Below are 50,366 nucleotides of genomic sequence, written 5' to 3'. Positions count from 1 at the left end.
CTTTTGATGCTTAAATGGAACGGTGAATTGGATACTATACTTAATTAACAATGCCCTAATTTGGTTGTGGGGTATGTGTGTTTCCTTTCTCATATATTAATCAAGAACGTCAGTGTTAAACGTTAAGGACGGGGTTACAAACCCCGTCCTGCGCAAAGGTTGCCCTGCCGTAAGACCTGAACAGCTGTTTTGGATAGCCAAATTCGCCAAATCGAGTGTTTCAACGTAGGCATCAATGGCACGCACTGGATTATTCTCGGACACATATTCATCAATACTGGATGGCCATAGTACAGTCTGGTATCGATTTTGCCCTATCTTATAGCGTCGATTAGTCATTCTTTTTTTAAATCAATAGGATAACTAACAATATTATACCAAATATGGCGACTGAATTCTTTCACAGTCTCGTCAGCGTAATGCGCTGGATGATCTTTAATACGTTACGGATTACACCTCATCGCATTAAAGATTGCGCCTTACCGAGTTCTTTTGAGGCAACATCCCGAATATAAACGCTACCGCCAGTAATAACCTCGTTCTTCTAAAATTGCATAATATTTGTCGATTATTTCCTGTATTTTTTCTTCTGGAACCAGATCATGACAAAAGAGAGTCATTGCTTTTTCAGTAAAAATTAAAGCTTGTGCGGACATCTCTGTTGATAGCACCAATCCGGAATAGATTCTCTGTCCCGAGGATTCAAAAATATCATTCAACCACAAATCAAAAGGCAAAAAACCATTATCTCCCACTACTGTAGCAGGAGCGGAATATAAAGGACTGTTGTCTTCATTTATGCGCAAATGAACACGTACCGCCCGATTAAGAGTATCATTAGCCATAATAAGAATTGGGGATGCATCACGCTCAGCAGGATAAAGGGGATGCCATTGATCTATCTGCTTTTGTTCGCTAAAGCAGGAACGAAACAATTCAATCCAAAACATCTCCAGCAACAGAAATTCCAGGTCATTTTTTTCAAAATTGACAAAAGGAAAAGCAGGATGATTACGTAATTGCTCAAGATTCATAATATTTCAATAGATAAAGTTGTTGGATGGACCATAGGAATCTATGTCGAAGCGAATACCTCCTGATACTTTATAATTTTCGAAGGATTTTTGGCCAAGAAAGCCACCATTAGCAGGGAGATTCGACAGCCATTTTAATGCCTTGGCGTAGGCTTCAGCCCTGTTCTTGGCTTGAATTTTCTTCAGCATGGCGTAAGTTGCATTGGCATTAGCTGTACCCATGGAAACAGGAATCGGATTACACGACACCACCGTAGGAGCCCCAATAGTTGATTTGGTAGTGCCACCTATATCGGTGCCTTGGGCATGACTATGAACCGACCAATCGCGATTACGGCAAGTTTGGGTATCTGATTTAGTACTCGTATCAGTTTTAGCTTCTTCATTGGTTGTTGATGAAGACATATAAATTACACCGCCAACAACTACCGTACCAGCAGCAAGAGCGGCATAGGCCGCCCAACCCGGCGGGCCGGCTGCCAACAAAGGCGCACCAGCTACTAGAGTCCCCATCCTATTGCCCTTTAACTAAGTTATTAATTTCAAAAAATGACATTATCAGATGCCTGGCTTTAGCATAAGGATGCATAAGATCATCGTTCAATAAATCAGAAAACGCATCCATTGAAAATACGTCCGCATTGGTAATAAATCGTATATAACACAGATTGAGAATCTGGTCTGCATGAACAATATCTCTACTGTGACATTGGTCAATGACTTCAAAAACAACTTGCTCTATTTTATCGGGATCATAATTTTTCATTGTTTCGTTAGCCTGTGACAGCAACTCATCGCAGATCATTTTAGCAAGCTCATTATTCCGCCTAGCTCTGAGGTCATTAAGCAATGCTAATCGTTGTTCAGGTCGTAAAATCAACATATTCTTCCTATCCTTAATAGATAATCAAGCGATTATCAACGTCCACTATTCGTGCTTGAAAAATTCAGCGATGCGCCATCGTTCCTAACTAATGATGACATACATCGAAATCGTCCTTCCTAACAACAACGCTTCACACCCCGCCACTTCTCATCCTGCCACTGCTTGAAAAACTCCTTTTTGCTCAGCGGCTGGCAATGAACATGATCTGAGTCGGCTTGATGATGCATGGCATGGTGTTTCAGGTAGCGCTCATAGGCGTCGTCGCCGGAGAGATGACGCACGATCTGCCAGAATGACTTGAGCCGACTGATCATCAATCTCGCGCCCATTCTTCCACCAGCCGGCTTGGGCTATGCGGCGCTTCGGTCAGCGGCCGCACCGGCTTGCCAGCCAGATGGAGAGCGCATACGCGCACCATGTCGAACACGATCGTCCACAGCAGTGCGACGAAAAACAGCGTCAGATAGGCGTCCAGGTGTAGGTTGAAGATCAGTTGCGGCGCGATGGCGGCTTTCTCGGGCGGCAGCGTGCCGGCGGCCAGCTTGTCGGACAGATCATTCGCGGCCGAAAAAAAGCCGATGCGAATGTCATCACTGGTGATCTTTTGCCACGAGGCGGTGCTGGTGATAATGATCAGCCACGACAGCGGCAGGCCGGTCACCCAGGCATAGTTGAATTTGCCGGATTTGATCAGGATGCCCGTCGCCACGCACAGGGCGATAGCCGCCAGCATCTGGTTGGCGATGCCGAACAGCGGCCACAGGATGTTGACGCCGCCGTTCGGGTCGATGACGCCGATATAGAGGAAATAGCCCCAGCCGCCCACGACCAGCGCGCTGGTCAGGATGACCGAAGGCGCCCACGAGGTCTCCGCCATTTTCGGCCAGATATTGCCGAGCATGTCCTGCAGCATGAACCGGCCCACGCGCGTGCCGGCATCCAGCGTGGTCAGGATGAAGATGGCCTCGAACATGATGGCGAAGTGATACCACAAGGCCAGCAGCCCGTCGCCGAACGCGCTGCCGAAAATGCTGGCCATGCCGACGGCCAGCGACGGCGCGCCGCCCGTGCGCGCGAACAGGCTGGCCTCGCCCATTTTACTGGCCAATGCCTGCATCTGCTCCACGGATACCGGAAAGCCCCATGAAGAAATTGTTGCAACGGCCGCGGCCGCTTCCTTGCCGATCACGCCGGCCGGGCTGTTGATGGCGAAATACACGCCCGGATCGAGTACCGTTGCCGCGATCATGGCCATGACCGCCACGAACGACTCCAGCACCATGCCGCCATAGCCGATCATGCGGATGTCGCGTTCATTGGTCAGCAGTTTCGGCGTTGTGCCGGAAGACACCAGGGCATGGAAACCCGAGATCGCGCCGCAGGCGATGGTGATGAACACGAACGGAAACAGCTTGCCGCCGAAGACCGGCCCCGTGCCGTCGATGAATTGCGTCACGGCCGGCATTTTCACGTCCGGCTGCAGCACGACGATCGCCACGGCCAGCAGCGTGATAGTGCCCAGTTTCATAAAGGTCGACAGATAATCGCGCGGCGCCAGCAGCAGCCAGACCGGCAGAATGGCTGCCGCGAAGCCGTACGCCATGACCCACCAGGCCAACATCAGTCCTTCATGATCGAACAAACCGCGCAATGTCTCATTGCCGTCGATCCAGCCGCCGCCCGCAACCGACAGCAGCAGCAGCGTCACGCCCAAGGCCGATGCTTCCAGCACCTGGCCGGGACGAAGATGGCGCATGTAAAGGCCGACGATCATTGCAATCGGGATCGTCGCCGCCACCGTGGAAGTCGCCCAGGGGCTGTGCTTCATGGCATTGACGACCACCAGCCCGAGCACGGCAATCAGGATGATCATGATGGAAAACGTACCGATCAAAGCAGCCGTGCCGCCCAGAGGCCCGAGCTCGTCGCGCGCCATCTGTCCCAGGCTTTTAGCATTGCGGCGCGTGGACAGAAACAGCGTCACCATATCCTGCACGCAGCCGCCCAGCACCGAGCCGAACAACAGCCACAGCGTGCCGGGCAGATAGCCGAACTGCGCGGCCAGCGTCGGCCCGACCAGCGGGCCTGGGCCTGCAATCGCCGCAAAATGATGACCGAAGACGATCCATTTGTTGGTCGGCACGAAATCGCGGCCATTGTCGAGGCGTTCGGCCGGCGTCGCGCGCGTCTGGTCGACGACCAGCACGGACGCGGCAACCCATGCCGCATAAAAGCGGTAGGCGATCGCATAGACGCACAGCGCCGCGGTAATGAACCATAGCGCGTTGATGCTCTCGCCGCGGTTCAGGGCGATGCCGCCGACCGCTGCCGCACCCAGGATAGCAATGAGTAGCCAGATGGAGTTTTTCAATAAGTTATTCATAGCTTTTTATCAGGTTATTGTCGTTTTATTCTTCTTGAGCACGGGCCGGAGCTGGCCGCTACTATAAATGCTGTCTGACTTCAGCAAGCACCTTCTCCAGCAAGTCCGGCTGCCCGGTCTCAAAATTGGCCGCGTCAATTTCCCTGCGCAGCCAGGTAAACTGGCGCTTGGCCAGCTGCCGCGTGGCGACGATGCCTTTCTCGACCATGGTGTCGTAATCGTATTCGCCCGACAGATAGGACCAGACCTGGCGATAGCCGACCGCCCGGATCGAGGGCATTTTTTCCATCAAATCGCCGCGCTTGAACAGCGCTTCCACTTCAGCAACCAAGCCCTGCTCCAACATTTTTCTGAAACGCTGGGCGATGATATCGTGCAGGATTTTTCTGTCCGGCGGAGCGATGATCAGCTTGATTTTTCGGTAGGGAATATCTTGCACCTGGCCTTCTTCGAAGAAAGAAGTCATCGGCCTGCCGCTGATCTCGTAGACTTCCAATGCGCGCTGTATGCGCTGAGGATCGTTGGGGTGAATTCGGGCCGCCGCTTCGGGGTCGACTTGGGCCAACCGCGCATGCAGGGCCTCTTTGCCGAACTGCTCCAGTTCCTGATCGAGCTTTGCCCTGACGGCTTCATCGGCCTCGGGCAGCACAGCCAGTCCGCTGTTCAGGGCGTTGAAATACAGCATGGTGCCGCCGACCAGTATCGGCAGCTTGCCGCGTTCAGTAATATCGGCCATCAAGGCCAGGGCCTTGTCTCTGAACTGGCCGGTCGAGAACGATTCCGCCGGGTCCAGAATGTCTATCAGGTAGTGAGGAATTCCGCCTCTTTCCGCGAGCGTGGGCTTGGCGGTGCCTATATCCATACCTTTATACACGAGCGCCGAATCAACGCTGATGATTTCGCCATTGAGCGTTTGAGCCAGCTGCACGGCCAGGGCGGTTTTCCCCGAGGCCGTGGGCCCCATCAGGAAAATAGCCGGGGGATGCGTGTTTTTTTGCATAGTACCTAAAATAAATTTTATTGCCCGCGCAGGAAGAATTTGTCGAGCTCATGGGTCGACAGCTCTATCCAGGTCGGCCGGCCGTGATTGCATTGGCCTATTCGCTCGGTCTGTTCCATCTCGCGCAGCAAGGCGTTCATTTCATCGACCGTCAGGCGGCGATGCGCGCGCACGGCGCCATGGCAGGCCATCGTAGCCAGCAGTTCGTTGATCTGTTCCTGCACCCGGGTGCTCACGCCGTGTTCGATGATGTCGGCCAGCACATCGCGTATCAATGTCTCCATATCGGCATTGTTCAGCAACGCCGGCGTCGAGCGCAGGATGACCGTTTCAGGGCCTGAACGGTTCAGATCGAAGCCCAGCGACATGAAGAACTCGTGTTCCTGCTCGGCCAGATCCGCTTCAGCCGGGCTGACTTTTATCTTGATAGGCAGCAGCAGCGGCTGGCTTGGCACATTGCCACTGTGATACTGCTTCTTCAGGCGTTCATAGGTCACACGCTCATGCGCTGCATGGGCATCGACCAAAATAATGCCGTTTGGCGTCTCGGACAGAATATAAATACTGTGCAGATGCGCAATGGCATAACCCAGCGGCGGCGTACCTTTTGTCTGTGCTGCCGGTTGCGTCTGCGCCGGTTTTTGCACGGGCTCGGGTTTTGAATACAGCGCGGCATACGCCTGTATCGTTTCCTCTACATTCAAAGGCAACGCCTCTTGCTGAGGCAGTCTGGGGCTATAGGCCGGTTTATGGCTTTCCGGTCTATAGCCTTCGACAGGTTTCGCCTGCGGCTGGGGTGCAAACTCCTGCACCAGCGTCGAAGTCTGCTCCTGATGCCCCGGCCTTAAATCAGCCAGCGAGCGATGCAGTGCCGAAAACAGGAAATCATGCACCAGCCGTCCTTCCCTGAATCTGACTTCCAGTTTTGCCGGATGCGCATTGACATCGACCAGCGCCGGGTCCAGTGTCAGGAACAGAACAAAGACCGGATGCCGCCCGTGGAACAGCACGTCCTGATAAGCCTGCTTCACGGCGTGGGCGACAAGCTTGTCCTTGATCAGGCGGCCGTTGACGTAGAAGAACTGCATGTCCTGCTGACTGCGTGAGAACGTCGGCAAGCCTACCCAGCCGGTTAAATGCAAGCCGGATGATTCGAAGTCGATTTTGACGGAATTCTCGATGAAAGCCGATCCGCAGATGCCGGCGATCCGGCGTTCCTGCTCGATTTCGGTGGATGCCGGTTTCAGGTTCAGGATTTCCCGCTGGTTGTGCGTGAGCTTGAAGCCGATATCAAAGCGGCTCAGCGCCATCCTTTGCACCAGGGTTTCAATATGCGCGAATTCAGTTTTTTCGGCTTTTAAAAATTTGCGCCGGGCCGGCGTGTTATAGAACAAGTCACGCACTTCGATCGTCGTGCCTTCAGGGTGCGGGTCAGGCTGCGGGTCAAAATTCCGCTCCGTGCCGTCGGCATCGACGCGCCAGGCGCAATCGGCGCCGGCCGTGCGTGAAATCAATGTCAATCTGGCCACGGAACTGATGCTGGGCAGCGCTTCGCCGCGAAACCCCATGCTGACGACATGTTCCAGGTCTTCTAGCGTGGCGATTTTGCTGGTCGCGTGCCGCGACAGCGCCAGCGGCAAGTCTTCTTTTACTATGCCGCAGCCGTCATCCCTGATTTTAATCAGGCGGGTACCGCCCTGCTCTATATCAATCGATATTTGCCGGGCGCCCGCATCAAAACAGTTTTCAACCAGTTCCTTGACAACAGACGAAGGCCTTTCAACGACTTCACCGGCGGCAATCTGGTTGACGAGTTGAGTGGGAAGAGAATGAATACGCATAGCCAACACAAAATAAAAGTCGTATTTTATATGACTTGAGCATTGGCTGGGGAAATTTCGACGGCTGAATTCACGCCATTGGAGAACTTGGGCGACTTCGTGGCCGCCCTTATGCCAGGCTCGTTACATGTTTAGCTCAGTATCGGCTTCAGCCATATGGGTATTGATCGGCGTATGCTGCTGGCTGAAATAGCTCACGATTCCTTTAAAGATAGCCATCGCCATCTTCGATTGATGCGCGCTGTTGCGTAATTTCTGTTCTTCCGACGGATTCGAGATATAGGCGGTTTCAACCAGAATGGACGGAATATCGGGCGATTTCAGCACCATGAATCCGGCCTTCTGCACCGCATCATGATGCAGTACGCCGATTTTTCCGAAATTCTCCAGTACGTTCGCCGCCAGGTCTACGCTAGCATCTTGTGTGGCGGTCTGAGACAAATCCAGCAATACCGATGCCAAAACATCGTCTTTGTCATGGAGCTTGACGCCGCCCACCAGATCGGAGGCATTCTCGCTGTTGGCCAGCCAGCGCGCGGCTTCGCTGGATGCGCCTTTTTGCGATAAGGTGAATACTGAAGCGCCTTTAACGTTGGGATCTTCAAAGGCATCGGCGTGTATGGAAATAAACAGGTCAGCTTTAGCCGCGCGGGCGATTTTCATTCTTTCGCGCAGATTGACGAAGTAGTCGCCATTGCGCACCATGACCGCATTCATGCCCGGCTGTCTGTCGATCAATGTTTTAAGGCGGCGGGCTATCGAAAATACCACGTCCTTCTCCTGGGTGCCGCTATATCCTTGGGCGCCAATGTCTTTGCCGCCATGTCCGGCGTCTATGGCAATGACAATGCCCTTACTTTTATGGGCAGCCATCTTTGTTTTGAGCGATCTGTTCGCGACTTTTATCAGCCCGGCCGACTTACCTTCAACGGCTTTCTTAATGGCCGGCTTCGGCTCAACCGGTTTAGCCATATCGGCTTTTCTGGCAACTGTTTTAGGTTCGGTGGTTTTACCGGCAAAAGATGGAGTTGCTCCTGGCTTGGCTGCATTGGCAAGCGGCCCTTTATCGGTCAGTTCCACAACCAGATGCGAACCGTCCTTGAAACTTTTGGGCTCGATCTGTTTTTTTAAATCAAAAACGACTCTTAGATCGGTATCGTTTCTGAGCGCCGTGCGTACCCGTTGAAACAACGGGTGCGATGCGGGAGGCTGGCTCAGTGCCTGACCTAAATGAACATCCAGGATATCAATCACTAACCGTGACGGGTTTTCGAGCTGAAAAATTCGGTATTTAGGGGCGGAGGTCAAATCAAACACCATGCGCGCCTGATCGGGACCGGAAATATAATTCAATGAATTGACGCTGATTTGCTGTGCATAGCCGGATACAGACAGGAGCTGTAACCCAGCGATAGATAAGACCTTCCAGTAATTTTTCATAGCTATGATCCCTAATGACAACAATCTTGTTTAAATTATATCAGTATGTCTTTGTTTTTCCACTCCCTATAGACTATTTTTCATCATTTTGAGTTCCAGCAACCGGCCGTTGTCTTCCGGAGTCAATGTGATGACCACATCCGGTTCCGGGAGGAAGCCCACGCCCATATCAGGCCATTCGATAAAACACACGGCGTTCTGATCGAAGTAATCCCTGATGCCTATCCATTCCAGCTCTTCGGGATCGGCCACCCGGTATAAATCGAAATGAAATACCTGACGGTCGGCCAGGGCATATTCTTCCACCAGCGTATAGGTAGGACTCTTGACCGCGCCGGAAAAACCCGCCGCGCGCAGGAAGCCCCTGACCAGGGTGGTCTTTCCCGCTCCTAAATCGCCGTGTAAAAAAACCAGGCATTTCGGCGGCAACAGTTGCCACAATTGCACGCCGAACTGTTCTGTCTCTTCAGTATTGCTTAAATGTTGTTTCATGAATTTACCAATTGCCTGAGAGGCTCCATCAGATCGCCGGCCAACAGGCCTCTTTCTCCGTCTTTTTCCACTGCCAGATCCGCCGCCAGACCATGTATATGAACACCCTGTTGAGCCGCGTCCTTCAACGCCAGCCTCTGAGCCAGCAATCCTGCAATCACGCCGGAGAGCACATCACCCATTCCGCCCGAAGCCATGCCCGGATTTCCCGAGGTCGAAACGGCCAATTCATGATCTGAAGCGACCAAAGTGCCGGAGCCTTTCAGAATGGCGACACCGCCGAATTTGGCTTGAAGTGCCGTGGCCGAGGCAAATCTGTCCTGTTGCACCTCGGTAGTGGAGCATTGCAATAAGCGCCCGGCTTCGCCGGGATGCGGCGTCAAAATCCAGTTGGGCTTTACAAAAGGCGCACGGGCCAGCAGATTCAGGCCATCGGCATCAATAACCAGCGGCTTTGGGGAATTCACGGCAGCGCTGAACAGATCGCTAGCCCACTCGCTTTGCCCCAGCCCCGGCCCTATAACGATGACATCGGCTTTTTCCAGTAATGCCTGCAGTTGCCCGGCATTTTCCACGCCATGACACATCAGCTCCGGCCTGTTCAAATTCATGAGTCCGGCATGCTCTGGCCGCGTTGCAATGCTGACCAGTCCCGAGCCGACGCGCAAGGCCGCCTCGCCGGCCATTCTGGCGGCTCCGGTATATCCCAGATCGCCGCCGATTATCAGCACATGTCCGTAATTGCCCTTGTGCGAATAGCTCTCGCGATTGGGAAGGCGTGTTTTAACGACTCGAACGGTCCTTGACGGCACCGCTTCAAACACATCGTCAGGCACCGCCAGAGATGCATAGAAAATCTCGCCGCAATAATCAGCCGCCTGCCCGGTAAACAAGCCCTGCTTCAAGCCGATAAAGGAAACCGTACAATCCGCCTTTACGGCGCAAGCCATTATATTGCCAGTGTCGGCATTCAGGCCCGAAGGGATATCGACGGCAATAACATGTTTTTGATTTTTATTGATGAATGCGATGGCTTCTGCATAAGCGCCTGTTACCGGTCTGTCCAGTCCGGTGCCCAAGAGTGCATCGACAGTTACATCGGTTTCGATGTCCAGATCGGACTGAAATGGAACCACCGTCCCCTTGGCTTCGGCAAACTTCCGGTAGGCCGTCAGAGCATCGCCTGTGAGCTTCTCAGGGTCCGACACAGAGTAAACGGTCACGCTGAGCCCGGCTTCCCGCGCCAGTCTGGCAATAATATAGCCATCGCCCGCGTTATTGCCGGAGCCGCAAAAAACCGCCGCAGAACGGGCATAAGGCCATTTGTTGCGAAGGCACTGAAATACGGCGTATCCGGCCCGACTCATCAATTCAAAGCCGGGAATGCCGCGTTCCTGAATGGCGATCCGGTCAAGTTCCCTGACTTGCGCAGCCCGATAGAGTTTTATTGGTAATTTATGCATGTCATCAAGCTCCAAAAAGCTTACCACTTGCATTTGAGTGCGCAATCATAAAGAATTTCCCATAACCGTATATTTTGTACCTCATCTATTATATTTCCTGTATTCGTCGATGGACACAACCAGCGCTGAAAAAATGGCTGCCCTCGCCAGGCAAATCAAACAATGGGGGCAGGAATTGGGCTTCCAGCAAGTGGGCATTACCGACACCGATCTAACGGATGCGGAAGCCCACCTGCAAAACTGGCTCGCCGATCACTTTCATGGCGGCATGGACTATATGCAGCGCCACGGCGATAAACGTAGCAGACCTGCTTTACTGCAGCCGGGAACCGTCAGCGTGATTTCGGTACGCATGGATTATCTGCCCGAACCGGCTGAAGCCCTGCATAAGACGCTTGAAGAGCCTTGTTCAGCCTACATTTCTCGCTATGCACTCGGCCGCGATTATCACAAAGTGTTGCGCAACCGCTTGCAGAAACTGGCCGATAAAATTCAACAGGAGTATGGCCCGTTCGGTTACCGGGCTTTTGTCGACAGCGCCCCGGTCCTGGAAAAAGCGCTGGCCGAAAAAGCGGGGCTGGGCTGGATAGGCAAGCATTCGAACCTGATTAACAGCAAAGCGGGGTCGTGGTTTTTCCTTGGCGAAATTTATACCGATCTGCCGCTGCCGGCCGACTCCAAGGCCGCATCGCATTGCGGCAGCTGCTCGGCCTGCATGGACGTCTGTCCGACGCAGGCGATTGTCTCGCCCTACCGGGTAGATGCCAGACGCTGCATATCCTATCTGACGATTGAACTGCACGGATCGATTCCCGAGCCGTTCAGGCCGCTGATCGGCAACCGAATCTACGGCTGCGACGATTGTCAGCTGATCTGTCCGTGGAACCGTTTTGCCAAACTAACCGGTGAAAAGGATTTTCATCCCCGACATCGGTTGAATACCCAGCAATTGCTCACTGTCTTCGCCTGGAACGAAGAGGAATTCCTGACCAAAACGGAAGGTTCGGCCATACGCCGGATCGGCCATGAGCGCTGGCTAAGAAACATTGCCGTTGCTCTGGGCAATGCGCCGGCCTCTCAGCCTGTCATTGACGCCTTAAAGGCCATGCTCTCTCATCCTTCGGAACTAGTAAGAGAACATGTCCGGTGGGCTTTGGACAGACAGATGGACCGGTTATCGACCGATTAATGTTTGCCAAGCCGCTGTTCGGTTTCCAGCACCAGTTGCGTGGTTTTGAGAACGGTATCGGGATTCAGGCTCATCGAATCGATCCCGATTTCCACCAGAAACTCGGCCATTTCTGGATAATCCGACGGCGCCTGGCCGCAAAGACCGGAGTGGCTTCCGGTTCGCCGCGCACCTTCAACAGCCAGACGTATCATTTCTTTTACGCCGGGATCGCGCTCGTCAAAATCTTCTGCGACAATTTCCGAATCGCGGTCCACGCCCAGAGTAAGCTGGGTCAGATCGTTCGATCCTATCGAAAAACCGTCAAAGTGTTCGGCAAAGGCATCAAGCTGGATGACGTTATTGGGGATCTCGCACATCACGTAGATTTTGAGACCGTTCTCGCCGCGCTTCAAGCCGAGCTGCGCCATATACTCGAGTACGCGCCGAGCTTCCTGCACGCGCCGGCAGAATGGAATCATCAGGATGACGTTGGTCAGCCCCATCTCGTCGCGCACGCGCTTCATGGCCGCGCATTCCAGCGCAAAGCCTTCGGCATAGGCCGGATGCGTATAACGCGAAGCGCCCCGGAAACCGATCATCGGATTGGCCTCATCGAATTCAAACCGGCGCCCGCCCAGTAAGGTAGCGTATTCGTTGGTTTTGAAATCCGACATGCGCACGACGACAGGCTTTGGATAGAACGCTGCTGCAATCGTGCCCACGCCCTCCGACAGTTGCCGGATAAAAAACTCTTCGCCTGTATCATAAGGCCCAATTAACTGCTTGAGCTGCTCGCGCTCGCCCGAATCCTGAACTTTGTCGGGATGCAACAGCGCCATCGGATGCGCTTTGATATATTCGGTAATGATGAATTCCATGCGCGCCAGGCCGACGCCGTCGTTAGGCAAAAAACTGGTCTTGAAGGCCAGCTCGGGATTGCCGATATTCAGCATGATTTTGGTTTGCGGCCGCTGCAAACCGGATAGGTCCGTGCTGGTTATCTCGAAATCAAGCCGACCTTCATAAATCTTGCCAGTGTCGCCCTCGGCACAGGATACGGTCACCAGCATATTGTTTTTGATGGCAGTCGTGGCATTATCGCAACCGATCACAGCCGGCACGCCCAATTCCCGCGCAATAATCGCCGCATGGCATGTGCGTCCGCCGCGGTTGGTGACTATCGCCGAGGCGATTTTCATGACAGGCTCCCAATCGGGCGTGGTAGTGTCTGACACCAGCACATCACCGGGCTTAAACTCGGACAACTGCTCGAGTTTCTCGATAACGCGGGCATTGCCAACGGCAATCTTGGCCCCCACCGAACGTCCCGTAACGATCGGATCGGCTTTTTGTTTAAGCGTATATTGTTCCAGCACCATGCCGCGCTTTTGTGATTCCACAGTCTCAGGCCGGGCCTGAACAATATACAGCTGGCCGTCGATACCGTCCTTGGCCCACTCCATATCCATGGGCCGCGTCTGCCCGACCTTGGCGCTGTAGTGTTTTTCGATTTTGATGGCGTAATCGGCCAGCGTCAGGACATCCTGATCGTTAATGCAAAAATGCCCGCGCTCCAGGGCCGATGTGACGATGTTGCGTATCGGTTCGCGCGTCCGCCCCTCGCTGTAAACCATTTTGATTTTTTTCGCCCCGAGCGTGCGCCTTAGCACCGCCCGATGGCCCTGCTCAAAAGTCGGTTTATGTACATAAAATTCGTCCGGATCCACGGCACCCTGCACGACATTTTCGCCTAGACCATAAGCGGCGGTAATGAAAACCACATCGCTGAAACCGGATTCGGTATCCAACGAAAACATAACGCCACTGGCATCCAGGTCGGATCGCACCATTTTCATGACGCCTATCGACAGCGCCAGTTTGAAATGATCGAAGCCTTGGTCTATCCGATAATGAATGGCCCGATCGGTAAACAAGCTGGCAAAACAGCGTTTGCAGGCATCCAATAAAGCCTGATCTCCACGTATATTCAGATAAGTATCCTGCTGTCCGGCGAAACTGGCAGTCGGCAAATCCTCGGCCGTCGCCGAACTGCGTACCGCAACGCTCAAATCCTCGCCATATTCCTGCTGCAACTGTGCGAATGCATTCAGAATCTGACTTTCAAGATCCTCCGGCAGAGGCGCGCCATAAATGATATCGCGCGCCTTGCGCGCCCGTTTGGCAAGATCGGCGACATTGTCCGGATCAAGATCATCCAATGCTTCATGGAGAGGCCGCCAGGCATTGGCCTGATCCAGCACATAACGATAAGCTTCCGCCGTAATGGCAAAACCGTTGGGAATCTTAATGCCTTGCGGCGTCAATTCGCGATACATCTCGCCCAGCGATGCGTTTTTGCCGCCAACCAGAGGTACATCATCGATAGTTAATTCATTAAACCAGCGGATGTAGTTTGTTTGTTCAGTCATTATGTTTATTCTCCTTTAGCATATTCCCCTGCTGCCTTGTGACGTGGGTTGTAAAGAAGGTACAGCATTTACCGGCTTCAGCCAATAATTTTGTCTGCAAAGAAAAACCTTAAAAAAATTGTGTGACAATTTGCCACATTATCATTCCCTCAAGGCGTTGCTAGCATATTAGTATGCGCTCTTACTTGCCTTCGGCTTTGAGCAGGGAGCTTAATCATCTATATTTAAGCTCCCTTTTTTTGATTTTCCGCTTGACTTCCAGTTCAAATTTAACAATCAAGCACATACAGTTTTATCCACAAATCCTGTGGATAACCCTGTGCATAACAACTAAATAACTGCTTTCAGGCCCTGCCCTGCCTATGCTTTTATTAGATTGTAGCGTTTTTATACAAAAATAATTATATTTACTTATCAATAGCTTATAAAAAACAATCTTGATAAATAATGTCTATTTTTGGAATCGACTGCCATATCGACACTATAAAATTATCTGTGCATAAATAGATCATGTTAAGCTTATGAAAACACTTCATGTCAAGCATTTTTAGCGTTACTTCAGACCATGCCATTGTTTATTTCGTTAAGCCTCGCCTTCAGTTTTATAGTGCAAAGCGCCAGCCCACTACAAAGCCTGCTGGAATCTACGACATTCAATTACACTGGCATAACATTAGCTGTCTGCAGTATTGCAGGGATTGTTTTGAAAAAATTGCCGCCGAAAATCTGCTATGACGTATTTGCCAGCGGCGCATTATTGGCTTGGTTTAGCTATTGGAAACCTTTGTTTAATGATGATTCGCCGATATTTTTCTTCTATCCGCTTTATTTCGCCTTTATGATGGCCTTTGTATCGTTGTTTTTTATCCAGAGGCCCCAAGTCATCGACTATGACACTTTTCGCTATATAAAATATGTTTCCCGCAAGTACAAACTGCCGCCTTGGCTTGTGATGGCGGGCGTTTTGGTGAGCCTTGCATTGCATCAGCATTTCCTGTTGTTTCCGATCATGATGACCCTCCTGATCATACGCTTTGCTTTAACAAGTTATCTCGAACAACACCTGACAAATCGATTGTGATGGTAAAAGCCCGCCTTGATATGAGATATCCGCCAACCAATGAATTTTTGATGAATAAAAGGCGATACCTGCCTGTAATGCTTCAACCAACTCAGAAACCATTTGTGGCGTCAGCCTTTAAAACTTGATCATGCAGAAGACGTCTACTTTAGTGACGACGATATTCTCCGTCATTATCCGGGTAATACACATCCAAAGGCCGGTCGAAGGTGTATTTGGCTGGCTTCATGATTAACAGATCAGCCGTTTTTTCAAATGCATCGTGCGGTGGAGAAATCGCCGCGAAGGCCGTAAGCGGGCTAATAGCCACAAAAGTAGCTGAACCAACCACAGTCGCGACAAGACCTAATGGCCTGTATAAAATAACATCGATCAGAGCGACTACTGGAGGCTGCTCATTTTGAGCATGCGCTATGTTCGTCATCTCTAGCATCACAATAGCGAGAACCAGAATTTTTATTTTCATATGAGTGTTACCTTAGCCTCTGTTCAGGATAAGGAAAGCAGGCAGATTTTTTTGTAAAAGCAGAAAAAGCATGGATTTCCACCGTGTCATTTCCTCAAAAAACCCGCTAACCATGAAATTAATACGTATCTCTGCAATATAGATGATTTTTGCTAGACATTTATCCGGCATTACACAAAAAATAATTGATAAATGGTGAAATCTATACATTGCATGAATTATGGGCGCAATGCTCAGTTGTTGCATTGTAATCTATCAGCCTGCGGTATCTTTGAGTCGCTTTATCAAAAACATATTCGGAAATATTCGCTATTAAAATTTCTGCTCTACTGAATCGTGCTTTTCCTAAAGTTCGCGTAGGACCGTAGGATCTCTTGAGACAATTGATTCCTCTCCCTTACAGGTCTGCAAAAATATTGCTCCGGCCCTTTGAAGTTTGAATATTTTTTCTGCAGTCTTGGCCGGAGACCAATAAATACGCCGGCTATGGGCATTAGTAGCCTGAAAAAAGTTAAAATTTCATGTTGCCGGATCTATAACTGCATTTTAGCGGCACAAAACTTTTTATCAGTGAAACTGGACAAGGTAGTCCCTTGGCGATAAACAGATTTCAATTTTAAATGACGCTTCATTACTAATGATTAAGGCCAAAGCAAAGAAATCCGGCGACTCAATAATTAAAACCATTAACCGCAGGCTATTACAAGACTGGAACTGTATTTCAAAAAATTACCCGGCTACTTACCGGCTAACGTGATTAAATAAACTGAACTACCACTTTGGTTTGTATCTGTGATGCAGTAATTTTTTTATTACTTCTTGAGTAACTGTAAAAAATTACAATAAAAAACATTGGGGCTTACCGAGCCAGCCTATTTTGCTGGACAATAAAAAACCCGCTAAGCCAGATAACTTGCGGGTTTTTGAACTTTGGTGGGTCTCGTTGAACCCATGATTGGTGCCGATGGTCGGATTTGAACCGACACGACTTGCGTCACCACCCCCTCAAGATGGCGTGTCTACCAATTTCACCACATCGGCTAAGAAATCATCAGAATGCCATATTAAACACTGTTTTGAATTATTTTTCCACTTTATCTTTAGTTTGATCAACTGGCTTTTCAGCAGGCGTTGCCGCTGGCGCTGGTGCCACTGGCGCTTTTTCTGATCCGGCCTCAGGTATAACGGGAACACTCTTCATATCTGTGGCTCCATCCACTTTAGGAATACCGGAAGTATCCTCTACTTCAGGAGTACTCATCAGATCAGTAGTTTTGCCCTGTTGACCACTTAATACAGCGAGCCCTAAGCTGGTCGTAAAAAACAAAGTTGCCAAAATTGCTGTTGCCCGAGACAAGAATGAAGCAGCGCCCTGAGCACCAAAAACGGAACCTGAAGAGCCGGAACCAAAAGCCGCGCCCGCATCTGCGCCTTTTCCTTGCTGCATTAGAACTAATCCAACAACGCCTATACCCAACAACACATGAACAACAATGATTACCTGATACATAAAAAGTCTAAACTACTCTAAGTCGAATGATAAATCTGTAAAAGGACCCGCATCCTGCGAAGCCTCACCTATTAAGCTGCTATCAATATTCTCATGACAAGCAAGTCTTTTCCCTATCCGGCTTAACACTACCTCAACATACTTATAATTGCATTTCGCATCGGTAATGTCCTTATCTTTCCAGTTATAACTGTTGATCTTAGGGATTGAGTCCGCTCATCCGTTGCTGTTTCTTAAAATTCTCACAACCAGAGACTGGAGCATTTCTACGCTCAAGCAGGAAATAAACGACGTATAATATATGCTAATTACTTATAGTTCAAGCTCCTATTGCCTTCTTGACATCACCGGCCAAGTAATTTGCATACTCTTTTACCAAGCCTTCGCTTTGTCCTTCTACCATTACACGAATCAGGGGTTCTGTCCCTGAAGCTCTTAACAACACTCGACCGGTATCGCCCAGTTTCTTCTCAATGGACTTCACTGCTTTTTGTATGGACTCATCCTTATCCGGATCTACTTTTTTGCTTGTTTTGACATTCACTAGAACTTGGGGATATTTTTGCATTCCGGATTTCAATTCGTACAAATTTTTCCCGCTGCTTTGCATCTCCGCCATAACTTGTAGCGCCGCAATGATACCATCCCCTGTTGTCGTTCTATCCAGGCAAATAATATGACCAGAATTTTCCCCGCCTAATATGCCATTATTGATTGTCAACATTTCCATGACGTACCGGTCGCCTACTTTCGCCCTCATCAGATCTATGCCCAGTTTTTTCAAACCGTGCTCCATGCCCAGATTTGTCATTAATGTACCGACTACAGGACCGGACAATTGGCCTGACTTCAGTCTTGATTTAGCGATAATATAAATGAGTTCATCACCGTCAACGATTTCACCTTTATGATCCACCATTATTACACGGTCACCATCGCCATCAAATGCGATGCCTAAATCTGCTCTGTACTCCAGAACAGTCTCAGCTAACTTCTCCGGCCTGGTCGATCCGCATTCATCATTAATATTAAGCCCATCCGGCTCTGCGCCAATCGTGACAACTTCTGCGCCTACCTCGCTAAACACATGAGGCGCTATATGATAAGTTGCCCCATGAGCGCAGTCGATTACAATCCGCAATCCTTTAAAATCAAGCCCAGAAGGAACACTTGCCTTGCAAAACTCAATATAACGGCCGGCCGCATCGACCAATCGTTTTGCTTTGCCTAATTTTGAGGACTCTACCGTAGTCATCGACGAGTCAATGTAATGTTCTATTTTTTTCTCTATTTCATCAGGCAATTTTGTGCCTTGCACCGAGAAAAACTTTACGCCATTATCGTAATAGGGATTGTGAGAAGCACTAATAACAATGCCTGCACTCGCTCTCAATGTACGAGTTAAGTAGGCTATACCCGGCGTAGGCATAGGGCCCAATAGCCGAGTATCGACACCTGCCGCAGTCAAGCCCGCTTCCAACGCGGATTCAAACATGTAGCCTGAAATACGAGTATCCTTTCCAACCAAAACAAAGCCGTGCCCTTCCTCTGCAAAAACACGTCCGGTAGCCCAACCCAGCTTCAGCAAAAAATCTGCCGTGATGGGGGCATCCCCTACTCTGCCTCTGATACCATCAGTCCCAAAATATTTTTTTGTCATAATCCTACAAACCTCTACCTGAAAAATATGGAAGCATTAATGCTTTCATAGATTATTATGCGATAAAAACATGCATTATTCTCGAATTCAGTTCACTTTATCGCATTCCTTGCCAAAAATTACGCATAAAAAAAGGAGAGATATCAATCTCTCCTTTTTTTCAAGCTAGAGAATTGCTAGATCTGCTCGGCTGTGCCGCCAATCGGCTTCTCCGTCGCTCCTTTGGAATCATCTGCCTTAACATCAGCATGAGGAGGCGTGTCATCCCAACCTTGAGGCTCTCTGACCGGTTTACGGGCCATCAAATCGTCAATCTGATATTTATCGATAGTCTCATACTTCATTAACGCTTCCGCCATGGCATGCAGAATGTCAATATTTTCCTTAAGAATTTTCTCCGCACGCTCATAGTTCCGATCAATGAAAGAACGAATCTCTTCATCAATCGTATGAGAAGTTTCTTCCGCAACTGTCTTATGCTGCGTTACCGAGCGTCCCAGAAAAACTTCACCTTCCTCTTCACTGTATGCCAACGGCCCTAAACGTTGAGATAATCCCCATTTAGTCACCATGTTTCTGGCTAACTCAGTGGCTCTCTCGATATCATTGGAGGCACCGGTGCTAACCTGCTCCCAACCAAAGATCATTTCTTCGGCAATACGACCGCCATATAAACTGGAGATCATGCTATCCAATTTTTGTTTGCTGGCGCTGTATTGATCCCTTTCCGGCAAGAACATGGTAACACCCAACGCACGTCCCCGCGGCATGATACTGACTTTGTAAACAGGGTCATGCTCAGGAACAAGCCTTCCGACGATAGCATGGCCAGCCTCGTGATAGGCCGTCATCTTTTTTTCCTTCTCGCCCATAACCATGGAGCGTCTTTCAGCACCCATGATCAACTTATCCTTGGCTTTTTCCAGATCCGCCATATTCACCAGGCGTTTATTCGATCTGGCTGCAAACAAAGCCGCCTCATTAACCAGGTTGGCCAAATCGGCGCCTGAAAAACCTGGCGTACCCTGGGCTATATATTTAACTTCAACATCATCAGCCGTAGGCACTTTCTTTAGATGTACATTAAGAATCTGTTCACGGCCTCTTACATCAGGCAGACCCACCGTTATTTGACGATCAAACCTGCCCGGACGCAACAAAGCCTGATCCAATACGTCGGGACGGTTTGTTGCTGCAATTACGATAATGCCTTCATTACCCTCAAAACCATCCATTTCCACGAGCAATTGGTTCAATGTTTGCTCGCGCTCATCATTTCCGCCGCCCAGGCCGGCGCCCCGTTGACGACCAACCGCATCGATCTCATCAATGAAGATAATGCAAGGTGCGTGCTTTTTAGCTTGATCAAACATATCGCGTACGCGCGATGCACCTACACCCACGAACATTTCCACAAAGTCCGAGCCGGAAATAGTGAAAAACGGAACTTTAGCTTCGCCGGCAATGGCTCTGGCAAGTAATGTTTTACCTGTACCGGGAGGACCAATCATCAGTGCGCCGCGAGGAATTTTGCCGCCTAATTTCTGATATTTGGCAGGATCTCTCAGGAAGTCGACCATCTCGACAACCTCTTCCTTGGCTTCATCGCAGCCGGCCACATCGGCAAAGGTCACTTTAATCTGATCTTCTTCAAGCATGCGGGCTTTGCTCTTTCCAAAAGTCATTGCACCGCGGCCACCGCCAGCGCCGCCCTGCATTTGCCGCATGAAAAATACCCAAACAGCAATAAGCAACAGCATCGGCCCAAAGGACACCAGCAACTGCATGAGCATTGAAGGCTGTTCGGGTGGTATAGCTTTGATTTCGACGCCGTTTGCCAACAAGTCATCAACTAAATGCGGGTCTTCCGGTGCATAGGTTTTAAACCTCTCACCTCCCTGCATTTTGCCTTTGATAACGTTATCGTCAATCATAACTTGCTGAACCTGGCCCGATTTTACCGACTCAATGAACTGCGAATATGATAGCGATGAATCGCCCCGGTCGCTCTGCGGACCAAAATTATTAAAGATGGACATCAATACAACAATAATGACGCCCCACAGGATTATATTTTTAATCATATCGTTCAATTTGCACACCCTAGGGCCGAACGGCTCACGGTTTAAAAAACTGACTAATTATATCAGGAATAATCTTTTTGACAGTGCCTATTTATCTGGAATTCACCAGCTATGAAAATAAAATTTCCACCACACCTAGTAATCTCCTTATTATCTAAATACTAAGGGCTATAAATGATTATTTAAACCCTTTGGCCAAAATATATACTTCATTACTTCTTGGTCTTGAAGCTTTTGGTTTTCTAATGACTACCCTTGAAAAAGATTTCTGCACTTCTTGATAAAACTGCTCAAAGCCTTCGCCATGGAACAGCTTAACCAGAAAAGTACCGCCTTTTGCCAGCACCGCCTTGGCCGTTTCCAAAGCCAGTTCTCCCAAGTAAATGGAGCGCGGCTGGTCTACAGCTTTGTTGCCGCTCATATTCGGCGCCATATCCGACATCACCAAATTAACCTCTGCTCCATCGAGAACGGCATATAACTCATCCAGAACAGCTTGTTCGCGGAAATCTCCCTGTATAAAGTCAACACCTTCAATCGGCTCCATCGGCAAAATATCCAATGCAATAATCTTATTCTTTTTACCGATGATCTCTCGTGCAAACTGCGACCATCCGCCCGGGGCCGCGCCTAAATCGATAATATTCATCCCTGGCTTAATAATTTGATCCTTATCCTGAATCTCATTCAGTTTAAAAACCGCGCGCGATCTATAGCCCTTCACTTGAGCCATTTTGACATATTCGTCACTGAAATGTTCCTGCATCCAGCGGTTGCTACTTTTACTTCGTCCCATTGCCAATTTTTAGTGTAAAATTAAGTTTTTGATTTAGGAATAAAGAGTGAATTCTGCAGATAAGAAAAAACTCCGAGCGCAGGCTCATAGCTTAAAACCCGTAATCATGATCGGCCAATCCGGGCTGACGGCAGCAGTGATGGCAGAAATAGAGCTAGCGCTCGACAGCCACGAGCTTATAAAGGTAAGAATACGTGCCGAACGGGAAGATCGCAAGCAAATTAGCGATAAAATCTGCATGGATACAGGAGCGGCGCTCATTCAAACTATTGGCCAGATTGCTGTCATTTACAGAGTAAACCCCGACAAATAACTCAAACCAAGGCTAAAAATAGGAAGCGCCATGGCTTATATTTTTAGCCTTGAGGCTCAATTAAATATACTTGACCGAAAGGATTTCGTATTCGACATTGCCGCCCGGCGCCTTAACCGTAACAATATCTCCAGCTTCTTTACCAATTAGCGCCCGCGCGATAGGCGATCCGATTGAGATGCGACCATCCTTAATGTTGGCTTCATCTTCACCGACAATTTGATACGTCACTTTCTTTTCCGATTCTATATCTTCTATTTCAACTGTCGCACCGAAAACCACCTTTCCATTCGCATCCAGTTTAGTGACATCAATAATTTGGGCATTGGATAATTTAGCCTCAATTTCGGCAATACGTCCTTCTGCGAAACTTTGTTGCTCACGCGCAGCATGATATTCCGCATTTTCCTTTAAATCGCCGTGCTCACGCGCAGAGGCTATAGACGCAATAATGCGCGGACGAACTACTGATTTCAATTCGTCCAATTCCTCACGCAATTTTTCTGCACCCTTCACGGTAAGCGGTACTTTATTCATTCTGTTACAACTCCAAAAATATTATTCATCCATCCCTTAACCTGGGAATTCAAAACCTGCCTAAGGCAGATCGATCATTAATTAAGTCAGGCTTTTATGCAGATCCTGAAGACTATTCACATTACCGGCATCCAGTTCGCCAAGCGCGTAACAGGCTGCTCTAGCGCCAGCCATAGTCGTGTAATAGGTTACGCGATGCTGCAATGCTTCTCTGCGCATGGTAAATGAATCGGAAATAGCCTTTTTACCTTCCGTTGTATTAATAATCAACTGAACCTGATCATTTTTTATCATATCGACTGTATTAGGTCGACCTTCATTGACCTTAAATACAACTTCACAAGGAATGCCAGCTTCCTTAAGAAACTTAGCCGTGCCGCCGGTTGCGACAATCTCATATTTTTTCTCCACCAGCATTCTTGCAATATCAGGCAGTTTAGGTTTATCAGCATCGCGAATACTGATCAGCACCTTGCCGCTATGATTCAAGTTAACGCCAGCCGCTCGTTGAGATTTGGCGAACGCTTCACCGAACGTCTTTCCAACTCCCATCACCTCACCTGTTGACTTCATTTCAGGTCCCAATAAAGGGTCTACACCTGGGAACTTAACGAACGGGAACACAGCTTCCTTGACCGAATAATAGGAAGGAATACGCTCTTCAGTAATGCCTTGTTGCGCCAACGATTGCCCTACCATGCAGCGCGCCGCAATTTTGGCCAGCGGATAACCTGTGGCTTTGGATACAAACGGCGCCGTACGCGATGCCCTTGGATTCACTTCCAGCACATAGATATCCTCGCCCTGAATCGCAAACTGCGTGTTCATCAAGCCTCTTACTCCCAGAGCCTCTGCCATTTTGGCGACCTGTTCGCGCAATTTGTCCTGAATCTCGGGAGCCAGGTCGTATGGCGGCAATGAACATGCTGAATCGCCTGAATGGATACCGGCCTGTTCGATATGTTCCATCAAACCGCCGATCAATACGCGCTCGCCGTCATAGATGGCATCGACATCCATTTCGACCGCATCATCAAGGAATCGGTCGAGCAAAACCGGCGAGTCATTAGACACTGTAACCGCTTCCTTCATATAGCGCTGCAGGCCTTCTTCATTGAAAACGATTTCCATGGCGCGCCCGCCCAATACATAGGAAGGCCTCACAACCAAAGGATAGCCCAGCTCTTTTGCCGCATTAAGCGCTTGCTCGACAGAACGCGCTGTGGCATTGGGCGGCTGTCTCAAGTCCAATCTTTCCAACAACTTCTGAAACCGCTCACGGTCTTCGGCCAAATCAATTGAATCAGGCGATGTGCCAATAATCGGTACGCCCGCCGCTTCCAGCGCGCGCGCCAGCTTCAGAGGCGTCTGTCCGCCGTATTGAACAATTACACCCTTGGGTTTTTCAATATTGACGATTTCAAGCACGTCTTCCAGGGTTAACGATTCAAAATACAACCGGTCGGACGTATCAAAATCGGTAGAAACCGTCTCAGGGTTGCAGTTGACCATGATCGTTTCATAACCGTCTTCACGCAGCGCCAATGCCGCATGCACGCAGCAATAGTCGAACTCGATGCCTTGTCCGATACGGTTAGGCCCGCCGCCAAGAATAATGATTTTTTCCTTGTCGGAAACGCGTGCTTCGCATTCTTCTTCATAAGTCGAATACAAATAAGCCGTATCCGAGGAGAATTCAGCCGCGCAGGAATCGATGCGTTTGTAGACCGGGCGGATATTCTGTTTATGCCTGACGTTGCGTACTTCCGATTCGGTCGTATCAAGCAGCTTGGCCAATCTTTGATCAGAGAAGCCTTTACGCTTTAACCTGTAAAGCTCACCCTCTTTCAACGTCGACAAGGTTTTGGTCGACAATGATTTTTCGGTCTGCACCAGATCTTCAATTTGCGCCAAAAACCATGGATCGATTTTGGATGCCTCATGCACTTCATCCAGAGTCATGCCGCTACGGAAGGCATCAGCGACATAAAGCAAACGATCTGGCCCTGGATGGCGCATTTCACGCTGCATTTTTTCGCGTGCATCTTCGGCGCTCAAGTCGACAACTTCATCGAGGCCACAGATGCCGATTTCCAAACCGCGCAAGGCTTTTTGCAGCGACTCCTGAAAAGTCCGGCCTATCGCCATGACCTCGCCTACCGACTTCATCTGCGTAGTCAGGCGATCGTCGGCTTGCGGAAATTTCTCGAAAGTGAAGCGCGGCACTTTGGTGACGACATAATCGATCGTCGGTTCAAACGAGGCCGGAGTTGCACCCCCTGTAATCTCATTCTGCAACTCATCCAATGTATAGCCAATCGCCAGTTTGGCCGCGACTTTGGCAATTGGAAAACCAGTAGCTTTCGAAGCCAATGCAGACGAACGAGAAACACGTGGATTCATTTCGATCACGACCATGCGCCCGTCTTCAGGATTGATCGCCACCTGTACGTTTGAGCCGCCGGTATCGACGCCGATTTCGCGCAATACTGATACCGCGACATTGCGTAAAATCTGATATTCCTTATCAGTCAAGGTCTGCGCCGGCGCTACAGTGATTGAATCGCCAGTGTGCACGCCCATCGGGTCGAAGTTTTCGATTGAGCAGACGATGATGCAGTTGTCTTTCGAATCGCGCACAACTTCCATTTCATACTCTTTCCAGCCCAGTACCGACTCTTCAATCAGCAACTCATTGGTCGGAGACAAATCCAGGCCGCGTTCACAAATTTCAATAAACTCTTCCTTGTTATAGGCAATGCCGCCGCCGCTGCCGCCCATGGTAAAAGACGGACGGATAATGGTGGGATAACCGACTTCCTGCTGAGCCGCCAGCGCCTCCTCCATTGAATGCGCAGTCTTTGAGCGCGCCACTTCGAAGCCGATTTTTCGCATGGCCTGATTGAACAGTTCACGGTCTTCGGCTTTGTTGATCGCTTCTTTGGTAGCACCAATCATCTCGACGCCGTATTTTTCCAGCACGCCATGCGCATCCAGCGCCAGCGCGCAGTTCAATGCCGTCTGGCCGCCCATGGTCGGCAGGATGGCATCGGGACGTTCTTTTTCAATAATTTTTTCTACGGTTTGCCAATCGATAGGCTCGATGTAGATGGCATCGGCCATATCCGGATCAGTCATGATGGTAGCCGGGTTCGAGTTGACAAGAATGACGCGATAGCCTTCTTCCCGCAACGCTTTACAAGCTTGCGTACCCGAATAATCAAACTCACAGGCTTGACCAATAACAATCGGGCCTGCGCCCAGTAATAAAATCGATTTTATGTCGGTTCTTTTTGGCATTTCGTTGTTTTGCTTTGCTGATTATTGACTGGCTTGTTACTTGCTGACCTGATCCATCATCTTGATGAAATCATCAAACAATGATTGCACATCATGAGGACCTGGACTTGCTTCAGGATGTCCCTGAAAGCTCATGGCGGGGCAATCGGTCCGCTTGATGCCCTGCAAACTGCCGTCAAATAAAGAATGATAGGTTGCGATCAAGTTAGCGGGAAGCGATGCTTCATTAACCGCGAAGCCATGATTCTGGCTGCTGATCATCACGCGGCCTGTAGATTTTTCCTGTACAGGGTGGTTGCCGCCGTGATGGCCGAATTTCATTTTTTCGGTTTTAGCCCCGCTGGCTAAAGCCAATAACTGATGCCCGAGGCAAATGCCGAATACCGGGATTTTCCTGGCTAAAAATACTTTGATCGCTTCTATGGCGTAAGTGCATGGCTCCGGATCGCCAGGGCCGTTGGATAAAAATACGCCATCGGGATTCATCGCCAGCACGGTTTCCGCGGGCGTGGTTGCAGACACGACTGTAATGCGGCAGCCCCGATTTGCCAATAATCTCAGGATATTGCGCTTAACACCGAAGTCATAAGCGACAACATGCCGGGTCAGGTTTTCAGCTTTAGTGTGGCCGTCTCGCAGATGCCAGACATTTTCAATCCACTCATAAGGCTCGGCGACGGTAACGTCTTTCGCCAAGTCCATGCCTTGCAGTCCCGGGAAAGTATCGATTGCCGCTCTAGCTTCCTCTACATCCACTGATTCCCCGGCCATAATGCAGCCGCGTTGCGCGCCTTTATCACGCAACAGGCGCGTTAATTTGCGCGTATCGACATCGGCGATAGCGACGACGTTATTGTCGATCAGATATTGCTGCAGAGTTTTTTCACAGCGCCAGTTACTGGCCAGCAATGGCAGATCTCTGATGACTAACCCGCTGGCAAAAACGCCGGTAGCCTCGTCATCTTCGTCCGTTGTGCCGACATTACCGACATGCGGGTATGTTAATGTAACAATTTGCCGGGCATAAGACGGATCACTGAGGATTTCCTGATATCCGGTCATAGAGGTATTAAATACGACTTCTCCCACGGAACAACCATCGGCGCCTATGGATACGCCATTGAATACTGTTCCGTCTTCCAACACTAACAACGCAGGCTTACTCAAACACGTCACCTCAAATGTGCAAAACGGGATGAACCCGTAAGGACTCACCCCGTTATAAAAAACAAAATTCTGCTTATTTTACGAGATTATAGCGTTTTGGTCATTAACAATTTTTCAGACCTAAGACATCCTGCATGTCATAAAGACCGGTTTGTTTATCTTTCAACCAAACTGCCGCCCTGACTGCACCATTGGCAAAAGTCATGCGGCTTGTGGCTTTGTGCGTGATTTCCACGCGTTCGCCTTCGTCGGCAAACATAACCGTATGCTCTCCAACGATATCGCCGGCACGGATAGTCGAAAAGCCGATGGTTTTTCGGTCCCGCTCGCCGGTATTGCCTTCACGGCCATAAATCGCACAGTCTTTCAAATCCCGGCCTAGCGCAGCCGCAACTACCTCGCCCATGCGCAAGGCAGTGCCTGACGGCGCATCGATCTTATGCCGATGATGGGCCTCAATGACTTCAATATCGGTATAATCACCCATGACCTTGGCGGCCATCTCCAACAATTTGAGCGACAGATTGACACCGACGCTCATATTGGGCGCCAGCACTATCGCCACTTCTTTGGCAGCCTCTGCAATCCGGACTTTTTGCACATCACTGTACCCGGTCGTTCCGATTACGATTTTTTTGCCGGCCTGGCGGCAAATATCGATATATTCCATGGAAGCATCTGGACGAGTAAAATCGATCAGCACGTCAAACTGGTCAACAACAGACGCCAGATTATCGACGACTTTAACGCCGACAGCGCTAATACCCGCCAATTCGCCGGCATCCTTTCCCACTGCAAGACTCTCAGGCCGAGAGACTGCCGCAGAAAGTTCAGCCTTGTCGGCCAATGCCGCCGCCTTGATCAGACAAAGCCCCATCCGTCCTGTTGCGCCTACTATAGCAATACGAATCATGGTGCTTATCCTGTCAATTTATCAAAAAAGCTTTTTACACCGTCGGTCCATGAGTGTTCCTGAGGACTATGATGCTTGCCACCACCTGACAGGGAATCACCCAACTGTTGAATCAGCTCTTTCTGCTCTTTGGTCAGATGAACCGGGGTTTCAATCTGCACCCGGCACAATAAATCGCCGATAGCGCCGCCGCGTACCGGCTTGACGCCTTTGCCACGCAATCTGAATAATTTTCCGGTTTGCGTTTCGGCAGGAATTTTGAGCATCACTTTGCCATCGAGCGTCGGCACCTCTATCTCGCCCCCCAGACAGGCCGTAGGAAAGCTGATCGGCACTTCGCAGTAAAGATTGGCGCCATCCCGTGTGAAAATCTCATGTTCTTTCACCTGAACCTGCACATACAGATCACCGGCCGGCCCGCCGCGCTCTCCGGCCTCGCCTTCTCCAGCCAAACGAATACGATCGCCGGTATCGACCCCAGCAGGCACCTTGACGGACAAGGTTTTGGTTTCCTGAACCCGCCCCTGGCCATAACATTTGCCGCAAGGATCCTTAATTTGCTTGCCTGTACCGCGGCAAGTCGGACAGGTCTGTTGAACGGAGAAGAAGCCCTGCTGCATTCTGACCTGCCCATGACCATGACAGGTCGAGCAGATAACCGGACTGGAACCCTTCTTGGCGCCCGAACCGCTACATTCACTGCAAACCACCAGTACCGGCACCCGAATTTTAGCTTCGGTTCCGGCGACAGCTTCTTCCAGCGTCAATTCGAGGTTATAACGCAGGTCCGCACCGCGCTGCACAGAACTGCGCGCCCTTCCACCACCGCCAAAAATATCGCCAAACACATCACCGAAAATATCGCTGAAGCTTTCGGCGCCAAAACCACCGCGCCCACCGCCCATGGATGGATCAACGCCGGCATGACCGAATTGATCATAAGCGGAGCGTTTTTTAGGATCCGATAAAACTTCGTAAGCTTCCTTAATCTGCTTGAATTTCGCTTCAGCCTCAGCCTGATTGTCTTTGTTTCTATCAGGATGATACTTCATCGCCAAGCGGCGATAGCTTTTCTTAATCTCTGCATCACTGGCGTTTCTTTCTACACCGAGAAGCTTATAAAAGTCTTCTTTTGCCATGTTCCAATCGTTAGTTTCGTCTTGCTTCGCTTAAATCCATTCCCGAGGACTTACTCAGGAGTGCAAGCATTGCCATAAAGTTATCAGGAACCGCGCCGTTAAAGGCGCGGCATGAACTATGTTTTAATTACTTTTTGTCGTCCTTGACTTCTTCAAACTCGGCATCAACAACGCCTTCATCAGCGGCATGCTCAGAAGCGCCCGCGCCAGCAGACTCGCCGCCTGCAGCGCCGGCTTTCTGAGCATAAACGCGCTCAGCCAGTTTGCCAGACAATTCTGTCAAGGCATTGGTTTTCGCTTCGATCTCAGCTTTGTCATCGCCTTTAACGGCGTCTTTCAGCGCATTGACCGCATTCTCGATCGCGCTTCTTTCATCGGCACCGACCTGATCACCCAGCTCTTTCAGCGACTTCTCCGTAGCATGGATCATACCATCGGCATGATTGCGCGCCGCCACCAGTTCCGCCAGTTTGCGGTCTTCATCAGCATGAGCCTCAGCATCTTTGATCATGCGTTGAACTTCTTCATCTGATAAACCGCTGGACGCTTTAATGACAATAGATTGTTTTTTACCGGTTGCCTTATCTTTGGCCGATACATTCAGAATGCCGTTGGCATCGATATCGAATGCCACCTCGATCTGCGGAATGCCGCGTGGAGCAGGCGGAATGTCAGACAGATCAAAACGTCCCAATGATTTATTGGCAGATGCCATCTCACGCTCACCCTGCAACACATGAACCGTTACCGCAGTCTGGTTGTCATCGGCCGTAGAAAAAACCTGTGAAGCATTGGTTGGAATCGTGGTGTTTTTCTCGATCAGCTTGGTCATGACGCCGCCCATGGTTTCGATACCCAAAGACAACGGAATAACGTCCAGCAACAGCACGTCTTTGACTTCGCCCCCCAGAACACCGGCCTGAATCGCCGCCCCCAAGGCCACCGCTTCATCCGGGTTAACGTCTTTGCGCGGCTCTTTACCGAAAATGTTTTTTACCATTTCCTGTACTTTCGGCATACGGGTTTGACCGCCCACTAGGATCACGTCATCAATTTCAGATGCAGACAAGCCGGCGTCTTTAAGCGCTATTTCGCAAGGACCTTTCGTGCGATTGATCAACTCTTCAACCAGCGATTCCAGTTTTGCGCGGGTCAGTTTAACGTTTAAATGTTTAGGACCTGTTGCATCAGCAGTGATGTAAGGCAGGTTAACATCGGTTTGCTGGGCTGAAGACAGCTCGATCTTGGCTTTTTCCGCCGCTTCTTTCAAACGTTGTAGCGCCAAAGGATCATTATGCAGGTCAACGCCGCTTTCTTTCTTGAATTCTGACGCCAGATATTCAATGACTCTCAAGTCGAAATCTTCGCCGCCGAGGAAAGTGTCACCGTTAGTCGACAATACCTCAAACTGATGCTCGCCTTCTATCTCGGCAATTTCGATGATGGAAATATCGAATGTACCGCCACCGAGGTCATATACGGCAATTTTGGTATCGCCTTTAGGCTTGTCCATACCGAAAGCCAGTGCCGAGGCAGTCGGCTCGTTGATGATACGCTTTACATCCAGCCCGGCAATACGGCCGGCATCTTTAGTCGCCTGACGTTGTGAATCGTTAAAGTAAGCAGGCACCGTGATAACGGCTTCGGTGACTTCTTCGCCCAGATAAGCCTCGGCGTCTTTTTTCAGTTTCATCAAAACACGTGCTGAAACTTCAGGCGCCGCCATTTTCTTGCCGTGCACCTCAACCCAGGCATCGCCGTTTTCAGCTTCGACAATTTTATAAGGCACCATTTTGATGTCTTTTTGCACGACATCATCTTTGAAACGGCGACCGATCAGACGCTTGATGGCAAACAGCGTATTTTTAGGATTGGTTACGGCCTGACGTTTAGCCGATTGACCTACCAATACTTCGTCATCACTGGTAAAAGCGATGATTGACGGTGTCGTGCGAGCGCCTTCGCTGTTCTCGATCACTCTCGCTACGCCGTTTTCTAAAACCGCAACGCAAGAGTTTGTAGTTCCTAAGTCAATTCCAATTATTTTAGCCATTGAAGTCTCCAGACTTGAATATGTAAATGTTAAAAGTTGTTCTTAATATGGGGATTGTTTTATCTTCTTCAAGCCTGTTTATTATTGCTTGGTGTATCTTCTGCCGGTTTTTCGGAGGCTTTGGCAACCACGACCATGGCAGGGCGCAACAAACGTCCGTTCAGTAAATAGCCTTTTTGAAAAACATTGACCACGGTATTAGGCTCGACGCCCTCTACGACCTGCATGGCCATAGCTTGATGGTGCTCGGGATTAAAAGGCTGGCCGACCGGATCAATCGTTTCAATGTTAAATTTGGCGAACACCGATTCGAATTGTTTGATCGTCAATTCGCTGCCAACGCGAAACTTCTCCACTTCAGGGCTATCGCCAGTCGCTGCCTGTAATCCTAATGTCAGACTGTCCAATACCGGCAGCAACTCTTTGGCAAACCCTTCCAACGCAAATTTATGCGCGCTCTCCAGATCTTTCTGCGTCCTTCTCTTCAGGTTTTCCATCTCCGCTTGGGCACGAACTGCCTTATCCCAGTTTTCCTGGGCTTTCTGCTCGGCCTGCGCCAATTGCTGATTCAGTTCTTCAAGAGTTGGCTCTTGCAACAACTGCTCTTCGCTGACAACTTCACCAACTGGCTCTTCATTTTTAGCCTCGGTTTCAACCTGAGATTCAGGCACTTCCTGATCATTACTCATTCGCTATAGCTCCTCAAAATATAAAAATGGGTTATCGCGCCTAATCGCACGAAAGAAAAACAGATGCCAGTTATGATGGGGACGATGATTTTGGATTCAAGGCGGCGCCTAATAATTTTGCCGTAATATCGACATAGGGGATAACTTTCTCATAAGCCATGCGTGTCGGCCCGATGACGCCCAGCACACCCACCACCTCATCACTAATCGAATAAGATGATGTAACCAGGCTGCAGTGATCGAATGCCTGATAGCCGGATTCTTCGCCGATAAAAATCTGCACGCCTTCTGCATTCATACATTGATCCAGCAAATGAATCACATCCTGTTTTTGACTGAATGCTTCAAATAATTTTTTCAGCCGGTCCATATCCGCCAACTCTGAGAAACCCATTAAATTGGTTTCGCCGGTTAGCACGTAATCTTCTTTTTCACTGTCCTGTTCGAAAGTCAGCTGCGCCATTTTGATCGCATCAAGCATGCCCTGATTCATGCGCGCCTGATCTTCCTTCAACTCTTCAAAAACCGCTTGCCGCACTGAAACCAGACTGCGGCCGCAATAAATTGAATTCAAATAATTGGCCGCCTGCTGCAATTCAGCAGCGCTAAACGCCTTCGCAGTATGAATGATTTTGTTATGGACTTCCTGCTCATTGGTAACAAAAATCACCAATACACGCGTATTGGATAAAGGCAAAAATTCAATATGCCTAAGGCAGAGCATTTCCCGCCTAGGCAAAGTCACGACCCCGGCCATACGGGTCAATTCCGACAGCAGACGAGAGGCGACGCCGATAACATCACCATTATTATCAGTGACTGATAAACCCTGCTGCAATCGAGCCAATTCTTCCGATTTCAAGGGCTTGACTGTCAACAGGCTGTCTACGAACAAGCGATAACCGCTGACTGTGGGCACGCGTCCAGCCGAGGTATGCGGCGAATGCACCAGCCCCAACTCTTCAAGATCGGCCATAACGTTGCGGATGGTTGCCGGACTCAAGTTTAAGCCCGAGTCTTTTGATAAAACCCTTGAGCCCACCGGCTGACCGTCACTGATATAACGCTCAACCAGCGTTTTCAGCAATTGCAGCGACCTTTCGTTTAAAACTTGACCAGTACTCACATCAACCTCTAAAAGATCATAATTAGCACTCCACCCAAGCGAGTGCCAGCGCCGCAAAATATCAGCTCAACGGTTTGTTGTCAATAAAACCCTTTTTCTTAAAACTGTCTATTAAAAGAAGGTCTTTCGCCATCCCTCATGAGAACCCCAAACATCTTCTGCCAGTAAAACTGGTTGGTTTACTGAGGTTTTTGTATAATCCAATTCATTTTGACTTGTATCCGGCAATGCAGAGCCCTTTCAAAACCATTGGCCTCATAGGCAAACCCAGTGACCCCAGCATTGCTGAGCCCCTGTCAATTCTTTATGATTTTTTAAAAAGCCGGCAATTCACTGTCCTGGTTGCCAAGGACAGCGCCCGGTTTATTCATAACCAGCCCGAATCCCGCCCTATGGACAAACTAGGCCAATATTGCGATCTGGTTATCGCGGTTGGCGGCGATGGTACTTTTTTGACCGCCGCACGGGCCATTGCCGAATATGATATTCCTTTGATTGGCATCAATCTGGGGCGTCTCGGTTTTCTGGTCGACATATCGCCCAACGAACTGCCGGACAGATTACACCGCATGCTCCAGGGCCACTATATTGAAGAAAAACGCTGCTTATTGCGGACCAAAATCGTCCGTGACGAACAAGTCATTCACGAAGAAACAGCCGTCAATGAAGTGGTGATTCATCGCTGGGTGACGCCCAGCATGATTGAAATCGTTACCAAGATTGACGGCGTCTTTCTCAATTCTCAACGCTCCGACGGCTTGATTGTTTCCACGCCCACCGGTTCGACCGCCTACTCCCTGTCCGCAGGGGGCCCGATTCTGCATCCGTCGTTAAATGCGCTGGTATTGGTGCCGCTCAACCCCCATACCCTGACCAATCGCCCGATCGTCATCGATGATTCCGCTGAAATCGAAATCAGCTTCTGCCAGACCAAGCAAATCAACGCACTGGTTACCTGCGATCAAATTGAAATTCCGGCCGTGCTGATCAGCGATAAAATTTTGATCAAAAAAGATCCGAAACCGATTAGAATTCTGCACCCCGAAGACCATGACTTCTTTCAGATACTGCGGGGCAAATTAAACTGGAGCAGTGGTTATCATACTTAATCCTTATGCTATTGAACCTTAATATCATCGACCTTGCGGTTGTCAAATCGCTGGACCTGGACCTTGAAAAAGGTATGTCCGTGCTTACCGGCGAGACAGGAGCCGGCAAATCCATTTTATTGACCGCATTAGGGCTTGCCCTGGGCGACCGGGCCGACTCAGGCTATGTGCGCCCCGAAGCCAAACGCGCCGAAATCAACCTGGAGTTTGATCTGGCCGATGCGCCGGAGGCCCAGCGCTGGCTGAAAGAAAACGATCTCGATGACGACCATCACTGCCTGATTCGGCGCATAGTCAATCAGGACGGGCGCTCCAAAGCCTATATTAATAACCGGCCGATCACACTACAGACGTTACAGACGCTCAGCGAGAAACTGGTAGAAATTCACGGCCAGCATGCGCATTTAACCCTGCTCAACAGCGACGAACAACGCCGCCTGTTGGATGCCTACGCAAAAGACCAACCGCTTCTGGATCAAGTCAACGCCTGTTACCGGCAATGGCAGCAAGCCAACAAGGAACTGGAAACACTGATCAAAGCCGGCAAGGACAAAACCGAACGCGAAGAATTATTGCGCTACCAGATTGAAGAACTGCAACAACTTGATCTGCAAAACTTCAATTACGCGGCCTTGTCGGAAGAACACAGCAAACTGGCCAATCTGGGCCAGATTTTAGCGGTGGGCCAAAGCCAGGTTGATATTCTCTATGAAAACGACGAGCAATCAGTCAGCCAGATGCTGGGCCATAGCCTGAATGAAATCACGCATATCGCCCGCTTTGCACCGGAATTAAACGAAATCTGTTCGCTGTTGTCGGAAGCGCAGATTCAGGCCGAAGAAGCGGCACAGCAATTACGCCGTTTCCTTGAATCCCAGGAAGCCGATCCGCAGCGCATGGACATACTGGAAAACCAGATCGCTGTCATTCAGAACCTGAGCCGCAAGCATCATGTCAAGCCGGACGAACTGCCGGAACTGGCAGAAAACCTCGAGCAGGAACTGGACGGACTGACTCATAGCAGCGAGCGAATCGAAGCATTAAAGATCAGCACGGCAAAATTGCTCGAGCAATACGATCAACTAGCAGCGCAATTGTCGCAGCAGCGCAAACAGGCCAGCAAAAATCTGGCGCGACAGATTTCAGCCATGATAAAGGAACTGGGCATGCCGCAAGGTGAGTTTCTGGTCAATGTCACAGCGCTGGACCTGGAGGCGCCCAAGCTGAACGGCCGGGACAAGATCGAATTCCTGGTCAGCGCCAACCCGGGCCTGCCGGCCAAGCCACTAGCCAAAGTCGCCTCGGGCGGCGAATTATCGCGCATCAGTCTGGCTATCCAGGTCACGACCAGCAGCGATAAAACCACGCCGACCATGATTTTCGACGAAGTCGATACCGGCATCGGCGGCGGCATCGCAGAGATTGTCGGGCAAAAACTGCGCAGCCTGAGCCAGAACCGCCAGGTCATGTGCGTGACGCATTTGCCGCAGGTCGCATCGCAAGCGCACACGCATCTCTATGTTGAGAAAAACAACAAGGCCGATATCACATCGTCCAATGTCAGAGTACTGAATGACGAGGAACGCGTTCAGGAAATCGCCAGAATGCTGGGCGGCGTCAACATCACCGCCAACACGCTGGCCCACGCCAAAGAAATGTTATTTCAATCCGCTGCCAGCCATTAATCGGCCGGCGCACACAACCACAAGGTACCAAAATCAATGATCCGCTTTCCAGCCGAATGGGAAAAACAGTCCGCCGTATTAATCGCCTGGCCGCATGCAACCGGCGACTTCAGCAATCGTCTCGATGCTGTCGAACAAAGCTACGGTTTTATTGCCGAAACGATCAGCCAGTATCAGCGCTTATTTATCGTCTGCAAGGATGACGCCCATCAGCAGCATATTCAGTCTTTAATCAAAAACAACGGCAATATCATCTTCCTTCACGCCGAGGTAAATGACATCTGGGTCAGGGATACCGTTTTTCTGACCGTAGAAGAAAACAACCACCCGAAATTGCTCAACTTCAGATTCAACGGCTGGGGCGGCAAATACCCGCACCAGCGCGATAACGCGCTGAACCATGCCTTATTAAACTACAGTCCGTTCAAGAATGCGGATTATGCCGACATAGACTTCATCCTCGAAGGCGGCAGCGTTGAAAGCGATGGCATTGACACGATCATGACCACGCGCCAATGCCTGTTGAACCCGAACAGAAACAAAGAACTGTCGCAACAGGACATTGAACAGCGACTGTTACAGTACTTCGGCGCCGAAAGAATATTATGGGTGGACCAGGAAAATCTGTCCGGCGACGATACTGACGCCCATATTGATACACTGGCTCGTTTCTGCTCAGCCACGACTATCGCCTATACCAGCAGCAATGATCCTGAAGACAAGCATTACGCAAGTTTGAAAAACATGGAATCTCAGCTGCAGGCTTTCCGCACGCAAGCAAATGAAGCCTATAATCTGGTGCCGCTACCGATGCCTAAACCGATCTTTGACGAAGAAGGCCAGCGCCTGCCGGCCAATTACGCCAATTTCCTGATTATCAATCATGCCCTCATGGCGCCTGTCTATGACGACCCGATGGATGCCGTTGCCCTGGAACGGCTGGCCGGCTGTTTTCCGCATCACAAGATTATCGCCACGCCATGCCGGCCGCTGGTGCATCAATACGGCAGCTTGCATTGCATGACCATGCAGTTTCCTGAAAAAGCGTTTGCTGTTATCGGCTAATGCTCAAACCGTAATTCTCAGCGGTAATTAAGTATAAGCGTCCGATATATATTCGGATGCTTATATTATTGATGAAGCCCGTTACATAATAAAACGATTTAAATGAACTTGAAGTACAAGAGCTCATTCAAAGCCATAAATACTTTATATGAGCGAGTTTATTTAAGGCACAATCATAAAACATGAAGTACGGTCTCAAAAAACAAACCATAGCACAGATAAATGCCGTTTTTGCCGGCCATCCTGAAATAGAACAGGTCATACTCTACGGCTCTCGGGCGAAAGGCAATTATAAAGACAGCTCGGATATCGATCTTGCGTTAAAAGGGCATAAATTAAATTCAAGCGTTATTGACAGGGTAAATTTTGAGCTCGAAGACCTGTTTTTACCTTATTGTTTTGATATTTCACTCTTCAGTCGAATAAATAATGCCCATCTTATTGATCATATTAATCATATAGGCGTCATTTTTTATGAATCTGCAAATGTACCGCATTTAGATAGACAAAACTCCAGCCATGACTAAAACCTGGATGGCAATATTCTTTTCGGTACTGATCTGGTCGGCTATCAATCCCAAAGATTATTTTACCTGGCTACTTGAAACCGCACCCGCTCTGATCGCCTTGATCATTCTTATCGCGACACGCCGGCGTTTCCCTTTGACTCGCCTCACCTACAACCTGATTTTGATCCACAGCATTATCCTGATGATAGGCGCCCATTATACTTATGCCGAAGTTCCGCTATTTAATTGGCTAAAAGTGACCTTCGAATTGGAACGCAATAATTACGATAAACTCGGCCATCTGGCCCAAGGTTTTATCCCGGCCATTGTAGCCCGCGAGATATTAATCAGGAATCAAGTCGTGGCAGGTCGTAAATGGCTAAACTTCCTCATTATCTGTATCTGTTTAGCCATATCGGCATTTTACGAACTTATTGAATGGTTCGTTGCCTTAGTCAGCAAAGAAGCTGCCGAATCATTTTTAGGCACACAAGGTTATATGTGGGATACGCAGTCCGACATGGCTTTCGCGTTGGCCGGCGCAGTTTCGGCAATCGTAACGTTAAGCCGTCTTCATGACCGTCAAATAAGCAAAATTGCCGCAGGACAACCTTTGCCTTAGTGACCTTTCGGCTTTCACTGAGCCCGAATAGCGCTACTGCCTATTTTTAAATCGTTGTAAAATAATACTATTGTCAAAACCCATTCAAATTTATTCATCATGAAATCAAAATTAATCGTCAGCGCTGTTCAACAGCCCTGCAATGAAGACAGACAGACTAACCTTGAATTTTCCATTGAGAAAATCCATGAGGCGGCCGCTGCAGGCGCAGACCTGGCCGTACTGCCGGAACTGCATCTGGGGCCTTATTTCTGCCAGAACGAAGATCATAATACCTTCGCTCTTGCCCAGCCTATTCCCGGCCCCACAACCGAAGTCCTATCGGCAGTGGCTAAAAAGCTGGAGATCGTTATCGTTTCAACCATCTTTGAAGAAAGAGCGCCGGGACTTTATCACAACACCGCTGTTGTTTTTGATAAGGACGGCAGTATCGCCGGTAAATACCGGAAAATGCATATTCCCGACGATCCTGGCTTCTATGAGAAATATTATTTCACGCCAGGCGATATTGGTTTCAAACCGATCCAGACTTCAATCGGCAAACTAGGCGTATTGATCTGCTGGGATCAATGGTTTCCCGAAGCGGCAAGACTGATGGCTCTGGCTGGCGCAGAACTATTGATCTATCCTACCGCAATAGGCTGGGACCCTCTGGATACGCCTGAAGAACACAAGCGCCAACTGGATGCCTGGGTCACCGTTCAACGCGCGCACGCTGTAGCCAATGGCATTCCGGTCATATCCTGCAATCGCATCGGCTTTGAGAAAGCGCCTGATTCGGATAAAGGCATAAATTTCTGGGGCAATAGCTTTATCGCAGGCCCCCAAGGGGAAATAATCACTCATGCCAACGAATCGGAGATAAAGCTGCTGACCGCCGATCTTGACAGCTCAAGAGTTGAGCGCGTCAGACGAATATGGCCTTATTTGCGCGACCGAAGAATTGATGATTATGGGGATTTAACAAAACGTTTTATTGATTAAAACCACTGGCACAAGGCAAAAACCGCGCTATTTTGCCTTGTGCCCCGGACCGGAAAATATCTGCCTGAACTTGGATAATCAAACTTCAAATTCAGAACGATCATGGCCGGCATCGATCAAAGTCTGCATCCATTTTGGCGTCACTCCACGGCCAGTCCATGTTTTTTCAGGATCTTGGGGATGACGGTATTTAACAGGCACCTTAACGCCTTTGCGAGCAGACCTTTTATCACCTTCATAAATTTCAACGGCAACATCAATTGATGCCGCCAGTTCTTTTATCTGAGCGATAACTTCCTTACGTTTATTTGCCTGCTTAGTCTTTAATGCTTTTTCGGCTTTTTCAATAAGAGTCTGCAATTCATTTTCAGTGAGATTTTGATACTCTGTCGTTTTAAGATTCTGATACTGGGATTGGGTCATTTTAGCTCCTAATAATAAAAATATATTGCAATCATATCATGATTACCTAATACTATAAATAGTAAGAATTACTTAGATTAATCTTAAATAATCATTTATAACCCTATAATTTTTTAATTCTTAGCCTGCAACACTAAGTTAATAATAATCTTAAAGCTTTTTTAATTTAATATATGCCCTAGCTCATCAATTAAGTCTAACGCCTCAATTACCTGCATTTTTATCAGTAAATAACTTGCTGCTGGTTGCCCTCCATCTATTACCTAAGATATTTATCCGTTATTAAAGCAGTCTTTCTATTATCTAGCCATTCATGACAGAGCGTCCGACCTTTTAATTCGTTTAATTCAGTAAAATAATAAATGCCTACTGCTTTTGTTTTATTGACACTAACCAGTAGATTTAGTTCTCCGACAGACTTATTATTAACCCCATGAGTCGATAAAGCACGGGAAACATTTTTATTAACAATTGGGACATGCTGTTTTTTGTTGCGCTTTTTGTTTAACTATTATTGGTTGCCTTTTTACTTTCCCCTTAACTTTAATACTAGCCGGTTGGTTTTAGCTTCTGGCCCGATCGTATTATTAACAACTTTGGACAAGTCCACAGGCTCAATTATTACTGGCTGCTCTTTGTGTATATTCATCTATTATTTCCGCTTTAGCTGAAGCATTAACGTTTGCATCAGACAGTGGCGCATCCGTCTTTTTGACATCCGGCTTTATGAAAAGTACAGCCCACTTGAAAGCAGGACGATTACAATGCTGACAATTAATAATATTCGCTTGGCATGCCGCACTGTTATCATCTCAGGCACAGAGACATGCTTTCCGATTTTGAATAATGAACTCTAATTACCATATTTTCTGTCTCTCATATTTTTATCTCAACAACAAGCAGATGAAACTTTATGATTGCCTTTGCCACTAATAAAATGAACCATACTTTGGCTAGACAATATCTAACCAAGTACTATACCACTGCGGATAGGGTGGAAATTTAAAAACCCGTTTTGAATAAATTGGATAATACTAATGAGTAAGCTGCTAAAACTTTTTCAAGATTCTTCCGGCCTCTATGGCAGCAATGCCAGTTTCATTGAAAGTCTGTATGAAAAGTTTCTGGAAGACCCTGAGTCGGTCGACCCCAGCTGGCAGAAAGAATTCAGCGCCATTCACGACGGTGTCGAATATGAAGCGGCCCACAGTCCCATCGTAAAACGCTTTGCACAGCTCGCGATTAAATCTCAAGGCAGGCTGGCCGAATTGCAAGGGTTCACGGAAGAAAGCGTCAAAAAGCAATCAGCCGCTGCCCGGCTCATCAACCATTACCGCGTCCGCGGGCATCAAATCGCTCAAAACAATCCGCTGGGAAAAACAACGCCCCCGCCTCCCGATTTTGATCCAGCTTATTACGGACTGTCCGCGCCCGACATGGATACTCTGTTCGATGCCGACATGCTGCGGGGCATTGACCGGTTACCGCTGCGCGACATCATAACCAGCCTGAAAGAGATTTACTGCGGCAGCATTGGCACCGAATACATGCATATTGTCGATACGACAATCAAACGCTGGATAAGAAATCATCTGGAAAGCCCGAAATCGACTTTAGCGATAGAACCCGAAAAAAAGCGCTGGCTGTTGAAGCTGCTGACTGCAGCTGAAGGCATAGAAAACTATCTGCATACACGATTTGTCGGCCAAAAGCGCTTCTCACTGGAAGGCGGCGAATCGCTGATTACGGTTCTCGACGAACTCGTCCAGAGAGCCGGGGAAAAAGGCGTTAAAGAAGTCGTGATCGGCATGGCGCATAGAGGCCGGCTGAATGTGCTGATCAATGTCCTCGGCAAAAGTCCCGCCATTTTATTCGACGAATTCGCCGGCCTGCCCAAGCTATCGCCCGGTGTCATTTCCGGCGACGTCAAATATCACATGGGGTTTTCATCCAACATTGCCACGCCTGGCGGACCGCTGCATTTGACGCTGGCTTTCAACCCGTCGCACCTTGAGATCATCGATCCGGTCGTGGAAGGCTCGGTAAAAGCACGTCAGGACAGGGCCGGCGCGGACGGCGAAAAAGCGGTCATCCCAGTGCTGATCCACGGCGATGCCGCGTTTTCGGGACAAGGCATCATCATGGAAACGCTGAACATGTCGCAAACCCGGGCCTTTTCTACCGGCGGCACGATTCATATCGTCATCAACAACCAGATCGGCTTTACCACCAGCAATCCGCAGGACGCGCGTTCCACCCTCTATTGCACCGATGTGGCCAGCATGATTCAGGCGCCGGTTTTCCACGTCAATGGAGACGACCCCGAAGCCGTCATTTTTGTCACTAAAATGGCGCTTGATTTCAGAATGACTTTCAACAGAGATGTCGTCATCGACCTGATTTGCTACCGTCGCCTCGGCCACAACGAAGCCGATGAGCCCTCGGCCACTCAGCCGCGCATGTACAAGAAAATCCGCAAACTCAAAACCACGCGGCGGCTTTATGCGGACCGCCTGATCAGTGAAGGCGTCATTACGGAGGAACAGGCTGCCGAAATGGAAGAGCAGTATCAGAAGCAGCTTGATGCCGGCCAGGTTGTTTCCCGGCCTGTGCTGGACCACAACCATTACTCATATACCACGCAATGGAATCAGTTCCTGCACGGAAAATGGGACACCCCCTGCGACACTTCCGTTTCGATAGACCACATTCGCTTCTGCAACGATCGCATGCAGCGGCTGCCGGCCGGCTTTGAACTACATCCGCGCGTCGCTAAAATTATGGATAACCGCCGTAAAATGGCTGCCGGCGCCATGCCTCTGGACTGGGGATTTGCCGAGAACATGGCTTATGCGACCTTGCTGATGGAAAAATATAATGTCCGCCTGACCGGCCAGGATGTCGGCCGGGGCACATTCTTCCATCGCCATGCCGTCTTGCATAATCAGCTCAACGGCAAAACCCACACGCCGCTGAAACATCTGGACAAGGATCAGGGCCAGACGCAGATTTTCGATTCATTGCTGTCCGAAGCGGCCGTATTGGGATTCGAATACGGCTACAGTTCCACCGTACCGAATACACTGGTCATCTGGGAAGCGCAGTTCGGCGATTTTGCCAATGGCGCGCAAGTCGTCATCGATCAGTTCATCAGTTCCGGAGAAACCAAATGGGGCCGGCTGAGCGGTCTGGTCATGTTTCTGCCGCACGGTTTCGAAGGCCAGGGACCTGAACACTCATCCGCCCGACTTGAACGCTATCTGCAGCTGTGTGCCGAACACAACATTCAGGTCTGCAATCCGACCACGCCGGCACAGATATTTCATTTGCTGCGCCGGCAATTGATCAGGCCTTACAGAAAGCCGCTGATTGTCATGACGCCCAAAAGCCTGCTCAGGCATAAATTCGCCGTTTCCACGCTGGAAGACCTGACCGATGGGCAATTTCAGACTATCATCGGCGAACAGGACCCGATCAATCCGAAAAAAGTTACGCGCTTTATCTTATGCTCCGGCAAGGTTTACTATGATCTGCTCGAAGCGCGCCGCAAGGACAAAGACAATCTGAAACATGTAGCCATCACGCGCATAGAACAATTGTATCCTTTCCCCATCGAAGCCTTCAGAGCGGAACTGACGAAGTATCCGGCCATGAAAGAATTCGTCTGGTGTCAGGAGGAGCCTCAGAATCAAGGCGTCTGGTATCAATCCAAACATCATTTCGCAGATAGTCTGCCTGCGCATGTCACTATGAGTTACAGTGGCAGAGAGGCGTCTGCAGCCCCTGCGGTGGGGAATTTCCGCGTCCACATAGAACAACAAAAAGCCGTCGTAGAATCGGCCTTATACAGTAAGTCATCAGGAAAATAACATGAGCATTGAAGTCCTAGTCCCCAACCTGCCCGAATCGGTTTCAGACGCCACACTGGCTACCTGGCACAAGCGCCCCGGCGATTTGGTCGATAAAAACGAAAACCTGGTCGATCTGGAAACGGATAAAGTGGTTCTTGAGGTACCCGCGCCGGACTCAGGCATTCTGCGTGAAATACGCAAGAAAGACGGCTCGATAGTCGTTGCCGGCGAAGTACTGGCCGTGCTCGAGCCTCAAGCCGCTCAAGCACAGACAGCCGGCAAAATACAGGCCGTTGAGGATATTGAAATGGCCGAACCTGAAACACGCGCACCTGGCAGTGAAGCGCATCCTGCGCTCAGCCCTTCGGTACGTCGACTGATTCTGGAAAATAATATCGATCCCGTTGGCATAAAAGGCACGGGCAAAAATGGCCGCATCACTAAAACCGACGTGCTAGATTATCTGGAAAGCCACAAACCGCCTGCAGCTGAAATCGAACCGTCAAAACCGGAAACCGCGCCCGTAGAGCCCATCAGGCAGGAAACAACGGCTAAACCAGAGATAGTCAAGCCAGCCGAGCCGGCAATGCCTGCTATGAATCTACGTCCGGAACAACGAGTTCCAATGACGCGTTTGAGAGCGAGGATTGCCGAGCGCCTGCTGCAGGCCCAGCAAAATGCAGCCATGCTGACGACCTTCAATGAAGTCAATATGCAAAACGTTATTGATCTTCGCAATCAGTACAAAGCCCGTTTCGAAGAAAAGCACCATATCAAGCTGGGCTTCATGTCATTTTTCGTCAAGGCTTCCATCGAAGCCTTGAAGCGTTTTCCGGCTGTGAACGCTTCCATTGACGATAACGATATTATATATCACGGCTACTATGACATTGGCATCGCTGTTACGACAGAGCGCGGCCTGATCGTACCGGTTCTGCGCGATGCCGATCAGCTCGATTTCGCCGGCATTGAGAGAAGCATCGCCGATTACGGAGAAAAAGCGCGTAACGGCACACTGGGCTACGAGGACCTGAAAGGCGGCACATTCACCATTACCAATGGCGGTATTTTCGGTTCCATGCTGTCAACGCCGATATTGAATCCGCCGCAGTGCGCCATATTGGGCATGCATGCCATCAAGGAGCGCCCGATTGTCGAAAACGGCCAGATTGTCATCCGGCCAATCATGTATCTGGCTTTGTCCTACGATCACCGCCTGGTCGACGGACGCGATGCCGTGCAGTTTTTAGTGACGATTAAAGAATGCCTGGAAGCTCCCGCCCATCTGCTTCTTAATATCTGATGTTATGTCGGACGATTTTATCCCGTTTGCCGCGCCGAGCACCGCAGCTTTCGGCGAGAACACCCAGCATTCGACGCCGCCAACGCTGGGTCCCTGGTTCCCATGGTCCTCCGTAGGAACCGATACCGAGCTTTGAGAGCGGCACGTCGTATCCAAGCCCGGTATACGTTCCCACGCAGGAGCGTGGGAGCGAGGAAATGCAGGAGCAATTGCCGAGGCGACGCAAAAGAAAGGCACTCGCCCTCGGGTGCGATAAACCCGATTAAACCAAACCTTCGCGCTAGCGATACTTTAGCCAAACCGATCTGTATTCAACTTACTGCGTAACATCAGTTAATATTTAAGAAGGCTTTATTATGTCAAAGCTACAATCTCATTACGATGTCGTCGTCATTGGCGCAGGGCCGGCTGGTTATGTCAGCGCCATCCGATGCGCGCAGCTCGGCTTGAAAACGGCCTGCGTCGATAACTGGAGCAATAACAAACGCCAGAGCAGCCTGGGCGGCACTTATCTTAATGCCGGCTGTGTCCCCGCTATAGCCCTTCTCGAGTCGGCAAAAATTTATCATCTGCTGAACCATGAGATGAGCAGACATGGCATTCATGCTGAAAATATTTCAGTGGACATCTCCCAGATGATGCGACGCAAGGACAAAATCATCGAAACGCTCAGCAATAAAATCGTCGATATATTTAACCATCACAAAATTACCCGTATCCATGCCCAGGCAAAATTGCTCAATGCCTGCGAAGTGGAAATTACCCCTGTAGACCCTTCGTCATCGTCCATCATTAAGGCCAAAAATATTATCCTGGCCGCCGGCTCATCCCCGATCTGTCTACCCTGCGCCCCGATCGATAATGAATTCATCATTGACTCCACAACCGCCTTAAGCCTTGACAGCGCACCCAAAAAGCTGGGCATTATCGGCGCCGGTGTCATAGGTCTGGAGCTTGCCTGCATTTGGAAGAAACTCGGCTCCGAAATCGTTATGCTGGAAGCGCAGGAAAATTTTTTAACGCTGCCCGACCAGCAAATCTCACGCGAAGCCTATCGCATCTATACGCAACAAGGACTGGAAATGCGTTTGGGAGCGCGGGTCATTTCCACCAAAAAAGGCCATAAAAAAGTTACTGTCGAATATCAGGATAGTGAAGGTCTGCATTGCCTGCGTGTAGACAAACTGCTTGTTGCCTCGGGAAGAAAACCCAATACCGAAAACCTGATCGCCGCGGAAGCCAATTTAATGCTCGATGAAAATGGCTTCGTGCATGTCGATGAAAACTGCAGAACCACCCTGCCTGGTGTTTATGCGATAGGTGATTTGACTTCGCTCGGCCCCATGCTGGCCCATAAGGGCATAGAGGAAGGCGTCTTCGTCGCCGAACAGATTGCCGGCGTTCACAACCCGATCAATTACGAACTCCTGCCCTGCGTTATTTATACCGAACCTGAAGTTGCCTGGGTCGGCCAGACCGAACAGGCTTTAAGAGCCATAGGTGAGCGCATCAAGATCGGAACTTTCCCGTTAAGCGCGGCCGCCCGGTCTCATGCCATGGGCATTTCTGAGGGGATGGTTAAGATCATTGCCCATGCCGAAACCGATGCCATACTTGGCGTTCATATCATTGGCGCCCATGCCTCCGAGCTGATTGCCGAAGCCGCACTGGCTATGGAATTCTCGGCCAGCGGCGAAGATCTGGCCAGAACCATACACGCACACCCGACCATCTCAGAAGCCTTGCATGAAGCGGCGCTGTCTCTTGAGAAACGGGCATTGCATTTGCCAGTGGGCACACTGGCATCATAAGAAATCCGGTTCCTCTAATACAGAAATCCAATATGCTCCTCTCTTCCGTTTTTGAATCCCTGTTCAAATGGCTTTTCATGCTCAGCGTATTGGTGATGGGAGCGACTTATTTTTATAAGGACACGTTGCCTGATCCTTCGTATTACGATCTGGATCAGCTCGAAGAACCGGTGCAAACGCCGGCTTCCGATCAGGCTTTCACGCTGCAGGTCAATGGACAGGAATACACAATCAATCCCAAATTCAGCTATGAGCTCGACGGCGTCGTTGTCGGCTATCATGATGCCGATGATTTCAGTGATATCTGGCATCACAAACGTTGGAAGGATTTCATCAATCTGCGTGATCTCTGCGTAATCTGGGGCGAGAATGTCGAGTCAGGCGTTTACAAAAGCATGACGTTCAGCAATGACAGCTGGACCTGCTGGGCGTCCTGGCCCGATGCCTCAATCGGTGCGCTTTTCAAAATGAATGCACTGTCCAACAATCATCTGCTGACCGATGATGACGCAGTCAAAACAGCCCTGATGAGTGCCGAACCCGGCGATCATATCCGGCTGAAAGGTGTCCTGGCGAGCTATTCCAATAAAGCCAGCGGCTTTCAGCGCGGCACCAGCGTCATCCGGGACGACACCGGCAACGGCGCTTGTGAAACGATTTATCTGGACGAATTCAAGATTATCAAGAAAGCCAACCGCAAGCTGCGCCGGTTATATGGCATGACAAAATGGCTGACTCTCTTTGCCGGTATCGGATTTCTGATCATGTTTGCCATCACACCGGTCAGAAATAACCGAAGGTATTAACTGCAAAAATTCATCTGCCACGAGGACACGAAGAATAGAACTTCGCGTCCTCGTGGTTTCAGGTTTCATGTTTTAGGCAGCGAACTTACTCACACTCCAAACCATCAACCCGCTGAAAGCCTCTCGGCAAAGCCGATCCTCTATTGGCGCGGCTGCCTGAATAATGCTCGATATCAGACGGTTTCAGCGTCAAATGGCGCTTTCCGGCCAGCACTTTCAGCTGACCGTTTTCCGGCAGCGTAATCACCGCGATCACTTCATCCTTGCCGGCGGCCAGATCCGAAGCCAGGATCTGGATCAGCTTGTTGCCCTTGCCCTTCGCCAGCGCCGGCAGTTCGGCCACCGGAAAGACCAACAAACGGCCCTGCATCGTAACGGCCGCAAGCAGGTCGGATTCGTTGGCTACCCGTGCCGGCTTCAACACCTTGGCGCCATCCGGCAGCGCAATCAGTGACTTGCCGGCCTTGTTCTTGCTGAACAGTTCCTTGAGCTGCACACGGAAGCCGTAGCCGGCGTTGCTGGCCAGCACAAACCAGTCATCGGGATTGCCGGCGAGCAGATGCGTGAAGTAGGCGCCGGCCGGCGGATTAAGGCGCCCGGTCAGCGGCTCGCCCTGGGTTCGGGCCGACGGCAGATCATGCGCCGACGTGCTGTAAGCCCGGCCGGTCGAATCGAGCAGATAAACCGGCTGGGTCGTTCGGGTCCTGACCGCATCGAGAAAACCGTCGCCGGAGCGGTAGCTCAGGCTGCTCACGTCGATGTCGTGGCCCTTGGCCGCCCTGATCCAGCCTTTCTGCGACAGAATCACCGTCAACGGCTCATTGGCTATCAGCTCGGTCGTATCCAGCGCCTGCGCGGCCTGCCTTGCGACGATCGGCGAACGGCGGTCGTCGCCGTATTTCTCGGCGTCGCGTTCGAGTTCCTTCCTGATCAGGCGGTTCAGCAATTTTTGGGAGCCGAGGGTCTTCTCCAGCGCGGCCCGCTCTTTTTCCAGCTCATCCTGCTCGCCGCGGATCTTCATTTCTTCCAGCTTGGCCAGATGTCTCAGCTTTAATTCGAGAATCGCCTCGGCCTGCAGGTCGCTGAGCCCGAACCTTGCCATCAGCACCGGCTTGGGATTGTCTTCATTGCGGATAATGGCGATGACTTCATCGATGTTCAGATAGGCGATTAGTAAGCCGTCCAGAATATGCAACCGGGCCAGCACCTTGTCGAGCCGGTGCTGGAGCCTGCGCCGGACTGTTTCGGTACGGAACGACAGCCATTCGGCCAGGATGTCCCTCAGCCCCTTGACCTGCGGCCGGCCGTCCAGGCCGATCATGTTCATATTGACGCGATAGCTTCTTTCCAGATCCGTCGTCGCGAACAAATGCGACATGACCGCCTCGACATCGAGCCGTTTCGATTTCGGTATGACCAACAGGCGGGTCGGATTTTCATGGTCCGATTCGTCCCTCAAGTCCTCGATCATCGGCAGTTTTTTCGCCAGCATCTGCGCCGCGATCTGTTCCATCAATTTGGCACCTGATACTTGATGCGGCAGGGCCGTGATAACGATATTGCCGTCTTCCAGCTCGTATTTGGCGCGCATCTTGATCGAACCGCCGCCGCTGACATACATTTTCCGTATCTCTTCGGCAGGCGTGATGATTTCGGCGTCGGTCGGATAATCGGGGCCTTTGATATGCCTGAAAATAGCGTCTGGCGGACAATCGGGATCATCCAGCAACTCGATGCAGGCATTGGCTACTTCGCGCAGGTTGTGCGGCGGAATGTCGGTCGCCATGCCGACGGCGATGCCCATCGTGCCGTTCAGCAGCACGTTCGGCAATCTTGCCGGCAGTAAAACCGGCTCTTTCAGCGTGCCGTCGAAGTTATCGGTCCAGTCGACCGTGCCCTGCCCCAGCTCACTCAGCAAGGTCTGCGCATAAGGCGTCAGCCGCGATTCGGTGTAGCGCATGGCCGCGAACGATTTGGGATCGTCCGGCGAACCCCAGTTGCCCTGGCCGTCGATCAACGGATAACGGTAGGAAAAATCCTGCGCCATCAGCACCATGGCTTCGTAGCAGGCCGAATCGCCGTGCGGATGGTACTTGCCGAGCACGTCGCCGACCGTTCTGGCCGACTTCTTGTATTTCGCCGCCGCCGTCAGGCCCAGCTCCGACATCGCATAAACGATGCGCCGCTGCACCGGCTTCAGGCCGTCGGCAATATGCGGCAGGGCCCGGTCCAAAATCACATACATGGAATAATCCAGGTAAGCTTTCTCGGCAAAATGCTTTAACGGCAGTTGTTCGTAATTCTCTTGTATACCCACAGTCACAATTCACTCTTTGGTAAATCTACATGTAACGCCCGGCTCTTTTCCATGAATTCCTGGCGCATTTTTTTGCGCATTTCTGCGGCTTTAAATAATCTTCTTTCCACTTCGGTCTCTAGCTGTAGTTTCGGTATTTCCTGAGGTCTGCCGTTTTCATCGACGGCCACCATGGTAAAGTAGCAGGAGTTGGTGTGCCGCGTCTCTCCTGTCATCAGATTCTCGGCCTCGACCTTGACGCCGATTTCCATCGAGGAGCGTCCCACGTAATTGACATGTGCGGAGAAAGTCACCAGTTCACCAACCTTGATCATCTGCCTAAAGAACACATGGTCCAGCGATGCAGTCACGACATAGTTTTTGCAATACTTCGCCGCGCAGGCATAGGCCACCTGATCCAATAGCTTTAATAGCGCGCCGCCGTGCACATTGCCGGAAAAATTCGCCATATCCGGCGTCATCAGCACAGTCATAGCCAACGACTTCTCTTGTCTATCCATTTTACTTTCCTGACTCAATAAGGCTGTATAGCCTTGTTATGACACGGGCAATCCGAAAAATGCCCTCCTGTCGTCCCCTTACGACGTATTCTACCTGAAGGCTGCTTATAAAGGCCTAAGAACCTGTTCATTGTCTCCACAGCAACGACAAGCAAGCGAAATTACAGGCGGGTATTGGGCAGGCGCGCGGTATTTTTCCATAGCCTCCGGCACTTTACTAGATATGTACAGCCCAGCCTTGGGCTTTTCTTATGTTTCTGTTGTCAGCAGGTATTGAACAGGCCAAGATCCGACAGTTGCGACCTGTTTTTTTCTCCTCACTGCCACTTTTAGCAGTTGGTTGCCTTTCAAGCTCAGAAATGGATCCAGAAAGTTGGACAGTGGCTTAAGTGATAAAACTGCTCTATT

Annotated in this window: 40 protein-coding genes and 1 tRNA gene; 13 read left to right on the top strand and 28 right to left on the bottom strand. The window is 50.0% G+C overall.

Annotated features, from left to right (window positions below; translation table 11 throughout):
• Positions 1 to 518: 518 nt before the first annotated feature.
• The 10 genes from IT781_RS12485 to IT781_RS12440 all read right to left on the bottom strand — a co-directional run bounded on the left by IT781_RS12485 (position 519) and on the right by IT781_RS12440 (position 10,539).
• Positions 519 to 1,034, bottom strand: a complete 516-nt coding sequence (locus IT781_RS12485) for a hypothetical protein (protein WP_194970491.1) — start codon at positions 1,032 to 1,034, stop codon at positions 519 to 521.
• 6 nt (positions 1,035 to 1,040) lie between these two features.
• Positions 1,041 to 1,547, bottom strand: a complete 507-nt coding sequence (locus IT781_RS12480) for a hypothetical protein (RefSeq protein ID WP_194970490.1) — start codon at positions 1,545 to 1,547, stop codon at positions 1,041 to 1,043.
• Between the two features lies 1 nt (position 1,548).
• Positions 1,549 to 1,917 (bottom strand): hypothetical protein, encoded by a 369-nt coding sequence (locus tag IT781_RS12475; RefSeq protein ID WP_194970489.1) that lies wholly within the window; start codon positions 1,915 to 1,917, stop codon positions 1,549 to 1,551.
• 119 nt (positions 1,918 to 2,036) lie between these two features.
• Positions 2,037 to 2,249 (bottom strand): YbdD/YjiX family protein, encoded by a 213-nt coding sequence (locus tag IT781_RS12470; RefSeq protein ID WP_228779121.1) that lies wholly within the window; start codon positions 2,247 to 2,249, stop codon positions 2,037 to 2,039.
• On the bottom strand, positions 2,234 to 4,303 hold the full coding sequence (locus tag IT781_RS12465) for a carbon starvation CstA family protein (RefSeq protein WP_194970488.1): 2,070 nt from the start codon (positions 4,301 to 4,303) through the stop codon (positions 2,234 to 2,236). Before IT781_RS12465 ends, IT781_RS12470 begins: the two co-directional genes overlap by 16 nt.
• A 61-nt stretch (positions 4,304 to 4,364) precedes the next feature.
• Positions 4,365 to 5,303: a tRNA (adenosine(37)-N6)-dimethylallyltransferase MiaA gene (miaA, locus tag IT781_RS12460; RefSeq protein ID WP_194970487.1), complete on the bottom strand. Its 939-nt coding sequence runs from the start codon at positions 5,301 to 5,303 to the stop codon at positions 4,365 to 4,367.
• A gap of 17 nt (positions 5,304 to 5,320) precedes the next feature.
• Positions 5,321 to 7,144, bottom strand: coding sequence for a DNA mismatch repair endonuclease MutL (gene mutL, locus IT781_RS12455; protein WP_194970486.1), 1,824 nt, complete (start codon positions 7,142 to 7,144; stop codon positions 5,321 to 5,323).
• A 123-nt stretch (positions 7,145 to 7,267) separates the two neighbouring features.
• Entirely contained in the window at positions 7,268 to 8,584 is a 1,317-nt protein-coding gene (locus tag IT781_RS12450) for an N-acetylmuramoyl-L-alanine amidase (protein WP_194970485.1), read from the bottom strand.
• A 66-nt stretch (positions 8,585 to 8,650) separates the two neighbouring features.
• Positions 8,651 to 9,076, bottom strand: coding sequence for a tRNA (adenosine(37)-N6)-threonylcarbamoyltransferase complex ATPase subunit type 1 TsaE (gene tsaE, locus IT781_RS12445; protein WP_194970484.1), 426 nt, complete (start codon positions 9,074 to 9,076; stop codon positions 8,651 to 8,653).
• Positions 9,073 to 10,539 carry an NAD(P)H-hydrate dehydratase gene (locus IT781_RS12440; RefSeq protein WP_194970483.1) on the bottom strand — a complete coding sequence of 489 codons (1,467 nt, stop codon included), beginning with the start codon at positions 10,537 to 10,539 and terminating at the stop codon, positions 9,073 to 9,075. The genes tsaE and IT781_RS12440 overlap by 4 nt, the downstream gene beginning before the upstream one ends.
• 109 nt (positions 10,540 to 10,648) lie before the next feature.
• Between IT781_RS12440 and queG the strand changes: the two genes are divergently transcribed.
• Complete coding sequence (gene queG, locus IT781_RS12435) at positions 10,649 to 11,728, top strand: tRNA epoxyqueuosine(34) reductase QueG (RefSeq protein WP_194970482.1); 1,080 nt, start codon at positions 10,649 to 10,651, stop codon at positions 11,726 to 11,728.
• Here the strand turns inward: queG and ppsA are convergent.
• Entirely contained in the window at positions 11,725 to 14,139 is a 2,415-nt protein-coding gene (gene ppsA / locus IT781_RS12430) for a phosphoenolpyruvate synthase (protein WP_194970481.1), read from the bottom strand. The two genes, queG and ppsA, sit on opposite strands and share 4 nt — an antisense overlap.
• A gap of 565 nt (positions 14,140 to 14,704) precedes the next feature.
• On the opposite strand from ppsA, the gene IT781_RS12425 reads away from it, so the two are divergent.
• Positions 14,705 to 15,220, top strand: coding sequence for a hypothetical protein (locus tag IT781_RS12425; RefSeq protein WP_228779120.1), 516 nt, complete (start codon positions 14,705 to 14,707; stop codon positions 15,218 to 15,220).
• A gap of 148 nt (positions 15,221 to 15,368) precedes the next feature.
• Here IT781_RS12425 and IT781_RS12420 read toward each other — a convergent pair whose 3' ends face one another.
• The 6 genes from IT781_RS12420 to rlmE form a co-directional block, all read right to left on the bottom strand.
• Positions 15,369 to 15,686: a hypothetical protein gene (locus IT781_RS12420; RefSeq protein WP_194970480.1), complete on the bottom strand. Its 318-nt coding sequence runs from the start codon at positions 15,684 to 15,686 to the stop codon at positions 15,369 to 15,371.
• 956 nt (positions 15,687 to 16,642) lie between these two features.
• Positions 16,643 to 16,727: transfer RNA gene (locus IT781_RS12415), tRNA-Leu, on the bottom strand.
• 40 nt (positions 16,728 to 16,767) lie between these two features.
• Complete coding sequence (gene secG, locus IT781_RS12410; RefSeq protein ID WP_194970479.1) at positions 16,768 to 17,196, bottom strand: preprotein translocase subunit SecG; 429 nt, start codon at positions 17,194 to 17,196, stop codon at positions 16,768 to 16,770.
• 319 nt (positions 17,197 to 17,515) lie between these two features.
• Positions 17,516 to 18,856, bottom strand: a complete 1,341-nt coding sequence (gene glmM, locus IT781_RS12405; protein ID WP_194970478.1) for a phosphoglucosamine mutase — start codon at positions 18,854 to 18,856, stop codon at positions 17,516 to 17,518.
• Between the two features lie 176 nt (positions 18,857 to 19,032).
• Positions 19,033 to 20,940, bottom strand: a complete 1,908-nt coding sequence (gene ftsH / locus IT781_RS12400; protein ID WP_194970493.1) for an ATP-dependent zinc metalloprotease FtsH — start codon at positions 20,938 to 20,940, stop codon at positions 19,033 to 19,035.
• Between the two features lie 178 nt (positions 20,941 to 21,118).
• Entirely contained in the window at positions 21,119 to 21,736 is a 618-nt protein-coding gene (rlmE, locus tag IT781_RS12395) for a 23S rRNA (uridine(2552)-2'-O)-methyltransferase RlmE (RefSeq protein ID WP_194970477.1), read from the bottom strand.
• 46 nt (positions 21,737 to 21,782) lie between these two features.
• Here rlmE and yhbY point away from each other — a divergent pair, with 46 nt between their 5' ends.
• Positions 21,783 to 22,049, top strand: a complete 267-nt coding sequence (gene yhbY / locus IT781_RS12390) for a ribosome assembly RNA-binding protein YhbY (RefSeq protein WP_194970476.1) — start codon at positions 21,783 to 21,785, stop codon at positions 22,047 to 22,049.
• Positions 22,050 to 22,109: 60 nt separating this feature from the next.
• Here yhbY and greA read toward each other — a convergent pair whose 3' ends face one another.
• The 8 genes from greA to hrcA all read right to left on the bottom strand — a co-directional run bounded on the left by greA (position 22,110) and on the right by hrcA (position 32,973).
• Positions 22,110 to 22,586 carry a transcription elongation factor GreA gene (greA, locus tag IT781_RS12385; protein WP_194970475.1) on the bottom strand — a complete coding sequence of 159 codons (477 nt, stop codon included), beginning with the start codon at positions 22,584 to 22,586 and terminating at the stop codon, positions 22,110 to 22,112.
• An 81-nt stretch (positions 22,587 to 22,667) separates the two neighbouring features.
• A complete protein-coding gene (gene carB, locus IT781_RS12380) occupies positions 22,668 to 25,886 on the bottom strand; it encodes a carbamoyl-phosphate synthase large subunit (RefSeq protein ID WP_194970474.1) in 3,219 nt (1,072 codons plus the stop codon).
• 36 nt (positions 25,887 to 25,922) lie between these two features.
• On the bottom strand, positions 25,923 to 27,053 hold the full coding sequence (gene carA, locus IT781_RS12375) for a glutamine-hydrolyzing carbamoyl-phosphate synthase small subunit (RefSeq protein ID WP_194970473.1): 1,131 nt from the start codon (positions 27,051 to 27,053) through the stop codon (positions 25,923 to 25,925).
• Positions 27,054 to 27,156: 103 nt separating this feature from the next.
• Positions 27,157 to 27,966 (bottom strand): 4-hydroxy-tetrahydrodipicolinate reductase, encoded by an 810-nt coding sequence (gene dapB / locus IT781_RS12370; RefSeq protein ID WP_194970472.1) that lies wholly within the window; start codon positions 27,964 to 27,966, stop codon positions 27,157 to 27,159.
• 5 nt (positions 27,967 to 27,971) lie between these two features.
• A complete protein-coding gene (dnaJ, locus tag IT781_RS12365; protein ID WP_194970471.1) occupies positions 27,972 to 29,105 on the bottom strand; it encodes a molecular chaperone DnaJ in 1,134 nt (377 codons plus the stop codon).
• A gap of 127 nt (positions 29,106 to 29,232) precedes the next feature.
• Positions 29,233 to 31,158: a molecular chaperone DnaK gene (gene dnaK, locus IT781_RS12360; protein ID WP_194970470.1), complete on the bottom strand. Its 1,926-nt coding sequence runs from the start codon at positions 31,156 to 31,158 to the stop codon at positions 29,233 to 29,235.
• 68 nt (positions 31,159 to 31,226) lie between these two features.
• The gene (grpE, locus tag IT781_RS12355; RefSeq protein WP_194970469.1) at positions 31,227 to 31,847 is read right to left on the bottom strand and encodes a nucleotide exchange factor GrpE; all 621 of its coding nucleotides are present in this window, start codon (positions 31,845 to 31,847) and stop codon (positions 31,227 to 31,229) included.
• Positions 31,848 to 31,917: 70 nt separating this feature from the next.
• Complete coding sequence (hrcA, locus tag IT781_RS12350; protein ID WP_194970468.1) at positions 31,918 to 32,973, bottom strand: heat-inducible transcriptional repressor HrcA; 1,056 nt, start codon at positions 32,971 to 32,973, stop codon at positions 31,918 to 31,920.
• A 227-nt stretch (positions 32,974 to 33,200) separates the two neighbouring features.
• Here hrcA and IT781_RS12345 point away from each other — a divergent pair, with 227 nt between their 5' ends.
• The 6 genes from IT781_RS12345 (at position 33,201) to IT781_RS12320 (ending at position 38,947) form a co-directional block, all read left to right on the top strand.
• Positions 33,201 to 34,082, top strand: coding sequence for an NAD(+) kinase (locus tag IT781_RS12345; RefSeq protein ID WP_194970467.1), 882 nt, complete (start codon positions 33,201 to 33,203; stop codon positions 34,080 to 34,082).
• A 5-nt stretch (positions 34,083 to 34,087) separates the two neighbouring features.
• Complete coding sequence (gene recN / locus IT781_RS12340; RefSeq protein WP_194970466.1) at positions 34,088 to 35,767, top strand: DNA repair protein RecN; 1,680 nt, start codon at positions 34,088 to 34,090, stop codon at positions 35,765 to 35,767.
• 36 nt (positions 35,768 to 35,803) lie between these two features.
• Positions 35,804 to 36,832 (top strand): agmatine/peptidylarginine deiminase, encoded by a 1,029-nt coding sequence (locus IT781_RS12335; protein ID WP_194970465.1) that lies wholly within the window; start codon positions 35,804 to 35,806, stop codon positions 36,830 to 36,832.
• Positions 36,833 to 37,014: 182 nt separating this feature from the next.
• Positions 37,015 to 37,359: a nucleotidyltransferase domain-containing protein gene (locus IT781_RS12330; RefSeq protein WP_194970464.1), complete on the top strand. Its 345-nt coding sequence runs from the start codon at positions 37,015 to 37,017 to the stop codon at positions 37,357 to 37,359.
• Positions 37,352 to 37,963, top strand: coding sequence for a DUF2238 domain-containing protein (locus IT781_RS12325; RefSeq protein WP_194970463.1), 612 nt, complete (start codon positions 37,352 to 37,354; stop codon positions 37,961 to 37,963). The genes IT781_RS12330 and IT781_RS12325 overlap by 8 nt, the downstream gene beginning before the upstream one ends.
• A gap of 99 nt (positions 37,964 to 38,062) precedes the next feature.
• Positions 38,063 to 38,947, top strand: a complete 885-nt coding sequence (locus tag IT781_RS12320; protein WP_194970462.1) for a carbon-nitrogen hydrolase — start codon at positions 38,063 to 38,065, stop codon at positions 38,945 to 38,947.
• Between the two features lie 78 nt (positions 38,948 to 39,025).
• Here IT781_RS12320 and IT781_RS12315 read toward each other — a convergent pair whose 3' ends face one another.
• Positions 39,026 to 39,370 (bottom strand): H-NS family nucleoid-associated regulatory protein, encoded by a 345-nt coding sequence (locus IT781_RS12315; RefSeq protein ID WP_194970461.1) that lies wholly within the window; start codon positions 39,368 to 39,370, stop codon positions 39,026 to 39,028.
• Between the two features lie 1,037 nt (positions 39,371 to 40,407).
• On the opposite strand from IT781_RS12315, the gene IT781_RS12310 reads away from it, so the two are divergent.
• The 4 genes from IT781_RS12310 (at position 40,408) to IT781_RS12295 (ending at position 47,141) form a co-directional block, all read left to right on the top strand.
• A complete protein-coding gene (locus tag IT781_RS12310) occupies positions 40,408 to 43,239 on the top strand; it encodes a 2-oxoglutarate dehydrogenase E1 component (RefSeq protein WP_194970460.1) in 2,832 nt (943 codons plus the stop codon).
• 1 nt (position 43,240) lies between these two features.
• Positions 43,241 to 44,524 (top strand): 2-oxoglutarate dehydrogenase complex dihydrolipoyllysine-residue succinyltransferase, encoded by a 1,284-nt coding sequence (gene odhB, locus IT781_RS12305; protein ID WP_194970459.1) that lies wholly within the window; start codon positions 43,241 to 43,243, stop codon positions 44,522 to 44,524.
• A 356-nt stretch (positions 44,525 to 44,880) separates the two neighbouring features.
• Positions 44,881 to 46,335, top strand: a complete 1,455-nt coding sequence (gene lpdA, locus IT781_RS12300; RefSeq protein ID WP_194970458.1) for a dihydrolipoyl dehydrogenase — start codon at positions 44,881 to 44,883, stop codon at positions 46,333 to 46,335.
• A gap of 32 nt (positions 46,336 to 46,367) precedes the next feature.
• Complete coding sequence (locus IT781_RS12295) at positions 46,368 to 47,141, top strand: hypothetical protein (RefSeq protein ID WP_194970457.1); 774 nt, start codon at positions 46,368 to 46,370, stop codon at positions 47,139 to 47,141.
• A gap of 85 nt (positions 47,142 to 47,226) precedes the next feature.
• Here the strand turns inward: IT781_RS12295 and parC are convergent, their stop codons facing one another.
• Positions 47,227 to 49,458, bottom strand: a complete 2,232-nt coding sequence (parC, locus tag IT781_RS12290) for a DNA topoisomerase IV subunit A (RefSeq protein WP_194970492.1) — start codon at positions 49,456 to 49,458, stop codon at positions 47,227 to 47,229.
• Between the two features lie 2 nt (positions 49,459 to 49,460).
• The gene (locus IT781_RS12285) at positions 49,461 to 49,958 is read right to left on the bottom strand and encodes an acyl-CoA thioesterase (RefSeq protein WP_194970456.1); all 498 of its coding nucleotides are present in this window, start codon (positions 49,956 to 49,958) and stop codon (positions 49,461 to 49,463) included.
• Positions 49,959 to 50,366: the final 408 nt, after the last annotated feature.

The organism is Methylobacter sp. BlB1 (assembly GCF_015476545.1).
GTDB lineage: Bacteria > Pseudomonadota > Gammaproteobacteria > Methylococcales > Methylomonadaceae > Methylobacter.
Note: the sequence above shows the minus strand (reverse complement) of the source record. Positions and strands in the feature narration are given on the sequence as shown.

Coding starts and splice junctions, on each gene's coding strand:
- IT781_RS12475 (WP_194970489.1), bottom strand. CDS start 1,917: ATGTTGATTTTACGACCTGAACAACGATTAGCATTGCTTAATGACCTC.
- IT781_RS12450 (WP_194970485.1), bottom strand. CDS start 8,584: ATGAAAAATTACTGGAAGGTCTTATCTATCGCTGGGTTACAGCTCCTG.
- carB (WP_194970474.1), bottom strand. CDS start 25,886: ATGCCAAAAAGAACCGACATAAAATCGATTTTATTACTGGGCGCAGGC.
- dnaJ (WP_194970471.1), bottom strand. CDS start 29,105: ATGGCAAAAGAAGACTTTTATAAGCTTCTCGGTGTAGAAAGAAACGCC.
- secG (WP_194970479.1), bottom strand. CDS start 17,196: ATGTATCAGGTAATCATTGTTGTTCATGTGTTGTTGGGTATAGGCGTT.
- greA (WP_194970475.1), bottom strand. CDS start 22,586: ATGAATAAAGTACCGCTTACCGTGAAGGGTGCAGAAAAATTGCGTGAG.
- tsaE (WP_194970484.1), bottom strand. CDS start 9,076: ATGAAACAACATTTAAGCAATACTGAAGAGACAGAACAGTTCGGCGTG.
- IT781_RS12330 (WP_194970464.1), top strand. CDS start 37,015: ATGAAGTACGGTCTCAAAAAACAAACCATAGCACAGATAAATGCCGTT.
- odhB (WP_194970459.1), top strand. CDS start 43,241: ATGAGCATTGAAGTCCTAGTCCCCAACCTGCCCGAATCGGTTTCAGAC.
- IT781_RS12465 (WP_194970488.1), bottom strand. CDS start 4,303: ATGAATAACTTATTGAAAAACTCCATCTGGCTACTCATTGCTATCCTG.
- mutL (WP_194970486.1), bottom strand. CDS start 7,144: ATGCGTATTCATTCTCTTCCCACTCAACTCGTCAACCAGATTGCCGCC.
- ftsH (WP_194970493.1), bottom strand. CDS start 20,940: ATGATTAAAAATATAATCCTGTGGGGCGTCATTATTGTTGTATTGATG.
- grpE (WP_194970469.1), bottom strand. CDS start 31,847: ATGAGTAATGATCAGGAAGTGCCTGAATCTCAGGTTGAAACCGAGGCT.
- lpdA (WP_194970458.1), top strand. CDS start 44,881: ATGTCAAAGCTACAATCTCATTACGATGTCGTCGTCATTGGCGCAGGG.
- IT781_RS12425 (WP_228779120.1), top strand. CDS start 14,705: ATGCCATTGTTTATTTCGTTAAGCCTCGCCTTCAGTTTTATAGTGCAA.
- IT781_RS12285 (WP_194970456.1), bottom strand. CDS start 49,958: ATGGATAGACAAGAGAAGTCGTTGGCTATGACTGTGCTGATGACGCCG.
- IT781_RS12480 (WP_194970490.1), bottom strand. CDS start 1,547: ATGGGGACTCTAGTAGCTGGTGCGCCTTTGTTGGCAGCCGGCCCGCCG.
- recN (WP_194970466.1), top strand. CDS start 34,088: ATGCTATTGAACCTTAATATCATCGACCTTGCGGTTGTCAAATCGCTG.
- glmM (WP_194970478.1), bottom strand. CDS start 18,856: ATGACAAAAAAATATTTTGGGACTGATGGTATCAGAGGCAGAGTAGGG.
- IT781_RS12325 (WP_194970463.1), top strand. CDS start 37,352: ATGACTAAAACCTGGATGGCAATATTCTTTTCGGTACTGATCTGGTCG.
- IT781_RS12485 (WP_194970491.1), bottom strand. CDS start 1,034: ATGAATCTTGAGCAATTACGTAATCATCCTGCTTTTCCTTTTGTCAAT.
- IT781_RS12420 (WP_194970480.1), bottom strand. CDS start 15,686: ATGAAAATAAAAATTCTGGTTCTCGCTATTGTGATGCTAGAGATGACG.
- ppsA (WP_194970481.1), bottom strand. CDS start 14,139: ATGACTGAACAAACAAACTACATCCGCTGGTTTAATGAATTAACTATC.
- rlmE (WP_194970477.1), bottom strand. CDS start 21,736: ATGGGACGAAGTAAAAGTAGCAACCGCTGGATGCAGGAACATTTCAGT.
- IT781_RS12440 (WP_194970483.1), bottom strand. CDS start 10,539: ATGCATAAATTACCAATAAAACTCTATCGGGCTGCGCAAGTCAGGGAA.
- IT781_RS12470 (WP_228779121.1), bottom strand. CDS start 2,249: ATGGGCGCGAGATTGATGATCAGTCGGCTCAAGTCATTCTGGCAGATC.
- miaA (WP_194970487.1), bottom strand. CDS start 5,303: ATGCAAAAAAACACGCATCCCCCGGCTATTTTCCTGATGGGGCCCACG.
- dnaK (WP_194970470.1), bottom strand. CDS start 31,158: ATGGCTAAAATAATTGGAATTGACTTAGGAACTACAAACTCTTGCGTT.
- dapB (WP_194970472.1), bottom strand. CDS start 27,966: ATGATTCGTATTGCTATAGTAGGCGCAACAGGACGGATGGGGCTTTGT.
- IT781_RS12295 (WP_194970457.1), top strand. CDS start 46,368: ATGCTCCTCTCTTCCGTTTTTGAATCCCTGTTCAAATGGCTTTTCATG.
- IT781_RS12335 (WP_194970465.1), top strand. CDS start 35,804: ATGATCCGCTTTCCAGCCGAATGGGAAAAACAGTCCGCCGTATTAATC.
- IT781_RS12320 (WP_194970462.1), top strand. CDS start 38,063: ATGAAATCAAAATTAATCGTCAGCGCTGTTCAACAGCCCTGCAATGAA.
- IT781_RS12310 (WP_194970460.1), top strand. CDS start 40,408: ATGAGTAAGCTGCTAAAACTTTTTCAAGATTCTTCCGGCCTCTATGGC.
- queG (WP_194970482.1), top strand. CDS start 10,649: ATGGACACAACCAGCGCTGAAAAAATGGCTGCCCTCGCCAGGCAAATC.
- IT781_RS12315 (WP_194970461.1), bottom strand. CDS start 39,370: ATGACCCAATCCCAGTATCAGAATCTTAAAACGACAGAGTATCAAAAT.
- IT781_RS12345 (WP_194970467.1), top strand. CDS start 33,201: ATGCAGAGCCCTTTCAAAACCATTGGCCTCATAGGCAAACCCAGTGAC.